Below are 55,555 nucleotides of genomic sequence, written 5' to 3' on the forward strand. Positions count from 1 at the left end.
ACCTTCACGGTCGCAAGCGCTGGCCGCTGTGGCGCCCCGAAGTCCAGTTCCCAGTGGACGAGTACCTTGCGTCCCCCACCGTGTGGACGGCAGAGATGCAAGAGCGGTGGAACAGCACCGAGCCGTACGCGGTGTTCGACCTGGAACCCGGTGACACGCTGGTCATGCCGCGCGGGTGGGTCCACAGCCCGCACTGCTTCCCGGACGATCCCGATCCCTCCTTGCACCTGACCTTCGCCCTGCGGGAGCGCATGTCGCTCGACCTGGCGGAAGCCCTGGTGCGCACCGCGCTCGATCGCCCCGAGTTCCGGGCCGGGATCGCACCGAGCCGGCTCACCCCCGAGAACTTGGCCGACACACTGGCAGACACGCGGGCGCAGATAGTTCGGTATCTGGCCACCACTTCCCCGGCGGACGTCGCGGACACCGTCCGTGCGGCGCTGTTCCCGAAACCCGCCGGATAGGGTCACGGGCAGGGCTCCTTCTGTCAGGGATGGGCACTCGCACGACTTGCCAGCCGACGCCTTCGCCCCGGCGAGCGACGGCATCCGCGACCACTTCATGCGCAACTACCTGGCGGCGCTGGAGAAGAACCTGAGCAGCAGCACGTCCCGCACGTCCGGGCGTTCCAGGTAGGCGGCCAAGACCAGCCCGCGCGGCAGCGGCACGTCACCCGGCACGTCCTTCACGCAGTGGACGGCCAGGTCCACCGTGCCGCCTTGCAGCATGACGTCGATCTGCTTGGTGTACAGGCCCTTGCCGCCGAGCCGGGCGAGGTCGCCCTGCCACAGGTCCGCGAACAACTCCCGTGCCTGCACCGCGATTCGGTTCGTCGCGCGGAATGTCCCCTGGGCGCCAGTTCTCCGCTTCGCGCCCGCGCAAGTTTCGCGCGTACCTGCCAGACATTTCGGGTGTTTCGTGACCGACCGTACTGGACGGTTGCATGGGGTCTATTCGCGTAGACGTCCAATGCCTCACCATGGGTCCGCTCCAGGAACCAACTGCGTCGGACCCGACCCGGGTTCGGCGTCCATGGCCTGCCCGGAAGTCGGGTGGGCGGCGACAGGTGGAGGCTCCCTCTTGTTCTCCCTGCACTCTGCACGGCGGCTGCGTACGGTGGTGACCGGTCTGGCGTTGACCGGGCTGGCCGTGACGGCGGCTCAGGGGTTCGCTTCGGCGGCGCCCGTTCATGACTCGAAGCGCGCTGCGGCTCGGGCCTCGGCTGTGGACGTCATCGAGGACGGCGCGGCGCGTTCGCTGGCGCTGTCGCTGGGCGACAAGGCGTGGCAGCGCCAGGTCTCGGGTGCGCTGGCCCAGGGCAAGGCGGTCGGGCTGCACGGGCTGACGGCCGGGTCGGCGACGAAGGGCGCGGCCGGATTCGGTGGGCACATCGCCAAGGCGGACCGTCAGGTGGCGGACGCCAAGGGGCTGGGCGCGGACGTCGATTCGCTGCTCCAGGTGCGGCTGGTGGGCGCGGCCGCCGAGGGCGTCGAGCCGCTGGTGGCGTCCTCGCCGTCGGACGACAACGCCACCGTGGTGGTCGCGTACGACAGCACCGGCAAGGCGTACGAGCTGGCCGCCGACCACGCGCCGGACCGGCCGGTCTACCTGGTGGACGTGGACACCGACAAGGCCACCGAGGCCGGGATGAAGGTGCTGCAGAAGGAGCTGTCCGCCGCGGGTCTGCAGACCCCGGTCGCGGCCGCGCCGGTGAACAGCGCTGCGGCCGCCACCGGGTTCTGGACGACCCGGGTCACCTCCGTCACGGTCAACGACGTGAAGGAGCCGTGGTTCAAGGGCGCCGCCGAGATCTTCGACCTGGTGACCGGCTTCGGCCTGGACGGCAAGGTGCGGGTCGACACCGTCACCATGCCGTACCTGGACGACGCCAAGAAGACGTACTACCCGAACCAGATCCTGGTGAACTGGTCGCTGTACAAGTACAACCTGGCCGACGTCGTGATGATGGAGGACGACGGCGACACCAACTACTCCTCGCTGGCGAAGGCGCTGGCGGCGGTGCTGCTGACCATCACCGACCAGGGCGCGTACATCCCGCTGGTGAACGCCGTGATCGACGCGATGCCGTCGTCCTGGTGGACCGACGACCCGGACTACGTCGAGTCCTGGTACACCCTGGCCACCACGACGACCGGCACCCGCACCGGCGCGTCGGGCAACGGGACGATGACGTTCGACCGCTACTGGGTGTCCGCGCTCTGACGGGTCGACGGGAACGAGCCGGGCGTCGGCGGGAGTTGTCGCTCCCGCCGGCGCCCCGGTGGTGGCAGGTCGTGGCAGGTCGACCCCCGGATTGGGGGCGGAGCGTCCGGAAGTGGTGTGATGTGACGCCGACTCCCGAGGGGCCGGCCCGAGGTCGGCCGCTACCGGCTGGCCGCCGACTGAAGGTCTGTGTCCGGGTCGCCGCCGGCGGGCGATGGCCCGGACGTGCCGCGAGGAGCCGCGGTGGGTTCCGCTCGGGTCAGCCCAGCTCCCAGAGGGGTCCTTCGGTGTCTGCGACCGATGCCCACTGCCGTTCCGCTTCGACGGTGAGCCGGTACCGGTCGCGGGTCGGACGCCCGGCAGCCCTGTGCGCCGTGATGGCGGTCTCCACCGTGTCCAGAATCCTTCGGGGCCCGGACTGCCGTGCGATGCCGCATCGGAGCTCGGCCCACGCCCCGTCCGGCTGCCAGATGTGCACAGCGGTGATCTCGCCGGCGTCGTCGTAGGTATAGCGGTGCATCGCCCGGGGCAGGGCGAGCGTCAGAAGGAAGTGGACTCCGTCGTCCAGCAAATCCGTGGGCGCCACGGAGCACGGACGTGAGCTGTAAGTGTCCGGCAGGGGCGGCGGAACAGGCGTCGTCCCGGTGCCGCCGATCCCGCGAACGGGCATGAAGAAGGCCGCGTCCGGGAGGAACGCTCCCGAGGCGGTCCCGTCGTCCCGGACCACGAGTCGCACGACTCCGCCGCCGACCGGGCACACGATCACACCGCCGGGGCGCAGTTGCGTGAGCCATGCCGGGGGAACGCTGGAGAATCCGCAGGTGGCAATCAGCCGGTCGTACGGGCCTCCGCCGGGATGGCCGATCCGTCCGTCGTCGGCAAGGACCGTGGGGCGGTATCCGGCCCGGGCGAGGCGTTGCTCGGCATCGTGGGCCAGGTCCGGGTCGATCTCGATCGTGGTCACGTTCTCGTCGCCGACACGGTGACTCAGGAGAGCAGCGTTGTACCCGGTGCCGGTGGCCACTTCGAGCACCTTGTTGCCGTCGGCCACATCCAGGGCTTCGAGCATCAACGCCATGAGGGTCGGCATCGTTGACGAACTGGTCGGAACTCCGCCCGTGTCGAACCGGGTCAAGAGGGAGTCGTCGCTGTAGACCGTGCTCAACCACTGGGGGTCGTCGGGCGTCAGGTGGACGGGGCCGTTCTGCGCGCCGACGGCGAATCCCCGAACGAATGCCTCGCGCGGAACGGTGGCGAATGCCTCGTGCCAGCGGTCGGACTTGATGGCACCGGTGTTCCGAAGGCGGTCGGCCAGCTTGAGACGAAGGTCGGCCGGTGCCGTCGGGAGAGTCATCGGGGGACTCCTTCGAGGAGGTTCGCAAGGGCGGTGGTGATCGGTTTGCGGAGGTCCGGGACGAAGCCGAACTGACCGTTGGGGCTGAGGTCCACGAAGAACCACATCCCATCGTTGTCAACGAGGAAGTCCAGCGCCGCGTACCGGAGTCCGAAGGCGGCCATCAAGGACCGCACACCGTCGGCGACCACTTCGGGCACGCCGCACACCTTGTAGGTCAAGCTGTCGTAGTCGGTTCGGAAGTCGATTCGGGACGCCTCCGACCCGGCGTGGATCTCGGCCGCGAACAGCTCGTCCCCGACCGCCGTCAACCGCACCTCATGCGACTTGTCGACCCACCTCTGGAACTGATGGGCGGTACATGAGACCCCCGTGTCGATCTCCTCGGCGGCCACCCGGTTGGTCCAGAGAACAACCCGTCCATCGTCTTCCTGCGGCGGCATGGTGCTGCCGAGAGGCTTGTACGCGGCTACCCCGCCGGGGAGTTGACGGACGAACCGACGAGCCCGGTCCGGTTCGTTGGTGATCAGAGTGCTCGGGACGGTCAAGCCGGCGCGGGCAGCGGTAGCGAGCGCAAGCGGCTTGAGGCCCGCTCGCCGGTTGGCGTGGGGGTGGTTGACCCACACGCAATCCAGGGACGCCAGCACGCCGCCAAGGCCCGCCATCGCCTCCGCCCGCGACCACTCGCGGTCGGCCTCGGCCAGGTCCGCCGGCAGTCGGTAGTCCGACGGGCGCCGGTAGTACACGGAACGGATGCCGGGCATGGGCACATCCCGATGCTGACCGCTGACCCTTCCACACCATCCTTGACTGCCCAGCACGGCCGTGAGCGACAGCTTCGCGGGGAAGTCGCCGGGGTCGATCCGTACGATCGGGGTATCTCGCCGGTTCAACTCGGCGATCACCAGATCGGCCGTGGGGTCGAGATCGGCGGTCAGCACCAGAACGGTCACTGCTCGGTCTCCTGTCGTGTCAGCTCACTGGTCGATGGTTGGCGCGGTGTCGGAGTCCATCCACTTCTGGTGGTCGGTTTGGGTCTGGTACTGCGTCTGGCTCGTCGTACTCGTCGTCATCGACGGCGTGTGGACGAAGATCTCGTTGTCCGGGGTCACGCTGACCTGCCGCTCCGGGCACAGGGTCAGGCTGTGAAGGGTCTCGTCCGTGGTCGGGACGACTGGCACGGCCTTCGTGAGACCGAACGGCCTCTTGCTCCTGGGGCGCTCAGCGGTCTGTGTGGACACGACCAGCACTTCCAATCCTTTGGTCGACGGTGGTTGTCTGTACGTCCTGCCCTGGCGGTGGCACCGATTCCGTCCGCCGGGGCGGGTGTTGCCGGTCCTGATCACTTCGCGGTGATCCCGGATCGGCGCCGCCCGGGGAACCGGGCGGAGTCTGTGATGCATGTGGTCACGTGCAGTTTCACGAGGCGTCCCGCGGAAGGTGCGCGTCGGTGAGGTGGGAGTCCCGGTTGCGTTCCCGAAGCTTCGCCTCAAGTTCCGTCGGGTCCTCGGTGATCCACTCCAGGGGGACGCGCCACTCCTCGCCGCCACGGAGCGGCCGGAGGTGGACGAGCCCCGTCCACGTGCCCATATACGCGCCGGTCTGCCCGGTCCGGCCGTCGGTGACCAGTTCCCCGAAGGCCGACGGCTCGTAGGGGTTCGCCGGCAGCAGCTCCTGGAGGGTCCGGGCTTCTGTGGGCTGATGTCCAGTCATGACACGATCTCCGTAATGCTGTTCGGCTCCGCTCCGCTTCACCGTGAGTAGTTTCAGCGTGGCGCTTCGGCGCTACTCTTGGAAGTGGCGGCATGTCCGCAAAGCGTCTGAGGACGGGCGGTGCAGGCGGTGGCGTTCCAAGAACGTGCGCTCCAACCCGAGCGGTCGGTGGCCGACTTGTTCGGGTTCGAGCTTCGGGAGGCCCGGAGGCGTCTGGGCCTGTCGCTGGCCGCCCTTGCCGGGGTCGTCGACTACAGCAAGACCCACCTCGGCAACATCGAGACGGCCGACCGTGCGATTCCCCCGGACCTGCCGGCCAAGCTGGACAAGGCGCTTGAAGCCTGCGGGCTCTTCGGCCGCCTGTACCGACTCTCGCACCTGGAGAACTTCCCCCAGTGGTCGCGCCGCTTCATGGAGTTGGAGCAACTGGCTTCCTACATGCGGAAGTACGTTGCAGGTAGCTTCCCGGGCTTGTGGCAGACGGCCGAGTACGGGCGGGCGGCGATCAGGCTCGGTAGACCTCGTGCGGACGCTGACGAGGTCGAACGTCTCTGGGCAGCTCGCGCGGTACGACAGGAAGTTCTGACAAGTGACCTCCCGCCGTACCTGTGGGTGGTGCTGGACGAGGCGGTCGTCCGCCGGTGGATCGGCGGCCCGGGAGTGATGCGCCGCCAGATTCGGCATGTCCTCGACCTCAGCGACGGCCTGAATTCGACCGTTCAAGTACTGCCGTTCTCCGCGGGCGGTCACGGTGCAATGGGCGGCTCGATAACGCTGCTGGACTTCCTTGATGCGCCCAGGGTCGCCTACCTTGAAGGTGCCGTCTCGGGGCAGCTCGTGGAGTCCCCGGAACAGGTGCACCGGAACGCCCTCACCTACGATCTCGTGCAAGCGGCAGCACTGCCGCCACAGGAGTCACAGAGGTGGCTTCTGCGCGCCATGGAGGAGATCCAAGAATGACCACCGCGCAGCCCTCATCCATCCCCAACGTGGACGCGCAGCAGGCGGATTGGTTCAAGTCCAGTTACAGCACCAACAACGGTGAAGGTGACTGCGTCGAAATCTCCACCACCTACCTGCCGTCCGACGGCGTGTGCCTCGTTCGTGACAGCAAGAGCCCGGACGGCCCGTTCCTCCGTATCCCGGCACAGCGCTGGGGCGCCTTCGTCACCGCCGCAGCCGCTGGGCACTTCGGCGAAGCCTGAGCCGCACCGGCAGGTCTGGAGACCCCATTGCCCACCCGAGCCATGGGGTCTCGTCATGCTCCGGCCTACGCGGCTGCCGTCCTCGCTGCGCGCGTCCCGGCCCGACGGCGATGCGCCAGCCAGGCGACCAGGACGGCGAGGGCGGTGATCGGCCAGGTGGAGATGCTCAGGGGCCCGGCGAACAGGGGGTCGACGAGGCGGTCCGAGACCTCGCGGGTCAGCGGCAGTGCGAACTCGTTGAGTGAGACGTGCGCCGCGACGGCCGCCCAGACCGAGCCGGTGGTGAGCCGGACGGTGGCGATGACGGTTCCGAGCAGCGTCGCCGTCACCACGGCGGCGGGTATGCCCAGCAGCACCGAGTGGCCGGGGTAGCTCCCGCCGAGCGCCGTCATCGGGACGTGCCAGGCGCCCCAGATCGCGCCGCCGATCAGCAGGCCGCGCGTCCGGCCGTGGCGGAGCAGCCTGGGCAACAGGTAGCCCTGCCAGCCGAGTTCCTCGCCGAAGTACAGTGGAAGCGACACCAGCGCGCTCAGCACCAGCGGGGTGATCACCGCGGGCCCGGGCAGGTGCGCGGGACTGTACCGGCCGGCCGCCGTCGCCACCGCAAGGCCGGCTGCGGTCAGGGCCAGCGGGATCGTCAACGCGACTGCCACGGAGCGGAGTTCGTGACGCCACGGGGTGGCCCTGGTGAGTCCGAGGATCCGTACGGCCGCGCGCGGCCCGTGGCGGCGTGCGGTGAGGCCGAAGGCGGTCAGGGCCGGCACCAGCATCATCAGGATCATGCAGAACGCCGCGAGCGGCGACGTGCCCTGCGCGGCGCTCGTCCGGCGGAGGCCGTCGAGCCAGAGCGGGACCATGGCGAGCCACGCTCCGACGAAGCTGATCGCCAGAAAGGGGAAGAGACCGGGGCTGTCCGGAGGGTTCGTTCGTTCCATGGCCGGGACGCTACGAACCGCACGGTGGCCGGGGCCACCGTGCAGGCTCCTAGGTCGAAGGTGCAGTTGGCTGCACTGCGCCAGGGGGTCTGGAGGGGGGAGACTGGTCCGTCGTGAACGCGTTCTCGAAAGCGCCTGCGGTTGCCGCTCGTTCGGTGCGTGTGCGCCGCGCGCCCGGGCGGTGGCCCGCGACGGCACGGCTCGGCAAGGCGTTCATCGCCCCTGGTGGTGCTCCCGTGCGGGTCGGTCGGGCCGGGAGCCCAGGAGGCCGAGGCCGCGGGCGGTGGCTGCGACCACGACGCGGTCTCCCTCGACCAGGACCCGGCCGGGCGGTGGGGACCAGAGCAACTCCGGTCCGCCGGGGCGGGGTTGGGCGAGGTCGGGGCTGCGGAATTCCGGTGGGGCCAGGTCGACGGCGAGGACGCGCCAGAGGCCCGGGCGGTGGGCGTCCGCGACGGTGACGCCGCGCAGGCGGGGTGAGCGGGCGACCTCCACCGCCGCGATCACCAGGACTTCGCGGCCCACCGCGAGCGCGCCGATCACCTGGCGGCCCATCATCGCGGAGGCGAACGCGGGCGCCGCCAGGTAGGCCACGCTGCGGCTGCGGGTCTGGGCCTCCGGGTAGGAGTCGCGCAGCGTCAGGTACACGTTCTCGGCGAAGTCGTCGTCGAACAGCCGGAGTACCGCCCGGAGTCGGGGAACGGACTCGCGGCCCGCGAGCGCCACCTCGAAGTTGGTGGAGTCGTCGCTGCTGAGTGCCAGCAGGGCCTGCGCGCGGCCGACCTTCGCGGCTTCCAGGACCCCGTCCTGGGTGGCGTCCCCGATCACCACCGGCACGCCGAAGGCCCGTGCCCGGGCGACGCCGACCGCCGCCGGGTCGGCCTCGACGCACACCACCGGCACGTCCAGGTCCCAGAGTTGCTCCAGGACGCGGCTGCCGAGCCGGCCCAGGCCCACCAGCACCACGTGGTCAGCGAGTCCGCGCGGCGGGCGGCGCAGCGCCGTCGCGGTGCGGAAGGTGCCCAGCGCCTCCAGCACCAGGGCGATCAGCAGCGGCATCAGCAGCATCCCGCTGACCGCCGTGAGGATCTGCAGCACCTTGCCGGACCGGCCGCCCTCGTCGGTCGGGTCGGCGATGCCGAGCACGTCCAGCACCGTCAGCCACGCCGAGTGCGCCGGGGACTGCCCGGTGAACGCCACCGTCGCCCCGGCCAGCAGCGCGAGCAGTGCGACCAGGCCCGCCAGCGCCCAGCGGAGCCGCGCCGAGAAGAGCGACGCGAACGGCAGGCCGGGCAGGCCCGGCAGGCGGCGGCGACGGGCTGTCGTCGAGGCGTCGCCCAGCAGTTCCAGCACCACCCGCTCCGCCCCGACCGGATCCGTTCCCACCTGCTCCGTTCCGACCTGCTCCGTTCCCACCCGCTCCGTTCCCACCCGCTCCGGGGCGGGCAGCAGCGACGAGCCCGTCCCCGGCTCGTCCAGCGGGCCGACGGCCGCCACCGTCGCCAACTCCTGGCCCGACGGCGGCTCCCCGGCCCGCCGCACGGTCGCCCGCAGCAGCCGGCCGTCGACCTGCACCGCCTGGCTGCGGCCCGAGACCGCCGCCGCGACCAGCGCGGGCGCGGCCGTCGCCGAGGTGGACAGCACCGTGGTGGACGCCTCCAGTTCGGCCCGGGTCAGCTCCGGGTTGCGGGCCAGTACCGCGCGGTCCAGCGCCTGTTCGATCCGGTTGCCCAGCCGGCGGTTGAAGACCCGCACCACCAGCCGCAGGTCCGGGTTCAACTGGCGTGCGTTGAGCGCCACTTGGAGGTTCGCGTGGTCGTCCCCGGAGGTCAGCGCGAGCGCCACCGCGCCGCCCACCCCGGCCAGCTCCAGCGCGGCGACGTCCAGCCGGGGAGCCTGGACGGCCCGCACCGAGCCCGGCCGCTCCCGGGCCAGTTCGGCGATCCGCGGCCCGTGGTCCTCCGTCAGCGACGGCACCAGCACCACCACCCGCCGCTCGTACAGCGCCGCGAGCTGCACCGCCAGCCGGTGCGCCAGCGGCCCCCCGCCGCAGACGATCATGTGCCCGTCGCCGTCCGCCTCCCCCGCCCGCGCCTCCGGAACCGTCGCGACCGCCGCCTCCCCCAACACTGCCCCCCCCGCGTCCCCGTCCCCGCTGCCACCGGGCCGTCCGTACGCCACCCTGCCAGACCGGCCCCCGCCGACGCGACGCCGTTGCCCGGGCCGTCGGCCGGACGTCCCGGGCCGCGCACCCTGACGGGCCGTTACGGCCGGAAGGGCAGCGGCTCGTGGTGGTGCCAGAGCAGGACGCGGTCCTCGGCGCGGAGTTCGGCGGAGCCCCATTCGAGGCGGACCACACCCGAGGTGAGCGAACAGGCGTAGGCGACCAGGACGAGCGCGGTGTCCGGCGCGAGGCGCAGCAGGTCGATGTGCGGCTCCTCCGGCGCGGGCAGGTCGATGCCCAGGTCCAGCGTGTACTGCCGGGATTCGGGGCCGTGGCGGCGGATCAGCTCGGCGCGCAGGCCGGTGGCGCGGCGCAGGCGGGCAGCGGTGACCGGGGCGTCGCGTTTCGCGTACCGGATCGGGTAGACGAGGTGCCCGGCGACCACCATGACGGTGCGGGCCTGGAGCCGGACCGGCTCGGCGCCGGGGAAGTCGGCCAGGCCGGCGGCGAGTTCCTCGTACTGTGCGGCGTACAGGCCGTGCCCGTAGGCCTCGCGGGTCTGCGTGTGGACGCCCTCGTGGCCGCCGCGGGCCCGGGCGTGGGCGCGCAGGATGCAGGCCGGCACGGTCGCGGCCATCCGGTCGGCCAGTTCGCCGAAGATGCTGTGCGCCCACGGGCTGGCAGCGTTCGGTGCTCCCATCGATCCCCCCGGTCGGAATTCCGTCGAAGTCTTCGACAGTCCGCGAACGGGCGGCCGGGATCAAGGGCGCAGCGGGGGCGCACGAGGTGCGGGCGCCCGCCGTCCGGGCCGGAGTGGCTCGGGCGGCAGGCGGCGGGCAGCGGACGCTGGCGGGGTCAGGCCGTGGCGTTGTCCGGGTGGAGGGGGGTTGGGGTGCGGCGGGTGCGGAGGGTGGTGAGGGCGGCGGCGAGGAGGAGGGTGGCGGCGGCGAGGACGGCGATGGCGGAGGCGAGGGTGCCGGTGGCCTTGGAGACGGCGATCAGGGCGACGGGGCAGACGAATTCGCCGAGGAAGAAGGCGGCGTTCCAGAGGCCGGTGCCGCGGCCGCGGTCGGCGTCGGAGAGCAGGGCCAGGGTGCGGGTGATCAGGGTGGGGAGGAGCAGGCCGCCGGCGAAGCAGTTGACGACCGCGCCGATCACCAGGACCGGGGCGTTGCCCGCGAAGGCGACGATGGCGAAGCCGGCGGCGCAGGTCGCCAGGACGGCGGGCAGCAGGCGTTCGGCGTGCGCGGTGATGCGGGTGAAGGTGATCGCGCCGGCGACGGTCGCGGCGCTGGCGATCGCCGTGGACAGGCCGATCGCGGCCGGGGCGGTGACGCCGAGGTCGTCGAGGAGGTAGGAGGTCTCGACGGGCATGGTGTAGAAGACCATCGCGCCGAAGAAGGTGAGCGCGCACGGCGCGAGCAGTCGGCGCAGCAGCGGCGCGGAGGCAGCGGCGGCGGCGAGAGAAGCGGCGGGGGAGGGGGACGCGGGCTGCGGGCGGGTGGTCGGGCGCAGGAGCGTCGCCATCAGGGGCGCGAGCAGCAGGCCGACGGCGTACGCCCAGAACGGCGCGCGCCAGCCGGCCGAGCCGGCCGCGCCGCCGACGGCGAAGAACGCGGTGGCGGAGATCGACGCGCACATGGCCTGCAGGGCGAGGTAGCGCTCGCGTTGGCGGCCCGACCAGTAGTCGCCGATCAGCGTGGTGCAGCAGGTCATGATGGCGGACTCGGCGACGCCGACCAGCACCCGGCTGGCGACGATCGCGCCCAGCGAGTCGAGCCACAGCGGGGCGGTGCCGACGATCGCGTACAGCACGGTGGCGACGACCAGCAGGCGGTGGCGGCCGAGCCGGTCGACCAGGACGCCGGCGAACGGGGCCATCAGGCCGAGGGACAGCGCGGGGACGGTGAGCGCCATCGGGGCCAGCACGTCCGCGCCCGGGGTGGCGGCGAAGTGGTCCTGGAGCTTGGGCAGCACCGGCGCGATCAGCACGGCGCCGAGGATCGGCAGGCAGCTGCCCGCCATCAGCAGGGTGGCGGTCAGCCGGGGCCGGGCGAGGACGGGGGCCTGCTGCGGGGTCGCGGCGGGGGCCGCGGTGGCGGGGGCGGGCATGTGGCTCCGTTCGGAAGGACGGGGCCCGGTCGACGGGGACGGTACGGGGCATGCGGGCGCGGCCGGCCCCGCCCGGCCCGTGGGGCAGGCCGTCGGCGTCGGCACGGTGCGCCGTGTCGACGGGCCGGGACGGCAGTCATCCTGAACGCGCGGAGCGTCACCTGGCAATGCCCCAAGCCGTCGAATATACGAATTCCTGACAACTGTCCGGTGAATGACGATCCGTCGGAATCACCTCCCGACGGCCCGTCGGGGGACCGGGTTCCCGCAGCTCAGACCCCGTGCCGGGCGGGTGTGCCGCCCGGTAGCCTGGGCGGGTGGAAGCGATTCTGGTCAGTGCGTGTCTGCGCGGGGTGCCGTGCCGGTTCGACGGGCGGGACAAGGCCTCGCCCGCGCTCGCCGAGCTGCTCGACGGGCGGCGGGCGGTGCCGTTCTGCCCCGAGGTGGCGGGTGGCCTGCCCACCCCGCGTCCCCCGGCGGAGCTGGTCGGCGGCGACGGGCACGACGTGCTGGACGGCACCGCGCGGGTGGTGGAGGACGGCGGCCGCGACGTCACGGCCGAGTTCGTGGCTGGCGCCGAGCGGGCGCTGCTGGCAGCTCGGCGGGCCGGCTGCACGGCGGCGGTGCTGATGCCGCGCAGCCCTTCGTGCGGCCGGGGCGCGGTCTACGACGGCTCGTTCGCGGGCGCGCTGGTGCCGGGCGACGGCGTGACGGCGGCGCTGCTGGAACGCAACGGGATCACCGTCCGGCCCGCGCCCGGGGTCTAACGGTTCGAGGTCGGGGTCCAGCGGTTCGGGGCCCGGAAAACCCGTCTGCTGTCGGCGAATTCGCGGCGGGCAGAGAACTGTCGTCCGGGCCTCGTCCGGGGTGAACAGTGGAGTGGACGGCACACTCCGGCCCCGAGGAGGAGACCTCCGATGTCCCCGATGTCCAGTCCGTTCCAGCCCCGTGCGGAGGACGGCGACACGCCGCCCAGCCGCTTCGACGACCACCTCGCGGCGCAGCTGCTCGCGCAGCGCATCGTGCTGCTCGGCACCCAGGTCGACGAGGTGTCGGCGAACCGGGTGTGCGCGCAGCTGCTGCTGCTCTCCGCGGAGGACCCGCGCACCGACATCAGCCTGTACATCAACAGCCCGGGCGGGTCGGTGACGGCGGGCCTGGCGATCTACGACACCATGCGGCTGATCCCGAACGACGTCTCGACGCTGGCGATGGGATTCGCCGCCAGCATGGGCCAGTTCCTGCTGACGGTGGGCGCCGCCGGCAAGCGGTTCGTGCTGCCGAACGCGCGGATCATGATGCACCAGCCGTCGGCGGGCATCGGCGGCACCGCGTCCGACGTCGCGATCCAGGCGGAGAACCTGGAGTACACCAAGCAGGCGATCGAGCGGATCACCGCCGCGCACACCGGCCAGAGCGTGGAGACCATCGCCCGCGACGGCGACCGGGACCGCTGGTTCACGGCCGAGGAGGCGAAGGAGTACGGGATGGTCGACCAGGTGGTGGAGTCGCTCGCCGACATCCGCCCGGCCGCCAACCGCCGACGGATGGGGTTGTGACATGGGCTCGTACACGGTTCCCTACGTCATCGAGAAGACCGCGCAGGGCGAGCGCAGCTACGACGTGTTCAGCCGGCTGCTGAACGAGCGGATCATCTTCCTCGGCACCGAGATCGACGACGGCGTCGCCAACGTGGTGATCGCGCAGCTGCTGCACCTGGAGTCGTCGAGCCCGGGGGAGGAGATCGCGATCTACCTCAACTCGCCCGGCGGGTCGTTCACTTCGCTGATGGCGATCTACGACACGATGACGTTCGTGCAGTCGCCGATCTCGACGTTCTGCGTCGGTCAGGCGGCGTCCACGGCGGCGGTGCTGCTGGCCGGCGGCGACCCCGGGCGGCGGTTCGTGCTCCAGCACTCCCGGGTGCTGCTCGGCCAGCCCGCCAGCGGCGGCCGGCAGGGGACGGTCTCCGACCTGAGCCTGGCCGCCAAGGAGATGCTGCGGATCCGCTCGCAGGTCGAGGAGGTGCTGTCCCGCCACACCGGGCACGACCTGGCGACCCTGCGGGCGGACACCGACCGGGACAGGGTCTTCACCGCCGAGGAGGCCGTCGCCTACGGCCTGGCCGACCAGGTGCTGAGCCGGCGCCAGTTGCCGGCCTGACCGGACGGGCGGACGGTCGGTCGGTACGGCGCCCCGCCGCACCGACCGACCGTCCGAACCGTTCCGTCACGCCGCCAGGCAGAGCCCGTTGCCGGGACCCCCGGCCACCCGGCCGGGCGCGCGCCGACGCGAGTGGGTCACCAGGTCGTCCTGCGCGAGCGACAGCAGCTCACCGAGTCCGAGCCCGAGCGCGTGCGCGGCGGCCGCCAGGACCTCCGACGACGCCTCCTTCCGACCCCGCTCCAACTCCGACAGGTACGGCACGGAGATCCGCGCCTCCTCCGACACATCCTTCAACGTCCGCTGCTGCGCCAGCCGTTCGCGCCGCAGCACACCCCCCACCACGTCCCGCCAGAGCGGTTCCTTCGGCGCAGGGGGCTGCTGCCCGCCCGGCGGGCGCAGTGGAATGACGCGGGCTTCGTTCGGGCCTTGAGTGCTCACCCCTCCAGCGTAGGCATCCACCGGGCCCGGGGAATACAACGGCGTTCTGCTGTGCGGGAAATGGGCCGGGCATGACGGCCGATCAGAAATGGCAGGCGGCCCGGACGGGGGCCGTCCTAGGATCGACGGTCATGGTTGACTTCTATCCGCCCACGCACCCCTACGACAGCGGCTTCCTGGACACCGGGGACGGCAACCGCATCTACTACGAGCAGCTCGGGAACCCCGAGGGCAAGCCTGCGCTGTATCTGCACGGCGGCCCCGGGGCGGGGTTCCCGAAGCGGCCCACCCGGGCCTGGGACCCGGAGGCGTACCGGCTGATCCGGTTCGATCAGCGCAACTGCGGGCGCAGCACGCCGCACGGGAGCGATCCGGCGGCGGACATGGCGCTGAACACCACGCGGCACCTGATCGAGGACATCGAGCGGCTGCGTGAACACCTGGGCGTCGAGCGGTGGTTGCTGAACGGGGCGTCGTGGGGGTCGACGCTGCTGCTGGCGTACGCGCAGGAGTTCCCGGAGCGGGTCACCGAGATCGTCATCCAGGCGGTGACGACCACGCGGCGGGCGGAGACGGACTGGCTGTACCGGGGGGTCGGCGGGTTCCGGCCGGAGGCGTGGGACCGGTTCCGGGACGCCGTGCCGGAGAGCGAACGGGGCGGCGACGTCTACCAGTTGCTCGCGGCGTACGCGCGGATGATGGAGGACCCGGACCGGGCGGTGCGGGAGCGGGTCGCGAACGAGTGGCTGGCCTGGGAGGACGCCGTCATCGAGGGCGAGCCGAACGGCATCCCGGGCATGTACAGCGACCGGGAGATGGACGACCGGATCGCGTTCGTGCGGATCTGCTCGCACTTCTTCAGCAACGGGGCCTGGCTGGAGGAGGACCAACTGCTAAGGAACGCCCACAAGTTGGCGGGCATCCCGGGTGTGCTGGCGCACGGTCGGTACGACATGGGCTGCCCGGCGCAGACCGCGTGGGAGCTGGCCAAGGCGTGGCCGGACGCGAAGCTGCACATCTTCGACGACTCCGGGCACGTGGGCAGCGAGGCCATGACGAAGACCATGCGGCAGGCCATCGAGGACTTCAAGCACCCGAAGTAGAACAGAAATTGACGCCCCGTCACCACACAGGCGGTGACGGGGCGTTCGCGTTCGTGGAGAGGTCGGGCGGTCGGGCGGCGGCCCGGGGTTACTTCTGCCAGCCGACCGAGGTGATCACCGTGTCGGCGAGGCTGCCCGCGCCGTAGTTGGCCAGGCCCTTGCGGGTGGCGACGATGCTGGGGCGCTGGTAGAGCTCGACGGTGTGGGCGAGTTCCCAGATCTTCACGTCGGCCTGGTTGTAGAGCTCGGCGGCCTTCGCGGGGTCGAGGGTGGCGGCGGCCTTGCGCAGCAGGGTGTCGATCTCGGGGGTGCTGAGCTTGGAGTAGTTGCCGAACACGTTGTCGCCCACCGGGGCGCGGAAGATCGGCACCGTCTTCGAGAGCGGGAAGGAACCGGTGTTGCGCCAGCTGGCCAGGTCGAACTTGCCCTGGTCGATGTACTTGGCGAAGTACTCCTTGCTGGGCACCTTGTCGATGGTGAGCTTGACGCCGACCTGCTGGAGCATGTTCTGGGTGGCGCTGGCCAGGTCGTACTGGGCCTGGGTGGAGCCGTCGCTCATCACGTAGTGCAGTTCCAGGGGCTGGCCGTCCTTGCTGCGGGCGCCGCCGGAGTCCTTCCAACCGGCCTCGTCCAGCCACTTCTTGGCGGTCGCCGGGTCGTACGTCACCCAGTCGCCGGCGTTGGCCTGGTAGCCGTTCTGGTTGGTCATGAACAGGTGGTTGTCGAGCGGCTTGAACTCCACCGGGACGCCCTTGTTGGCGATCTTGATGAGCGAGGCGCGGTCGAGCGCCTTGCCGAGGGCCTGGCGGACCTTCTGGTCGGCGAGCGCGCCGTTGCCGCCGAAGGAGATGTGCACCTCGTCCCAGGGGGTGCCGGTGCGGATCACCGAGTCCTTGGCGTCCTTGAGCTGGCCGTAGGAGGTGGCGGTGCCGGCGGACGCGAAGTCGATCTCGTTGTTCAGGTAGGACTGGGTGATCGCGGCGGCGTCCAGCACCCGGTAGGTGATCCGCTCCAGCTTCGGCTTCGGGCCCCACCAGCGGGGGTTGGGGGTGAGGGTGATGGTCTGCGCGGTCTTGTCGGCGTTGGCGACCACGAACGGGCCGGCGAAGACCGGGACCTTCTCGACCCAGCCCTCGTTGAACGCCTTCGGGTCGGCGATGCCGGAGGCCGGCAGCAGCGGGCTGAACAGGCTCTGCCAGTCGGCGTACGGCTCGGAGAAGGTCACCTTGACCTCGCTCGGGTCGGCGCCCTGCTCGACGCCGGAGATCTGCTCGTAGCCGGAGGAGTCGGCCAGGTTGTAGGCCTGGTCCTTGCCGTTGGACGCCTTCCAGACCGCCTCGAAGTCCTTGTACCCGATGGCCGTTCCGTCCGACCAGACCGCCTTCGGGTTGAGCTTGTACGTCACCACCTGCGGCGAGGTGGAGGTGACCTGCGCGGAGACCAGGTACTCGGGGACGGGGTGGTAGACGCCGTGGGCGTCGGAGCGGAAGAGCTTGGCCTCCACGTAGCCCATGATCTCGACCGCGTCGCCGTAGTTGCCGTCGACCTGGTACGGGTTCCACTGGGTGATCCACTGCTGGAGCGGCAGGCGCAGCTCGCCGCCGTCCTTGACGTTCTCCAGCGGCTGTGGGTTGTTGTCCTCGGCGTCGACGGGGGGCGCCACGGTCTTGGCGACGTCCGCCGAGCCGCCGCCCTGGCTGCTGCAGGCGGTCGCGGCCAGGAGCGCGGCGAGGGCCGCGGCGGCGGCGCGGCCGATTCGGCGGGTGGCGGGCGAAGTGCGCATCGGCGGAGTCCTCGGGTTTCGAAGAGTCGGCGGGCGTCGTCAGGTGTGACGACGCTTGATCGTGGGCAGCCAAGTCGGTGCCGGCGGGCCGAACGTAACAGGCCATCGGGCACCGGGAGAAGGGTGATGCGCGGAACTGATCGAAACGAAACGGAGCGCAACACCGTCGCAACACCCCGTCCGTACCCGTCTGATCAGCTGTGACCAGCAGGTTCACCCGAACGGTTGAACCGAAGGTGTGACCGACCCTGGACGGACCGGTCGGGCGTGGCGTACAACTGCTGCGCAAAACTGCGTCAAAGTCCGTACGAGCGAAGGCAAATGACCATGTTGAGCAGGTGTGCGAACCACGCCGGGAGTGCGCCGTGACGGGCTACCTGGCCAGGCGACTCGGCTACTACCTCGTGCTGCTGACCGCCGCGGTGTTCCTCGCCTACGCGCTGACCAGCACCGCGCTGGGCCCGCGCGCCTACTTCGAGGCCAAGCAGCCCCGCCCGTCCGCCGCCGCCGTCGACCGGCAGCTGACCGCGCTCAACCTCAACGACCGCACCCCCGTGGTCGAACGCTTCGGCACCTGGGCGGACGGCGTCCTGCTGCACGCCGACCTCGGCCGCACCATCCACGGCACCTCCGTCAACGACGAGTTCGGGCGCCGGATCTGGGTGTCGCTGCGGCTGCTGCTGGTCGGCAGCGTGCTCGGCATGCTGCTCGGGGTGGCCGCCGGCGCGTGGAGCGCGGTGCGGCAGTACCGGCTCTCCGACCGGACGCTCACCGTGATCTCCTTCGTGCTGCTCTCCACCCCGGTGTTCCTGCTGGCGCTGCTGCTGAAGAACGGCGCGATCGCCGCGAAGAACGCCGCCGGCCACGACGTCATCCCGTTCACCGGCTACGAGACGCCCAACCTCTCCGGCGGCCTCGGCACGCACCTCGCCGACTGGGGGCTGCACCTGCTGCTGCCCACCCTGTCGCTCGCGCTCGGCGGACTCGCCACCTACAGCCGCTACCAGCGCTCCACCATGCTCGACGTGCTCGGGGCCGACTACCTGCGCACCGCCCAGGCCAAGGGCCTCACCCGCGGCCGCGCGCTGATCAAGCACGGCCTGCGCACCGCGATCATCCCGATGACCACGATGTTCGCCTACGCCTTCCTCGGCCTGTTCACCGGCGCCGCCTTCACCGAGACCATCTTCGGCTGGCACGGCATGGGCGAATGGTTCATCCAGGCCGTCAACGAACAGGACGTCAACTCCGTCGTCGCCGTCAACCTCTTCGCCGCCGTCGTCGTGCTCGCCGCGGGCTTCCTCGCGGACGCGCTGCACGCCGCGCTCGACCCCAGAGTGAGGACGGCATGAGCGCCGAGGCGATGGAGCAGGCCGTGGCCGCGGAGCGGGCGCCCGCGGGCCGGGTGCGGCTGGCGGCCGGGCGGCTGGCCGGGTCGCGCGGGGCACTGACCGGGGTGGTGGTGCTGGCGCTGCTGTTCCTGCTGGCGTTCGTCGGGCCGTACCTGACGCCGTGGGACTACGCGACGCCCGACTACACGGCACTGCGTCAACCCCCGTCCGGCCAGCACTGGTTCGGGACGAACGGACTCGGGCAGGACGTGTTCGCACAGACCGTGCGCGGCCTGCAGAAGTCGCTGGTCATCGGGCTGCTGGTGGCGGTGCTGTCGACCGGGCTGGCCTCGCTGGTCGGGGCCTGCGCCGGGTACTTCGGCGGCTGGACGGACCGGGTGCTGACCTTCCTGGTCGACCTGATGCTGATCTTCCCGGCGTTCCTGGTGATCGCCGTGATCTCGCCCCGGCTGCGCGGCAGCGGCTGGATCGCGTTCGTGGTGCTGCTGGCCGTGTTCAACTGGATGATCACCGCACGGGTGATCCGCTCGATGACCCGCTCCCTGCGGGAGCGCGAATTCGTCGCCGCCGCACGGTTCATGGGCGTCGCGCCGTTCCGGATCATCTGGCGGCACATCCTGCCGAACGTCTCCTCGTTCCTGATCATCGACGCGACCATCACCGTCGGCGGCGCCGTGATGAGCGAGGCTGCGCTGTCCTACTTCGGCTTCGGCGTCCGCCCGCCCGACGTCTCGCTCGGGACGCTGCTCGCGGCCGGCGCCGGCGACGCACCCGTCTTCCCCTGGCTGTTCTACTTCGCGGCCGGCCTGCTGGTGCTGTTCGTCCTCGCCGTCAACCTGGTCGGCGACGGCCTGCGCGACGCCCTCGACCCCACCGCCGCGCCCGGACGGCGCGCCCGGAAGACCGCCAACTCCTCGCGCCGGAGCACCAGTTGACCAGCCCCCTGCTCGCCGTCCGCAACCTCACCGTCGACTTCGGGGACCACCCGGCGGTCCGCGGCGTCGACCTCGAACTGCACCGCGGGGAGACCCTCGGCCTGGTCGGCGAGTCCGGCTCCGGCAAGTCCGTCACCGCGCTCGCCGTCCTCGGCCTGCTGCCCGCCGCCGGACGGATCGGCGGCTCCGTGCAACTCGACGGCCGCGAACTCGTCGGCCTGCCCGCCAAACAGCTGGCGGGCATCCGCGGGCGGCGGATCGCCATGGTCTTCCAGGACCCGCTGTCCGCGTTCACCCCCGTGTACCGGATCGGCGACCAGATCGCCGAAGCCGTCCGGGTGCACCAGACGGTGAGCCGGGACGCCGCCCGCAAGCGCGCCGCCGACCTGCTCGACCTGGTCGGCATCCCCGACCCGAAGCGCGCCCTCGACGCCTACCCGCACGAGTTCTCCGGCGGCATGCGGCAACGCGCCATGATCGCCATGGCGGTCGCCAACGACCCCGACATCCTGCTCGCCGACGAGCCCACCACCGCCCTCGACGTCACCATCCAGGCCCAGGTCCTCGACGTGCTGCGCACCGCCCAGCAGGAGACCGGCGCGGCACTCGTCCTGGTCAGCCACGACCTCGGGGTGATCGCCGGCAGCGCCGACCGGGTCGCCGTCATGTACGCCGGGCGGATCGTCGAGACCGCGCCCGTGGACGACCTGTTCACCGCCCCCCGGCACCCGTACACACTCGGCCTGATCGGCGCCGTCCCCCGCCTCGACGGCCGCGGCGGACCGCTCGTCCCGATCCCCGGACGCCCGCCCGCCGCCGGTGAACTGCACGGCCCCGGCTGCCCGTTCGCCGACCGCTGCCCGCTCGTCGAGGACCGCTGCCGCACCGCCGAACCCCCGCTGACCGGCGACGGGACGCACCTGAGCGGCGACGGCACGCACCTGACCGGCGACGGGACGCACCCGGCCGGCGGCGGTGCGCACCTGGCGGCGTGCGTGCGCGCCGACCACCTGGCCGCCACCCGGCCCGCGCCCGCCGAGGTCTACCCCGTCCCCGAGGTGCCCGCCGCCGACGCCGCGCCGCGCGAGGAACGCGAACCCGTCCTCGCCGTCAGCGGCCTCACCCGCAGCTTCCCGCGCTACCGGGGCACCCTGCTGCGCCGCCGGATCGGCGAGACCTTCGCCGTGGACGGCGTCGACCTGGACATCCGGCGCGGGGAGACCCTCGGCCTGGTCGGCGAGTCCGGCTCCGGCAAGTCCACCACCCTGTACGAGATCCTGAAGCTGGCCGCCCCGCAGGGCGGGCAGATCGAACTGCTCGGCCAGGACACCGCCGCCCTCGACCGGGCCGCCGCGCACCGGCTGCGGGCCCGCGTCCAGATCGTCTTCCAGGACCCGGCGGCCTCCCTCGACCCGCGGATGCCGGTCGGCGACGTCATCGCCGAACCGCTGCTCGCCCAGCGCGTCCCCGCCGCCGACGCCCGCCGCCGGATCCCCGAACTGCTCCGCCAGGTCGGCCTGGACCCGGCGCACGCCGACCGGTACCCGCACGAGTTCTCCGGCGGCCAGCGCCAGCGCATCTCCATCGCCCGCGCCCTCGCCGTCCGCCCCGACCTGCTGGTCCTCGACGAGCCGGTCTCCGCGCTCGACGTCTCCGTGCAGGCGGGCGTGCTCAACCTGCTCCAGCAGCTGAAGGCCGAACTCGGCCTCGCCTACCTGTTCGTCTCCCACGACCTGTCCGTGGTACGGCACTTGGCCGACCGCGTCGCCGTCATGTACCTCGGCCGGACGGTGGAGACCGGCACCGTGGAACGGGTCTTCGCCGAGCCCCGGCACCCCTACACGCGCGCCCTGCTCGCCGCCGTCCCGCTGCCCGACCCGGCCGCCGAACGCGCCCGCCCCCGGCTGCTGCTGGCCGGCGACCCGCCGTCGCCCGCCGAACGCCACCTCGGCTGCCCGTTCCGCAGCCGCTGCCCCGTGCACGCCGCCCTCGCCCCCGAACAGCGCACCCGCTGCGCCACCGAACTGCCGCCCGCCACCCCCGCCGCCCCCGGCGTCGACCACACCGCCGCCTGCCACTTCCCGGACGGCGGCCGACCGCCGCTCGGCCATGCGGGTGCGGACCCGGCATGCCCGCCGCCCCGCCGGGGGTAGGGAACACCGGGGCCGCCCGGGCGGGCGGTCGGGCACGGACAGGGAGTGGGCACGATGGACATCAGGCACCTGCGGGCGATGACGCCCGGCTGCGGCGAGAGCGCGTTCTTCGACAACGCGGGCTCGGCGCTGCACACCGAGCACGTCACCCGCACCGTCGTCGACCACCTGATGCTGGAGGCCCGGATCGGCGGATACGCCGCCGAGGACCGGGAGTTCGAGCGGACCGAGGGGGTGTACGACTCGGTGGCCCGGCTGCTGAACGCCCGCCCCGAGGAGATCGCGCTGACGGACGGCGCCACCCGGGCCTGGGACATGGCGTTCTACTCGATCGCGTTCCGCCCCGGCGACCGCATCCTCACCTCGCGCAGCGAATACCCGTCCAACGGACTGGCGTTCCTCCAGGCCAAGCAGCGCCACGGCGTGTCGGTGGAGCCGATCCCCGACGACGAGCACGGGCAGGTCGACCTCGACGCGCTCGCCGCGATGCTCGCCGAGGGCGGCGTCCGACTGATCGCCGTCAACCACGTGCCGACGTACGACGGCCTGGTCCAGCCCGCCGCCGGGATCGGCGCGCTCGCCCGCCGGGCGGGCGCGCTCTACCTGCTGGACGCCTGCCAGTCGGCCGGCCAACTCCCGCTGGACGTCCGGGAGATCGGCTGCCACCTGCTGTCCGCCGCCGGTCGCAAGTACCTGCGCGGGCCGCGCGGCACCGGCTTCCTGTACGTCGACCGGGAGCTGGTGACACAGCTCGAACCGCCGCAGCTCGACCTGCACTCCGCCACCTGGACCGGCCCGGACACCTTCGAGATCCGCCCCGACGCCCGCCGCTTCGAGACCTGGGAGCGCAGCATCGCCGGCCTGCTCGGCCTCGGCGCGGCCGTCGACGAGGCCCTCGCCCTCGGCCTCGACCCGATCCGCGCCCGGATCGACACCCTCGCCGAACGCCTGCGCGCCGGGCTGTCCGCACTCGACGGCGTCCGGGTGCGCGACCGGGGCGCCGTCCGCAGCGGCATCGTCACCTTCACCAAGGAGGGCCGCGACGCCCAGCACCTGGTGGACGGCCTGCGGGCCGCCGCGGTCAGCACCTCGCTGTCCCGGCCCGCCGGCGCGAAGTTCGACGACCGGTCGCAGAAACCGACCGAGGTGGTCCGCGCCTCCGCGCACTACTACAACACCGACGAGGAGATCGACCGACTGCTCGACGTGGTCGCCAAGCTGTAGCCCGCACGGGTGATCAGTGACCGGCCCGTCCCGGGCGCTCCCGGCGCGAATCCTCGTCGTCCGGATCCTGCCGGGGGCGTCCGCCGCGACCGGGTGCGGTCAGTTGGTGGGGCGCACCTCGGCCATCTCGGACCAGCCGCTGCCGGGGACCTTGACGTTGACGATCTCCGGGGTGGTGGCGACCGCGCCGGCCATCGTGGCCATGGCGTCCTTGAAGTGCGCCGAGTTGACGTGCTTCGAGCCGGCCTCGTCGTCGGCGAAGGCCTCCAGCAGCACGAACTGGTGCGGCACGTCGACGCTGCGCGACCACTCGAAGAACAGGTTGCCGGGCTCGTTGCGGGTCGCGGCCGTGAAGTCGGCGACCAGGTCCAGCCACTCCTCGCTGCGCTCGGGGCGGACGGTGAACTTCACCGCGATGAAGATCATGGAAGTCTCCTCCTGTCGTCCGGGGGCGGCCCGGAAGATTCGTTCGTGTGAACTCCAACGATCTCTCACCTGGGCTGTCACGCGTGCACCGGGGTCAACCCCAGGGATGACGCGCGGGCCCGGACGGCTCTCTGTGCAGCAGGTCAGGAAGTGGCCGGCCGACCTCCCTCAGGGAGCGGGACGGGGGAGCGGCGGGGCGCCGGTCGCGGCGAGGGAGAGCTCCCACAGGCGGGCGGCCGCCTCCGGGTCGACGGCGTGGGCGTGCACGCCGCCGTCGTCCATCGGCGTCCCCGGGGCGGCGGGGCGGGCGACCTCGCAGTCCTCCAGGTACAGGCCGCCGTGCCCGGCGAGCAGCGGCGAGGTCGCCGCCCACAGTCCGGTGGCGGCGCCCTGCGACGGCGACTTGAACCCGGCGCCGATCACCGTGCCCCGCTCGTCCACCCAGCCGCGCTCGACCTGCTCCCGGAGCGTCATCTCCCGCTGCAGCCCGGTGATGATCCGGCCCGGGTGCAGCGTGAACGCCCGGACGCCGTCGGCCCGCGCGAGGGCGTCGAGGTGCACCGCGAACAGCGAGTTGGCGGTCTTGGCCTGGCCGTACGCCAGCCACTTGTCGTAGCCGGCGCCGAAGTGCGGGTCCTGCCAACGGAATTCGGTCAACGCGTGGCCCGCCGAACTGTTGACCACGACCCGCGCGCCGTCCGGCGCGGCGGCGAGCAGCGGGTAGAGCGCGCAGGCCAGCGCGAAGTGCCCGAAGTGGTTCACCGCCAACTGGCTCTCCCACCCCGGCCCGACCCGCCGCCCGGGCGTCGCCATCACCCCGGCCACGGCCATCAACAGGTCGATCCTCGGCAGCAGTTCGGCGATCCGCGCGGCCGCGGCGCGCACACTCCCGAGATCGGCGAGATCCATCGGGACCACCTCGCACCCGGCCGGCGCCGACTCGGGCCGCCGGGCCGGAACGACCACCCGCGCCCCGGCGGCGACCAGCGCCCGTACGGTCTCCCGGCCGAGCCCGGAGGTGCCGCCGGTCACCACGGCGTGCGTGCCGGACAGGTCGAGGCCGGCCAGCACGTCCTGCGCGGAACTGGCGGCGGAAAACGGAGAGTTGACAGGCTGCTGCGGGGATCGGTTCATGCCGAGGACGCTACGAGCTGGAGCGAGGTCCAGATCAAGTCCCGTTCCGGGGCCAGCCGTTCCCGCCGCCCGTCGGCCGAAACCCGTCCGACGTGCGCCGACGCGGCAGGGCCTAGGCTCTCCGCCATGGCGGACACCCTCGCGGAGCGGCTCGGCATCGGCGAGGTGGCCGAGCGGACCGGGCTCAGCATCGACACGCTGCGGTTCTACGAGCGCGAACGCCTGCTGGTCGGGCCGGTCGGGCGCAGCGCGGGCGGGCGGCGGCGGTACAGCGCGTTCGACGTCGAGTGGCTGCTGATCTGCGTGAAGCTCCGGGAGTCCGGGATGCCGCTGGCCGAGCTGCGGCGGTTCGCCGAACTGGTGCGCTCCGGCCCCGGCAACGAGGCGGAGCGGCTCGCCCTCCTCGACGCGCACCGGCAACGCGTGGACGCCCGGATCCGGGAACTGGAGGAGTGCCGGGCCGTCATCACCTGGAAGGTCGGGGTCTACGCCGAGCACCTCGCACGCGGAGACGCCGGCGGCCTCTGGGACCCGACCCCCTGACCGCCCCGGCCGCTGCCGCCGCGCGCCGCCCGGCAGGCGGACCGTCGACTCCTACGGCCGGTACGGCTCGTGACGCCGTCGGGGACGGGGACGGGGACGGGGACGGGGCCGCGGCCGCCCGACCGGTCGCGGCCAGGGCGGTGGGCGGTCAGGCCGTGCCGCGTGCGTCGTCGCCGGTCGTCGGCCGGGACGCGTCCGCGTCCGCGTCGGGGATGTCGGCCTCGATGCGTTCCTTGCGGACCTCGCCGGTGACCGTCCGCTGTTCGACGTGCTCCTCGGTCACCAGCCGGACCCGCTCCACCGGCACGGCCTCGGTGCGCACGATCGGGCGCTCGGCGTGCAGGACGACGTCGTACTCGGCCTCCGCGATGGGCTCGCCGGACATCGCCGAGGTCCGGTTCGCCTCGGTGATCGGCTCGCGTTCGACGCGGACCTCCTCGTGCCGGATCGGCACGGTCTGCTGCTCCTCCTCCGTGACGACGTACTTCCGCAGCCGGGCGTGCCCGGTCTCGTAGCGTTCGACGCCGACGCGCATCCGCTCCTCGGAGCGGGTCATCACGTCGTCCCGCGCCTCCCGGTCGCCGGTGCGGTCGGTCATGCGGTCGGTCGTCCGCTCGGTCGTCCGCTCGCCCGCGCGGGCGCTCGCCGGGCCGCCGGTGTCCGGGATGCCGGTGGCCGCGGCGCCGGTCGTGCTCTCCCCGGAGGTGGCGGTGATCCGGGCGCCGGACATGTCGGCGGGCGACTCGCGTCCGGTCGCCGACGCGGCCCGCTCGGCCCGGCCGGCACTCTCCGCGCTGCCGCTGTCGCTGCCGCTGTCGCTGCCGCTGTCGCGGTCACGGTCGCGGTGCGCCCAGCCGCCCTCGCCGGGCTCGTTGGCGGTCCTCCACGCGTCGTCCCAGGAAATGCCGTAGTGGGTGTACAGCCGGCGTTCCTCCTGCTCGGAGAGGTGTCCGCCGCGGTCCACCATCACGTGCGGGGCCTCCTTGACCTTGTCCTTGGCGAACGGGACCTGGAGGTGGTCGCCGACCATGTGGGCGTCCCTGACCGGTACGAAGGACTGCCCGCCTCCGAGCCGTCCCGTCTTCACGCTGACCCACTCCGGTCGGCCGGTCTCGTCGTTGAGGAAGAGGTGGTCCGCGGTGCCGATCCGGTTGCCCTCGGCGTCGTGCACGGGGTGGTGCAGCATGGAGCGGATCTGTTGTTCGGTGATCATGGATTCACGCCTCCTTCACATTCCAGCGTCAGGGTGGAGGGGCGACCCGCGCGAGTCCAAACGGGCAGCAGGCCCGCCCGGGCCCGGATATCTGCCGAACGGCAGATGGCAGGCGGCGGCGGATCGGCGAGGCTCGGCCGTGTGACCGACCGAGCCGACCGGAGGAACCGGTGAAACGATCCCCGAGCCCGAAGAAGACCGCCCTGCTTGCCCTCGCGGTGGCCGCGCTGCTGCCGCTGACGGGGTGCGCCGACGCCTCCGGGGCCAAACCGGAGGAGCAGACCTTCGCGTTCTCCGGGACCACGCTGGACGTCAAGGCGCACGGGAACCCGACCGACCTGATCCCCGCCGACCGGACCGACGTCAAGGTCACCCGGTGGTTCGACACCGGCGCGCAGGTCGGCAGCAAGAAGCTCAGCTGGACGCTGGACGACGGCGTCCTCGACCTGCACGCCGGATGCACCGGGCTGGCCGACTGCGAGGCCAGGTTCCGCGTCGAAGTGCCCCGCAACGTCGCCGTCACCCGCGACGGCCGGGCCACCGACCTCAAGGGCTGACCGCCCCGCGACCACGGAGAACCACCACCATGACCGACCTGACCATCGAACTCGACGGCATCGGCAAGGAGTACCGCGGCGGCAAACGCGCCCTGGACGGCCTCACGCTGAGCCTCCGCCCCGGACTGACCGGCCTGCTCGGACCCAACGGCGCCGGCAAGTCCTCGCTGATGCGGATCCTCGCCACCGTCACCCGCCCCACCCGCGGCAGCTACCGCTACCGGGGCGGCGACGCGCTCGCCAAGCCCGACCGGGTGCGGCACGATCTCGGCTACCTGCCACAGGACTTCGGCGTCTACCCGAACCTGACCTCCCGCGAGTTCCTCGGCTACCTGGCCGCGGCGAAGGGCCTCTCGGCCCGCTCCGCCCGGGCCCGGATCGACCAGCTGATCGAACTGGTCAACCTCACCGAGGCCGTCCGCCGCCCGCTGCGCGGCTACTCCGGCGGCATGCTCCGCCGGGTCGGCATCGCCCAGGCCCTGCTCGCCGACCCCCGGGTGCTGGTGGTCGACGAGCCGACCGCCGGACTCGACCCCGAGGAACGGGTGCGGCTGCGCAACCTGCTCGGCGAACTCGCCGTCGACCGGATCGTGCTGCTCTCCACCCACATCGTCTCCGACGTCGAAGCGACCGCCGCCGACCTCGCCGTGCTCGCCCACGGCCGGCTGCTGCGGCGCGGCACCCCCGACCAGCTGCTGCGCGAACTCCACGGCCGGGTCTGGGAGTTGACCGTCGCGCCGGCCGAGGTGCCGGGCCTTCAGGCCCGCCACCGGGTCGGCCGCACCGTGCGCACCGCCGACGGCGTCCGCCTGCGGGTGCTGGCCGCACACCCGCCCGCCCACGGCGCCGTGCCCGTGCCGCCGGACCTGGAGGACGTCTACCTGGCCGCCGTGCACGGCGCGCCCGCCCCGCAGGAGGCGCTGCGATGAGCGGCCTCGTCCGGCTCGCCGCCGGGGACTTCCGCGACCGCGTGCGACGGCCCGTGTACGCGGTGACGCTGCTGGCCGCCGTCGCGCTCGGCTGGCTCGCCGTGCCCGACGCCGGCAGCCGCTGGGTGATCATCGACGTCGGCGGCCACCGGGGCTTCTACAACAGCGCCTGGGTCGGCACCGCGACCGCCCTGGCCGGAGCGCTGTGGCTCACCGTCGGCGGGTTCTGGGTGGTGCGCGGCGGCATCGCCCGGGACGCCGCCGGCCGGGTCGGCGAGATCCTCGCCGCCACCCCGCTGCGCACCGGCAGCTACCTGGCCGTGAAGTTCCTCGCCAACCTGCTGGTGCTGGGCTCGATGCTCGGCGTGCTGGCCGGCACCGCGCTGGCGCTGCAACTCGTCCGCGGCGAGGACCGCGCCGTCGATCCGCTGGCCCTGTTCGGACCGTTCGCCGTGATCGCGCTGCCGCTGGTCGCGCTGACCGCCGCGGCCGCCGTGCTGTTCGAGACGGTGCCGCCGCTGCGGGGCGGCTTCGGCAACGTGGTGTGGTTCGTGGTGTCGCTGGCGCTCGCGATCGGCGGCCAGTCGCCGGACGCCCCGCTCGGCGGGATCGGCGTGCAGCAGGCCACCAGCTCCATGGCCGACGCCCTGCGCAGCCGTCAACTCCAGCTCGGCGACGGCCGGTTCAGCCTGGGGCTGACCCAGGTCACGGAGCCGCTGCACACCTTCGGCTGGGACGGCGCGCAGTACTCCGGCGGCTTCCTGGCGAGCCGAGTGGCCGTCGTGCTGTGCGCGGGCGCGCTGGCCGTGCTGCCCGCGCTGTGGTTCGGCCGCTTCGACCCGGCCCGCAACCCCGGCCGCACCGCCGCGACTGCCGGGACCGCCGAGGCCTCCGCCGTCTCCGCCGTCGAACCGGCCGCCGAGGCCTCCGCCGTCGAACTGCCGTCGCAGCGTGCCTCGTTCGGGGCGCTGCCGGGCACCGCGCCGGTCCGGGCGGGGGCGTTCGGGCGGCTGCTCGCCGGGCAGGCCCGGATCCTGGTGCAGGGCGTGCCGTGGACCTGGTGGGCCGTCACCGCCGCACTGGGCGTGGCCGCGCTCGCCGTGCCGCTGCCGATGGCCATCGGGCTGCTGCTGCCCGCGGTGTGGCTGTGGCCGGTGCTGATCTGGTCCCGGCTGGGCTCCCAGCAGGTCGAGAACGGCGTGGAGGAACTGCTCGCCGCGCACCCCTCGCCGCGCCTGCGGCTGCTGGCCGAATGGGTGTCGGGCGTGCTGCTGGCGGCGGTCACCGGCCTCGGCCCGCTGCTGCGGATGCTCGCCGGGGGCGACGCCGTCGGGGCCGCGCACTGGCTCGCCGGGGCGCTGTTCGTCCCCGCGCTGGCGCTCGGGCTGGGCGCCGTCGTGCGCAGCCACCGCCCGTTCCAGGCGCTGTACCTGCCGCTGTGGTACCTGCTGGTCAACCAGGTCGGGCCGGTCGACTTCATGGGCGCCGTCCGCACCGACGGCCACCTGGACGGGCCGAACCCGCTGCTGGTCGCCGCCCTCGCGGCGGCCCTGCTCGGCGCGGCGTTCGCGGCCGGCGCGGCCCGGCGCGACGTCAAGCGCTAGCGCCGCCGGGCCCGCTGCTGGACGTCAGGTGCGCGTACACGACGGTGTTGGAGTCGTAGCCGTTCTTCCGGTCGAAGTGGCCGCCGCAGGTGATCACCCGCAGTTCGGCGCGGCCGGTCGTGCCGTACACCTCGTCGGACGGGAACGACGACTTCGGGTAGGAGCGCACCGCGTCGACGGTGAAGGTGGCGACCCGCCGGTCCGCCCGGGTGACGGCGATGGCCAGGCCCGGACGCAGCAGCCCGAGCCGGTACAGCACGCCGGGCCCGCGCCGGTCGTCCGCGTGCCCGACCACCACGGCGGTGCCGTCGGCGCCGGGCGCGGCCCCGCCGCGGTACCAGCCGACCAGGTTCGCCCGTTCGGTGGGCGGGGTCTCCAGCTCGCCGCGGGTGTCCAGGCCCAGGTCGGTGAAGGTGGCGTCCACGGCGATCGACGGGATGCGCAGCCGCTGCGGCGCGGACGGGTCCAGCGCGGGGGAGTCGGGGGCGAGTGCGGCGAGGCGCGGCGGCCCGGCCGGGGCCGCCGCGGGCGGCGGCGGGTGCTCGGAGGACAGGCCGTCGCGCACCAGCATGCCGCCGAAGAGCAGCGCCACGGCCGTGGGGGGGGGGGGGGGGCCGGGGGGGGGGGGGGGGCGGCGCGGGGGGGGGGGGGGCCGGGGGGGGGGGGGGCCGGGGGGGGGGGGGGGGCGCGCGGCCGCCCCCCCCCGGCCCCCGGACGCGCCCGCCCCGGGCCGGGCCGCCGCCCGTCAACGGGTCGGCGCCACGGGTCCGCCGGCGGCGGGGGGCCCGCCGGGGTGCGGTCAACGGCGGGCGCGGCGCAGCCGGCGGGCCACCAGCCATCCGCCCCCGGCGAGCAGCGCGCCGCCGACGGCGATCTCCGCCGGGTTCGGCCCGCGCGAGGCGCCGCCGGCACCGGCCGCGACCCCGCCCTTGGGCATGTGGCCCTGGTGCTCGGGGGAGCCGCTCTGCTGCCCGGACTGCGCGCCGTTCTGGTGCGAGGGCGGCGGCGCGGTCGGCCGGGCGGACTCGGCGGCGGCGCCGCAGTCGAGGGTGAAGACCTTCTGCCGGGCCTCGCCGGTCTGCCCGACGAAGTTCCAGGTCAGCTTGTAACTTCCGTTCGCCAGCGAGAGGTTGGTGGTGTGACCGGTGCCGCCGGCCAGCACGATGCTGCCCGACAGGGTCCTGGTGCCGGCCGGCTGCAGGTCGATCTCCCAGGACACCAGCTGGACGGTGTCGAAGCTGAAGGCGTCCAGGTAGAACTTGCAGACCTTCGACTCGTCCCGAGGGTCGTTGAACGGCACACCGGTACTGTGGATCTTCACGTCGCCGTTGTCGCCGGGGGCGGCGGACGCGGGCGGGGCGGACGCGACGAGCGGCAGCGCGACGGCGCCGGCGACGGCGCCGACACGCAGGGCAAGCAGGCGTCGCCCGGCCAGGGTTGAGGCCATGGGGAACTCCGGAGGGGTGGACGGGAGCTGCCGGCACCGCGCCGACACCCCACGAGGGTCACCGGGCCCCCGCCGACCGCCGTCCCAACACTCCGCACCGGTACGACGTTTCGCACCAACGGTCGAGCCGCCCCCACTCCGACGGCCCGTCAGGCCCCCAGGTGGCGCAGCACGGCCAGCACCCGGCGGTGTCCGTCGGTGTCGGCGGGCAGGTCGAGCTTCGCGAAGATGTTGCCGATGTGCTTGTTGACCGCGGCGTCGCTGATGAACAGCTCGGCGGCCAGATTGGCGTTGGAACGGCCCTGCGCCATCAGGCCGAGCACCTCCCGCTCGCGGGCGCTCAGCCGCTCCAACGGGTCGTGCCGCAGCCGCACCAGCTGCTGGACGACCTCCGGGTCGACCACGGTGCCGCCCGCCGCGACCCGCTCCAGCGCGGCCATGAAGTCGGCGACCGCGCCGACCCGTTCCTTCAGCAGGTAGCCGACGGCGCGCCCCCGGTCGGAGTCGAGCAGCCGCATCGCGTACGACTGCTCCACGTACTGGCTGAGCACCACCACCGGCAGCCCCGGGTGCTCGCGGCGCAGTTCGACGGCCGCGCGCAGACCGTCGTCGGCGTCGGCCGGCGGCATCCGGACGTCGGTGACGACCAGCTCCGGCGGCTCGGCGCGGACGGCCGCCAGCAGGGCCGTGGCGTCGCCGACGGCGGCCGTGACGTGGTGGCCGAACCGCTGCAGCAGCCCGACCAGGCCCTCGCGCAGCAGTGCGGCGTCCTCGGCGACGATCACTCGAAGCGGCACGGAACCTCCACGTGGAGCAGGGTCGGGCCGCCGGGCGGGCTGGAGACCCGCAGCCGGCCGTCGACGGCCGCCAGTCGGTCGGCCAGGCCCGTCAGGCCGGTGCCCAGGGCCGGGTCGGCGCCGCCGCGCCCGTCGTCGGTGACCTCAAGGACCAGCAGGTCGGCGCGGTGGCGGCCGTGCACGGCGGCGGTCCGGGCGCCGCTGTGCCGGGCGATGTTGGTCAGCGCCTCGCTCAGCAGGTAGTACAGGTGCAGCTCCAGCCGGCGGGGCAGCCGGGCCGGCAGGTCGAGGTCCACGGTGATCGGCAGCGGGAAGCGGCCGGCCTGCTCGCGGACGGCCGCGGCCAGGCCGTGGTCGGCCAGCACCGGCGGGTTGAGGCCGCGGACCAGACCCCGCAATTCCCGGTGCGCAGAGCCGAGTTGCTGCTGTGCGCGGGCGAGATCGGGGCGCAGCGGGGAGTCGGCGGGCAGGTCGAGCTCCAGCAGGCCGAGGGTCATGCCGAGCGAGATCAGGTGCTGCTGGGCGCCGTCGTGCAGGTCGCGTTCGATCCGTACCCGCTCGGCGTCGAAGGCGTCGACCAGCCGGGACCGGGACGCCCGCACCTCGCGCAGCGCCGCGCCCAGCTCCTGGTCGCGCGGGGCCAGCAGCACCCGCACCAGGGCCGCCCGGGCGCCCGCCCAGGCCGTCACCGTGTACGGGGAGGCGAGCAGCACCAGCGCGCCGAACACCGTCCACGGCCAGGTGGAGCCGTCCGTCGAGGCGAAGCACAGCGCGGGAAACCCGAACGAGAACGCCAGCACCAGCAGGTCCAGCCACCACAGGGCGGCCGCCGAGAGCAGCGCGAACCCCAGCTCGCGCCACGTCGCCTGCTCGGTCAGCCGGGTCGCCGCCCACGCCCGCAGGCCCGGGCCGTCCGGCGCGCGGTGCGGGCTCGGCGCCGGATCGAGATCGACCAGCCGCAGCCGCCGCCGCTCCACCGCCGCCACCGCCGTCGCCGACAGCACCACCCCGAGCAGCGGCGCCACCCCGACCAGCACCACCAGCAGCACCGCGCCCGCCACCAGCCCCGCCGCCAGCACCGCGACGGCGGCCGCGCCGACCGGCACCCCGCTCAGCAGGTACGCCAACGAACGCCAGGGCCACCCCGAGGCGAGGAAGGCCATCGGGCGCCGGGCCATCGCCTGCCAAGCCGTTCGAGGACGCACCCGAGCGACAATAGTGCCCGTCCGTGCCGCGCGAAGTAGTGCCCGCACTACCTTCGAGGTGGTGCACGGGTCAGTGCCCCGAGGCCCGCTCGGCCGGTGGGATGGGCGTTATGACCGATCATCAGCCTGCTGCGGTGAGACTCCGCTCGGTGTCCAAGGTGCACGGCGCCGGGGAACGCGCCGTCACCGCCCTGGACGACGTCACCGTCGACTTCCCGCCCGGCACCCTCACCGCGATCATGGGCCCCTCCGGGTCCGGCAAATCCACCCTCCTGCACTGCGCGGCCGGCCTGGACCGGCCCACCTCCGGCCGGGTCGAACTCGCCGGCCACGACCTCGGACCGCTGAACGAGCGACGGCGCACCGAACTGCGGCGCGACCACGTCGGCTTCGTGTTCCAGGCGTTCAACCTGGTCGAGTCGCTGACCGCCGCGCAGAACGTCGAACTGCCCGCCCGGTTCGCCCGCCGCCGACTGCCCGCCGCGCACGTCGCGGACGCCCTGGCCGCCGTCGGCCTCGCCGACCGCGCCCACCACCGCCCCGGCCGGCTCTCCGGCGGCCAGCAGCAACGCGTCGCCCTCGCCCGCGCCCTGGCCACCCGCCCCGCCGTCCTCTTCGCCGACGAACCCACCGGCGCCCTCGACACCACCGCCGGCCGCCACGTCCTGCGCCTGCTGCGCACCCTGGTCGACGACCACGGACAGACCACCGTCATGGTCACCCACGACCCGTCCGCCGCCGCGATCGCCGACACCGTCCTCCTCCTCCAGGACGGCCGCCTCGCCGACATCCTCACCCTCACCCCCGGCCACCCCGCAAACGCCGCGACCGTCGCGGCCCGGACGGCCCGGACGGCGCGAACGGAGGCGGCGTGATGCGAAGCTGCGCCGAACTGCACTGCTGGTGCTCCGAGTTGCCGCCGGGCGCGCTCGCGGCGCGGGACGCGGCCGGCAGCCGACCGGCCCCCGGGCGCCGCGTCGTTCGACCGGAGGTGGCGTGATGCTGGTGCTCGCCGAACTGCGGGCCCGTTGGGCCGGGTTCCTTGCGGCGTTCCTCGCCGTTGTCGTCGGGACCGCGCTGATCACCGCCGTTCTCGCCGTGCGGGACGCCGCCGCGCCCGCCGTGCAGCCACGGCTGGCGGCCGCGGGGGCGTTGGTGCTGCCGCCGCGGGCGGTCGATCTCGACGGGAGCCCCGCCGACCGGGTGCCGTGGAGTGAAGGGGAAGCGGTCGAGCTGATGTCCGCGCTGCGGGCGGCGGCCGTGCCCGGGGAGGCCGTGGCCGACCGGGCGTTCTACGCCCAGGCGTTCCGGGACGGGCGTCCCGTGGACGACGAGAACGCCGCCGAGGCCGGGCACGGCTGGTCGGGGACGGCTCTCGGCGGCTACCGGCTGCGGGACGGGCGCGCGCCCGCCGGGCCCGGCGAGGTCGCCGTCGCCGCGGCGCTCGGGGTGCCCGTCGGCGGCCGGCTCACTGTCAATCTGACGGCCGGGCGGGCCGAGTTCACCGTCAGCGGGACCGTCGACGGGCCCGGCTACTGGTTCGACGACCGCACCGCCGCCGTCCGCGCCCCCGGCGTCCGGGCGATCGGACTGGTCGGGCCCGCCGGCGTCGCGGACGCCGGGGTCGCGGACGCCGCCCGCCGGGCCGTCGGCGGCCGGGCCGAGGTGGTCACCGGTGCCGGCCGGGCCGAGATCCAGCCGCGCCCCCTGGCGCACCGCCGGTTCCTCGCGACCCAACTGCTCGCCGCCGTCGGCCTGTTGGCCCTGTTCACCACCGCCTTCGTGGTGGCCGCGACGCTCGCCCTGCACACCGCGCTGCGCCGCCGCGACCTCGGCCTGCTGCGGCTGATCGGCGCCGACCCGCGGCGGATCCGCCGGATGCTGCTGGGCGAGGCCGCCGCCGTCGGCCTGCTCGGCTCCGCCGCCGGCGGCGCGCTCGGCCTCGCCGTGGCACCGCTGCTCGCCCGGCTGCTGCTGCGGCTGGACGCCGCACCGCCCGACCTCGCGGTCCGGTTCGGCGCCGGGCCGCCGCTGCTCGCCGCAGCCGTCGGGGTCGGGGTGAGCGCGCTCGCCGCCCGGACGTCCGGCCGCTCCGCCGCCCGGGTCGCCCCGATGGACGCGCTGCTGGAGAGCCGCGACGCAGACCGCCGGACCGGCCGGCTCCGGCTCGGCTGCGGACTGGCCGCACTCGCCGCCGGCGCGGCCTGCGCCGTGGCCACCGCCACCGCGACCGCCGAGGACCGGGTCACCGCCTCGATCACCGCCACCGCCGTCCTGATCACCGCCGCCGCCCTGCTCGCGCCCGTCCTGATCGGCGCGCTCGCCCGGGCCGCCACCGGGCCGCTGCTGCGGCTGCGCCCCGCCTGGCCGCTGCTGCTGCGCGGCGAACTGACCGCCTCGGCCCGCCGCACCGCCGCCGTCGCCGCACCCGTGATCGCCGCCGTCGGCTTCGCCGTCCTGATCGGCGGCACGGCAGAGACCATGCGGGCGGCCTACCCGGCAGGCCAGGCACAGCAGTTGGCCGGCCAGCGGATCGTCACCGACGACGGCACCCCCGGCACCACCGACGAGGCCGCCGCCGCCAACCCGGTCGGCCGGGCCGCGCTGCCGGTGCGGGCGTTCGTCCGCGCCGCCGACGGGGCCACCACCGCCATCGACGTCCTCGGCTCCCGCGACCCCGCCCTGGACCGTCCCGGGCAGGCCGTCCTCGGGCGCACCCTGGCCCAGCGCCTCGGCGTCCGGGCCGGACAGGACTACGGCGTACGGCTCGCCGACGGCGCGACCGTACCGGTGCGGATCGCCGACGTGCTGCCCGACGACCCGGCCCGGGGCGCGTTCGTGATGTCCCGCGCAGAGGTGCGGGCGCACGACCCGGCGGCCCTCGGCGACGACATCTTCGTCCCCGCCGACGCCCGGGCCACCGCCGTCCCCGGCACCGCCGTGCACGACGCGGAGCGCTACGCCCTGGACGACTACGCGACCGACGCCCGGCTGACGGACGCCCTCGCGGCGCTGCTGATCGCCGTCGCCACCGGGTACGGCGCCCTCGCCGCCGCCAACGGCGCGGCCGCCGCCGCGCACGCCCGCCGCCGCGACCACGCCGTCCTCGCCACCGTCGGCGGCACCCGGCGGCAACTGCTCGCGCTGGCCGCCCGGGAGACCGCCGTGACGGTCGGCCTCGGCGCCGCGCTCGGCCTCCTGGCGGCCCTGCCGCCGCTCGCGGCCACCGCGTCCGGCCTGTCCCAGGCGGCCGGCACGCAGGTCGGACCGCACCTGCACCTGCCCACCCTGGCGGTGGCCGTGCTCGGGTCGCTGCTGACGGCGGTCGCGGCGGGTGTGCTCACCACCTGGCGCGGGCTCGGGAACTGAGGCGGGCGGCGGCGTCGGGTCAGGCCGGCCGGCGGTCGTGCGGCCGGCGGCGTGGGCGGCGCAGCCGCTCGCCGCGGGCGAGGCGGCGGAGGCCGGCGAAGCGGGAGAAGCGTTCGCGGTTGGCGACGGAGGCGCGGTCGAGTTCCTCCATCAGGCGGCGGGAGCGGTGTTCGAGGTCCAGCTCGTCGAGGATCCGGTCCACCTCGGCGAGCAGGGCGCCGTGCAACTGCCAGGCCCGCGGGTCCTGTCGGACGCGGTGCAGGAGCAGCTGGGCGACGTTGTCCCGGCACGTCCAGGCGGCGGCGAGCTCGGACGTCAACCGCTGCTCGGCCTCCTCCGCGTTGCGGCTGACCTGGGTGGTGACCAGCACCGCGAAGCTCACCAGCGCGCCGCCGATGTGCGCGAACAGCTCCTCCAGCGCCACCGCGACCTCCGTCGGGAACAGCCGCTCGTCGGCGGCCCGGCGCTTGGCCAGGTCGGTCAGCGAACGGGCGATCACCCGGATCACCACCACGCAGATCTCCAGCGTGTCCAGGCCGGTGCGCAGCACCAGCCGCGACAGCAGGCCCTCGCTGATCCGCGGGTTCAGCCGCAGACTGTCCTCGGCCTGCCGCAGCGCGCCGTCCACCTCCGCGATCGCCTGGTCCAGCCGGCGGGCCTCGTGCAGCCGCTCCGCCGCCCGCTCCACCGGCACCGCGTGCCCCAGCTGCTCCGCGAGGTCCAGCAGCAGGTGCCGGGCCCGCCGGGCCAGGTCCTCGATCTTCTCGCCGGCGGTGTCCACCCACACCGGCGGCGCGAACACCAGATTGAACAGCAGGCCGACCACCGCGCCGATCAGGGTCTCCAGCACCCGGTCCCACGCCTGCGTAGTGACCTGCGAGACGCCCAGGATCAGCATCGCGCTGATCGCGACCTCCTGGACGAACTCGTCCACCCGCACGAACCGGCCCACCGTCAACGACGCCAGGATGATCAGGCCCAGGCTCCACCACGACAGCCCCACCACCGTCGAGAACCCGATCGCGATCAGCACCCCGACCACCACCGAATTGACCCGCCGCACACTGGTCTTCAACGTCGAATAGACCGTCACCTGGACCACCAGCAGCGCCGTCAGCGGCGCCGTCAACGGCACCGGCTCCCGGCTCAGCCAGGTCGCCACCACGTACGCCAACGTCGCCGCTATCGTGGCCCGCACCGTCTGCACGACGAACGGATCCCTGGCACCGCGACGCACCACCGCCGCCACCGACTCCGGAACAACACGCATGCCGCCCTTCTATCCCCCCGGCGCGACTCCACACGCGCTGACACTCCACCAGAGTGTGAGCGGCGGTCACAGGATGAACGCCTGTCTGGTTGCGGCCCGGGCGGCTGCCGAGGATGGCCGTATCGGACCTCCCGTGCCCCCCTTGCGCGCGGCCGACGGCGTCCCCGGTCCGAGGACGCGCCGCGCGCCGCCCGACAAGGTGGTGGTCGCCGTGAGCGACGTGTCCGACTCTCCCCCGATCGTCGCCGACGTACCGGAGCAGGAGGTGTTCCGGCGGTGGCGGTACGCCGGGGTGTTCGCCCTGCTGTTCCTGTTCGGGACGGAGACCTTCCTGGTCTCGCCGCTGCTGCCGACCATCGCCGACTCGATCCACGTCAGCGAGGCCGCCGCGGCGTCCACCGTCACCGCGTACGTCCTGGTGTACGCGATCTGCGCGCCCTTCCTCGGCCTGCTCAGCGACCGGTTCGGACGACGCCGCACGCTGCTCGCCGGCACCGTGCTGTTCGTCCTCTCCAACGCCGCCGCCGCGCTCTCCACCGACCTCACCCTGCTGGTCCTCTCGCGCGCCCTCGCCGGACTCGCCGCCGCGGCCGCCGGCCCCGCGATCTGGGCCCACATCGCCGAAACCGCCCCCGACGCGGTGCGCGGCCGGGCCCTCGGACTCGGCATGGCCCTGTTCTCCACCGGCCAGGTCATCGGCGTCCCGCTCGGCGGACTGCTGGCCGGCGCGGCGGGCTGGCGGGCGGCGTTCTGGGCCCTGACGGTCGGCACGGCCGCCGCCGTGCCGGTGCTGCTGCGGCAGGTCGCGCCGCGGCCCGCCGCTCCCGCAGGCGCAGGCGCAGGCGCAGGCGCAGGCGGGGGCGCGGGCGGGGGTTCGGCGCTGGCGGTGCTGGCGGCCTGGCGGGACCCCGCGCTGCGGCGTGCGCTGCTGGTCAACACCGCCTTCAACGCGGCCAACCTGGGCGCGTACACCTTCCTCGGCGCGGTGCTCGGCGAACGCTTCGACCTCTCCGTGCAGGCGCTCGGCCTGATCGGCGTGCTGGTGGGCGCGGGCAGCGTGGCGGGCTCGCTGCTCGGCGGACGCCTCGGCGACCAGGCCCGCGCGGCGGGCCGCCGGCTGCCGCTGCTCCCGGTGTGGTCGGTGCTGCTGGCCGCCGGGATCGCGCTCGCGGTCGCCGGGCCCGGGATCGTTCTCGCCCTGCTCGGCGTCCTGCTCTGGTTCACCGCCTCCGGCGCCTTCGTCACCGACCAGCAGACCCTCGCCGGCACCGTCGCCCCCGCCCACCGCGCCACCTCCAGCGCCTGGCTCACCTCCACCATGTACGCGGGCACGGGCGTCGGAGCCTGGGCGGTGGGAGCGTTCGGGGACGTCGCGCACGGGACGCTGATCGTGGGCGTGGTGCTCGCCCTCGTCGCCGCCGCCGGCAGTGTGCAGCGGCGCGGGGCACTGCGCGGGACGGAGGGCGCCCGACCGTAGGAACGCTACGCGAGGCAGTGACTCGCCCGTGGACGCGACCTGACCGTGAGGCCGGGGCCTGTCGCGCCGCTCGTCGCGGCCGCCAGCTCCGTCATCCGGGCCAGGTCCGTCCCCGTGTTCGGGGTGAAGAGCAGCACCAGCGCCGACGGATCGTCCACCGGGTGGAACGAACTGAGCGTCAGGCGCACCGGGCCGATCGCCGGGGGTTCGGCGACGACCTCGCGGGCGGTGAGTTCGGCGACGGTGTGGCAGCCCCACCAGTGGCGGAGGTCGGGGGCGTCGGCCTCCAAGCGGCGGTACAGCTCGCCGGTGCGGGCGTCCGCCCGGGCGGGGCCGGCCTGGGCGCGGAAGTGCTGGAAGACGTTCATGGCGAGCGGCTCCCAGTCGTGCAGGACGCTGCGCAGCCGGCGGTCGACGGCCATCAGCCACATCAGGTTGCGCCGGTCGGCGGGGACGGCCTCGGGGGAGCCCCAGAGCGCCGTCCACGCCGCGTTCCAGGCGAGCAGGTCGAAGTGCCGGTCGAGCAGCACGGCGGGGCTGGCGGGCCAGGAGTCGAGGACCGGCCGGACCGCGTCGGCCAGCCGCTGCCCGGCGGTGCGGGAGACGGGGACGGGCTCGTGGTAGCCGGCCAGCCGCATCGCGTGCCGCAGGCCCGCCGCGTCCAGGCGCAGGGCGCGCGCCACCGCCTCCAGGACCTGCCGGGAGGCGGTGACGCGGCCCTGTTCGAGCCAGGTGTACCAGGCGAGGCCGACGCCGGAGAGCGAGGCGACCTCCTCGCGGCGCAGCCCGGGGGTGCGCCGCCGCGCGGTGGCGGTGAGTCCGACGTCGGCGGGCTGGAGGCGTTCGCGGTGGGCGCGCAGGAAGGCGCCGAGCTCCTGACTGACGGCGGGGGTGGACACGGCTGGCTCCTCAGGTGCGGCGGCTGCGGGGTCGTCCCACCCTAGGCGCGGGCGGGGCGGTTTCCGGTTCCTGCAACAAACTCCTCATGTGCCGTCAACTCCCAGAGCCGAACCGGCATGTGGCTGACGTGTCCGCGTTCGTTCTGGCGCCGCCAGGCCGCCGCGCCGACGGCCCGGTAGAAGTCGGCGCGCCGCGGGCCGGGCAGCACCTGCGCGTAGTAGTCGCCGAAGGTCGCGGCGTGGAAGTGCTCGTACTGCTCGGCCGAGCCGACGGTCACCACCGCGTCGCGCTCCGCGTGGCCGGCGACCCGCAGGTGCGGGGCGAGGACGGCGAGCAGGTCGTCGACGGTGCGGGTGCGGGTGGCGATCGGCAGGACGCCGTGCGCGGCGAGCAGCGCGGCGACCGAGGCGGCCGGGGTGCCGAGGGCGGTGAGCGCCTCGCGGACCAACTCGTCCTCGCCGCCGAGGCCCTGGGCGTCCCGGGCGGGGTGGTAGGTGGTGAGCAGGAAGCGGCCGCCGGGGGCGAGGTGGTCGGCGACCCAGGCGAAGATCCGGTCCTCGTCCGGGTACAGCCAGTGCAGCACCGAGGTCTGGGTGATCACCTGGGCGCGGTACGGGAGTTGCTCGGGCGCGGTGAGGTCGGCGGCGTGCAGCACGGCGCGGTCGCCGTGCGGGGCGAGCCGGCGGGCGGCCTCGGCGAGGCGGTGCTCGGAGCGTTCCAGGCCGACGGCCAGGCGCAGCGAGGGGAAGCGGCCGAGCGCGGTGTCGAGCAGCTGGCCGATGCCGCTGCCGAGGTCGATCAGCGTCTCGGGGCTTCCGGTGACGCGGTCCAACACCCAGTCACGGTCGTGGACTTGGCGCAGTCGGCTGGCGTCGGCGTAGCCGGCGAGGGTGCGGGCCTGGATCTCGACGGCGGACGGGCTCACGCGCGGGCCTCCTGGTCAGTGGCGGGGTCGAGCAGGGCGAGCAGTCGGGCCCTGGTCGCGGACTGGTCGTAGCGGTGGAAGACGGTGATGCGGTTGCGGGCGAGGTCGCCGCGGTGGACGTACTCGTACAGGTCCTGGCGCTGGCCGAAGCCGTCCCCGGTGAGCTCCCAAGCCAGCCGGAACAGCCGGGACTTGAGCTCGACGCCGGTCTCCCGTCCGCGCATGTAACGGTCCAGGTGCGGGCGCAGCCGGGGGTTGGCGAGGTCGCCGGGGGAGGGCTGCATGAGCAGGCCGGACGCGCCGATCTTCCGGACGATCTCGACGGCGTGGCCGGCGACCTCGGCGGACCACACCCGGGAGGCGAAGGTGTCGCCGGGGGCGAACAGGCCCGCGTCGGTGCGGGCGCCGCGGTTCTCCGCCGCGTCGAGGAAGTACTCGGTGAGTTCGGCGTACCCGGCCAGCCGGCCCAAGTCCTCCTGGATGTTGCGGAACTGGGCGACACCGATGGACTCGGCGAGCAGCGTCGCGGTGGCCAGCAGGGTGCGCAGGCGCTCCCGGTAGCGGATGTGGCCGACGTACGCGCTCCAGGCGTTGATCCGGGCCAGGCCTTGGCGGGCGAGGTCGGCGTCGCGCAGCAGGAACACCCGCTCCCAGGGGACCAGGACGTCGTCGAAGAACAGCATCGCGTCCTGCTCGTCGTAGCGGGCGCCGAGCGGATGGCCGTGGCCCCACGGGGCGGCGCCGAGCGGTTCGCGGGCCAGCGTGATCAGGCCCGGGGTGTTCAACGGCAGCGCGAACCACACCACGAACTGCTCGGCCCGGCCCTGGGCGAACGACGCCGACAGGTACACCAGCACCTCGTGCGCGAGCGGCGCGAGGGTGGTGAGCTGCTTCGCGCCGCGCACCACGATGCCGTGCTCGTTCTCCGACAGCACCCGCAGCGCCAGGTCGGGATCGTCCAGCGGATTCGCCGAGCGGTCGATCTGCGGGTCGCCCAGGGCGTGCGACAGCACCAGGTCGTTCTGCGCGCAATGCCGGTACCAGGCCTCGGCGTTGGCCCCGAAACGGGGGTCGGCGGAGGCCAGCCGGTGACGGAAGTCGTGCACGCCGACGGCGATCGAGGCCATGAACGCCGGGGAACGGCCCTGCTGGCCGAGCGCCTCGGCGTGCCAGAACTCGGCGCTGCGCCGTTGGACGCGCAACTCCTCCAGACTGGTGGGCGGTTGGTAGGCGCGGGCCAGCCGCAGGCCGGTGTCCGGGTCCTTGAAGGTGAGCAACTCGCGGTGCTCGGGCCGGTGTTGGAGGTCGAGCAGGCGGCCGAGCTCCTCGGCGGCGGGCCGGAACGCCGGGTGGTCGGCCGGGTTGGCGACGCGCTGCCCGTCGAGGTACAGCTCGCGGCCGTCGTCGAGTTCGGCCAGGTAGCGGGCGCCGGTGAGCAGGCCGCGCGGCTCCGGTGACAGCAGGGTCATGCGCCGACTCCTCGAGTGGGAAGGGGATTTGGGATCTCCGGGCCGAGCTGCCGGTAGCGGGCCGCGTGGTACAGCAGCGGCCGGCCCGGGCCCTCGCCGATCGCGACGGCCTCGCCGACCAGCAACAGGTGGTCGCCGACCGGGAGTTCGGCGTACAGCCGGGCGTCGAACCAGGCCGGTGCGCCGGCCAGGACGGGCGCGCCGGTCGGGGCGTCCTGCCACGGCCGGTCCGCGAAGCCGCCGACCGCCAGGCCCGCGCCCGGGGTGGCGAACCGCCGTGCCAGGGCGGCCTGTTGCTCGCCCAGTACGGAGACCGCGAAGCGTCCGGCCGCGCGCACCGCGTCCGTCAGCGGGCTGCGGTGCGAGACGGCGACGCCGATCAGCAGCGGGTCGAGCGACAGGGTGCTGAACGAGGAGACGGTCTTCGCGTACTCGACGCCCGACCAACGGGCGGCGAGCACGGCGACACCGGTCGGCCAGTGCCGGGCCGCCGAGCGGAACGCGCTCGCGGTGAGCGCCTGGTGGGCCGGCGCGCTCACCGCAGACCCACCCGGTAGGCGCGCAGCCACTCGTCGACCTGCACCAGGTGGTCCAGGCCGCCGACCGGGTTCGGCGCGGTGCGCGGACTGGGCAGCGGGCGGCCCTCGGCGAGATGGCGGCGCACCAGGCCCCGGTCCACCAGGTCGAAGACGGGCGCGGCCGGGTCGGCCAGCAGCTCGTGGGCGCGGGCCGTCAGCACCTCGGTGTAGCGCACCGCCGGCGTCGACGGGTAGCCGGACTTCGGGCGGTCCGCGACCTGCGGCGGCAGCAGGTCGCGCACCGCGTCCCGCAGCAGCCCCTTGGCGCGTCCGCCGGGGGACTTCAGTTCCCACGGCACGTTCCACAGGTACTCCACCAGCCGGCGGTCGCAGAACGGCACCCGCACCTCCAGGCCGACCGACATCGACACCCGGTCCACCCGGTCCAGCAGCGGCGGCAGCCAGCGGGTCAGCGCCAGGTGGAAGGTCTCCCGGACCTTCGCCGCCGCCGGGTCCTCCCCGTCCAGCCGGGGCACCGAGGCCAGGCTGCTGCGGTACGCGGCCTCGGTGTACTCGACCGGCCGGACCTCGGCGCGCACCTCCGGGTGCAGCAGGGCCGCCGGGGTGGTGCGGCCGTGCAGCCACGGGAAGGTGCCGGAGGCGAGCGCCGGGGCGTCGTGGAAGTACGGGTAGCCGCCGAAGACCTCGTCCGCGGCCTCGCCGGACAGCGCGACCGTGGAGCGGCGGCGCACCTCGCGGAACAGCAGGTGCAGCGAGGCGTCCATCTCGCCCCAGCCGGGCCGGTCGCGGGCCCGCAGCACCGCGTCGCGGGCGTCCAGCAGGTCGTCGTCGGGGATCAGCACGCTGGTGTGCACGGTGCCGATGTGCTCGGCGGCGGCCCGCACGAACGGGGCGTCCTGGCCGGTGCGCCAGGCGTCGGGCGCGCGGTCGGCGCTGCCGGGGAAGTCCACCGAGAAGCTGGTGATCTTGCCCTGGCCGGCCCGCTCGCGGGCCTGCGCGGCCAGCGCGGTGATCGCCGAGGAGTCGACGCCGCCGGACAGCAGCGTGCACAGCGGCACGTCGCTGACCAACTGGCCCTCCACCGCGTCCGCGAGCAGCGCCCGCACGGTGGCCCGGGTGGTCGCCGCGTCGTCCGGGTGCGGGGCCGACTCCAGCTGCCAGTACGGGAGTTCGCGCACCGCGTGCCGGGTCGCCAGCACCAGGTGGCCCGGGCGGACCTCGTGCAGGCCCCGGAACAGTCCGTGCCCGGCGCTCGGCGCGGCCGGCAGCGCGAACAGCTCCGCGATGCCCGCCGCGTCCAACTCGGGCCGCAGCAACGGGTTCGCGAGCACCGCCTTCGGCTCGGAGCCGAACAGCACGCCGTTCGCGTGCCGGTGCCAGTACAGCGGCTTGATGCCCAAGTGGTCGCGCACCAGCAGGAGTTCCTCGCTCCGCGGGTCCCACAGTGCGTACCCGAAGATCCCGTTGAACCGGGCCGGCGCCCGATGCCCCCAGTGCAGGTGCGCGCGGAGCACCACCTCGGTGTCCGAGCGGGTCCGGAACACGTGCCCGTGCGACTCCAACTCGGCCCGCAGCTCACGGTAGTTGTACAGCTCGCCGTTGTACGCCAGCACCGCCCGGACCGGCTCGCCGTCGGTGAACGGCTGCAGGCCGCCGTCCAGGTCGATCACCGCCAACCGGGTGTGGCCCAGCGCCGCGTGCCGCGACAGCCACACCCCGTCCGCGTCCGGCCCCCGGCAGGTCAGCGTCTGCGTCATCCGGCGGACCGTCTCCGCGCGCAACCGCAGATCGTCCGCCCAGTCCAGCCAGCCCGTCACTCCGCACATCAGGACGCCCCCGTCGTGGTCTCGTCGTTCCCCTGCTCCTCGACGCCGGCCTCCCAGCGGCAGCCGTGGCCGGTCGGCCCCGAGCGCAGGCGGTGCGCCGGGCGGAAGCCCTTGGCGCGGATGTTCGCGGACAGCGCGTGCGTGCAGTACGTGCACGGGGAGGCCAGGGTGAGCGTCACCCCGCTGCGGCGGGCCTGCTCGCGGTAGTCCCAGATCGCGCAGTGCGTGATGGTCAGCGCCGCGTGCCGCGGCCCCGGCGGCGTGGCATCGTCGAACTCGTAGTCGGAGCCGTACAGTTCGGCCTGCCGGGCGATCCGGCGGATCGGGTCCGCGGCGCCCCGGCCGTGGTCCGGCTCGACCGTGCGGTGCACCTCGGCGTTGGACGCCGCCCACGCCGCGAGCACCTGCTCGCCGTAGTGCCGCACCAGGAAACGCTCCATCAGCGCCTGGCCGCGGAAGAACAGCCGCTGCCACTGCGCGGACGGCGCGGAGCCGTCCGGCAGGTCGGCGAAGATCTCGCCCTGCAACGCGAACCACTCCGCGAGCTGCGGCTGATCGCCGAGACTCACCAGGTACCTGGTCAGCCCCGCCTCCGCCTCGTGCAGCCGCTGCCGCCAGAGCGCGGAGCGCTCGGCGTCCGGCATCGACCGGAACGGCGAGCGGTCCGCGCCCTCGGCGCCCTCCGCGCCCTCCGCCCTTGCCCCGTTGTTGTCCGCCGGCAGGAGTGCGACCCTGTCCGGCCCGGTCCTGCCCTCGGGTACGACGCCCATCGGTGTTCTCCCTCCGACCCGCGCGACTGTGTCCTGCCAGCCACGCTAGGCAGCGCCGCCCGGGCCCCAGAAGCCCCGAACGGATCCCCCGAGGGCGACCTTCGTCGCCCTCGGGGTCGGGGGGATCCACGATCGGCAGCGGATCCGCGGGTGCTGCGGGCGCGGGCGTCGGTGGGGGCGGCTCGGGCGAAACGGTGATCGCCGCCGGGGGCGCGACAGCCCGCGCGGCGGAGGTCAGCCCGGCAGCAGCGGAACGATCCGGGCCGCGGCGGCGTACGGCACCGCGCCGCGCGGGCGGTGCGCGCGGTCGCGGTACTTCGTCAGCAACTTCCTTACCGCGTCCTGCAATTCGGCGGCCTCGGCGGGCGTCAGGTGCAGTACGGCGGTGAACGGATCGTCGGGCTCGTCGGCCTGGTTGGGCTCGGCGGGGTCGCGGACGGGGTGCGGTGCGGGCGTGGCGTCGGTCTCCCAGCGCAACCGCCACGGGCGGGCGCGGCCGCCCTGCGGGACTTCCTCGACCAGCCCGTAGCGGGCCAACTGCCTTAGGTGGAACGAGCAGAGTCCCGAACTGAGCCCGAGCCGTGCGGCGGCGTCGGTCGACGTCACGGTGCCGGCCTCGGCCAACAGGTCGAGCAGGGCGATCCGGACGGGGTGGTCGGGCAGCGGCCGGAGGACGCCCGGCGGCAGGGTGCGGTCGGTCGCGCGAATCTCATCAGTCACTTTGCAAAGCGTGCTACTTTGCAAAGCGAATGACAACCCGTCAGGCCGAGAGTCGAACAGAGGTGCCCCCGCGTGACCCACCCCCCGCAGGACCGTCGGGTCCGCGTCCAGGGCGAACCCGTCGACGCCTACCCGGCGCTCGCCCCCGAGACCGTGCGCGGCGCGGTCCGCCGAATCACCGTGGTCGGCGAGCCCGTCCTGCACCGCCGCTGCCGGCCCGTCACCGAGTTCGGCACTCCCGAACTCGCCCGCCTCGTCGACGACATGTTCGCCACCAACCACATCGCCGACGGCGCCGGCCTGGCCGCGAACCAGGTCGACGTCGACCTCCAGCTCTTCGTCTGGGACATCACCGACGACTGGGGCGTGCGCCACGTCGGCCACCTCGCCAACCCCGTCCTCGAAGACCTCCCCGCCGCCCACCGTCGCCTGCTCGAAGAACCCGAAGGCTGCCTCTCCGTTCCCGGCCCCCACCGCGAACTCGCCCGCCCCGACCATGCCGTCGTCCACGGCTTCGACCTGCACGGTCGCCCCCTCACCATCGAGGGCCACGGCTACTTCGCCCGCTGCCTCCAACACGAGACCGACCACCTCCACGGCCGCCTCTACCTCGACCGCCTCCCCGCCCGCGCCCGCAAGTCCGCCCTCCGCGAGATGGCCGACCGCCAGGCCGACGTCCTCGCCCGCCGCGCAGCCAAGGCAGCCCGCCTCGGCAAGTAGCTGCCCCACCCGCGCCCCGAGGCGCTGGCTCACCCCCCTGACCACCGGTCGAACCGCCCCGCCCGGCGGCCGGGCCGTTCAGTCCGCGCCGATGACGCTGTCGCGGACCGCCCGCCAGCGCAGCGAGTCCCGAATGCCGTCGGCGAGCGTGAACCGGGCTGTCCAGCCGAGGAGTTCGCGCGCTCGACTGCTGCGTGTGTAGGCACCGGCAGCGTCACCCGGCCGGGGGCCGGTCTCCACGACGGGCACCGTCTCACCGGTGACCTGCTCGTACGCGGCGACGAGTTCCCGAACGGTGGTGCCCGTTCCGGTGCCGAGGTTGACGACCTGGTACGGGTGCTCGGCGGTCACGGTGTCGAAGCGGTCGAGGGCGGCGCAGTGGGCCTCGGCGAGATCGCGGACGTGGACGTAGTCCCGGATGCCGGAGCCATCCCGGGTGGGCCAGTCGGTGCCGGTGATAGGGAACTTTTCGCCTGCGGCCTGAACGTCAATCAACTTGCCCAGTGCGTGGGTGGGCTTGCGGGTCTGCAGGCCGGTGCGGAGTTCGGGATCGGCGCCGATCGGGTTGAAGTAGCGCAGGGAGACGACGCGGACGGGCCCGGCGTCGGCGATGTCGGCAAGGAAGGTCTCGACCACCTGCTTGGTGCGGGCGTACGGGCTGAGCGTCTCCAGCGGCGAATCCTCGTAGACGGCCCAGTCGTTGGCCGGATCGGCCTGGTAGAGGGAGGCGGAGGACGAGAACAGCAGGCGCCGACAGCCATTGCGAGTGAGGTGCTCGGCGAAAGCGATGGTCTTGGCGACGTTCTCCCGGTAGTAGCCGAGCGGGTCGGCGACGGAATCGGGAACGACGATCAGTGCGGCACAGTGGACGGCGGCCCGGATGTCGGGGTGCTCGGTGAAGATCCGATCGAGAAGGCCGCCGTCGGCGATGTCGCCCTCGTAGAAGGGATGATCGGTGGTGAACTCCCGGCGGCCGGTCACGAGGTTGTCGAGGACGACCGGCGTGTGCCCGCGGTCGGCGAGAGCGTTGGCGATGGTGGAGCCGATGAACCCGGCACCGCCGGCGATCAGGAACTTCACGGATCCTCGCTGAGATTCGGGGCCGGTGGCCGTGGCCGGAGGTGCATCGACTGTAACCGAAGTCCGGTGGGAGTACGGAACATGACGAGGTGTCGGATCTACCGCTCGGTGGCGCAGCGGAATCCGGTGGCGAAGTTGGTGTAGCCGGGGTCGGCGGCGATGCGTTCGGCGCAGCGGGTCTGCCAGCGGTAGTGCATCCAACTGCCGCCGCGCAGGACGACGTAGCGGCCGACGATGTGCGAGTAGACGGTGCCGTAGTCACGAGTCGGGTCGTAGGGGTGGTAGACGGTGGAGGTCCATTCCTGGACGTTCCCGGCGAGGTCGTGGACGTAGAACGGGGATGCCCCGTGGGGACGTCCACCGATCGGTGTGGTGGCCGGGAGGGCGTGCGCGACGCGTTGAGAGTTCCACCAGGCGCGCCAGGCGTGTTCGTCATGCAGGGGTGTGGACGTCGTGTCGGCGGTCGAGGCCGCGTCCGGGTTCCAGGTGTTGCCCCAGGGCCAAGTACGGGTGCTGTCCGGCCCGCGGGCGGCGTACTCCCACTCGGTCTCGGTGGGCAGGCGAAGGCCGGCCCACGTGGCATAGGCGGTGGCATCGCCCAGGGTGAGGTGGACGGTGGGGTGGTCGTCGAGGGCGGGTGGGCCGTCGGGGCCTGTCGGTCGGCGCCAGTGGGCGCCGGCAGTCTCCTCCCAGAACTCGGAGCCGTAGACGAGGCTGCGGCCACGCTGCTCGGACAGGGTGCGGTACCCGGTGGCATCGGCGAATCGGCGGTACTGCGCATTCGTGACGGGGTGGCGGTCGATGCGGAACGCGGCGACGGGGAGCGGCTGCGAGGGGGACTCGTCCTCGAACCATCGGCGAGGGTAGTGCTGGGCTGCGGCAATCTCGTCCAGCGCCGCTTCTCCGGTGCCGCGCAGCAGGATGCCGGCAGGCACGTCGACCAGGTCGTGGTCTGCGGGCGCGTTCACCCCGCTGCCATGGCGGCGAAGTAGGCGTCGAGAGCGATCGGCAACGGCCGCAACTCGATGCCCGCAGCGGTGGCGGAACCGGTGGCCAGGAGCCGAGGCGTGCCGAGGTCGGTGGGCTCGATGTTCCAGATGCGGCCGGTGCGTGCGGCGACGGCCCGAGCGAGTTCGTACGGCGTGGTGGGCCGAGGGTTGACGAGGTGGTAGGTGCCGGTGTGCAACTCGGAGGCGAGACGATGAATGGCGGTGGCGACGTCCTGGGTGTGTGCGGCGTTCGTGGCGGTACGGGTCATGCGGAGGGTAGCGCCGTCCGGGGTGGCCAGGATCCGGCCGATCAGTCCGCCCGGCGTGCCGTCGGCGTGATTGCCGAACAGGCATGCGGTGCGAACGAGCAGCAGCCGGTCGGCGGCAACGGCAGCGGAGTCGGCGGCGGCTTTCGACTGCCCGAGGACGCCATCGGTGTTGTCGGGGTACTCGTCCTCGGCGCGCGGGTGCTCGGCAGGGGCGAAGACGATGTTGCCCGAGATCTGGACGAGCAGGGCTCGGTACCTGTTGGCCGCCTGGGCGCAGTTGCGAGCACCGGCGATGTTGACGGCCCTGGCACGGACGGGATCGACCTCACAGGCGCGTGTGTGCGGGATCGCGGCGGCGTTGATCAGCACCTGCGGGCGATGGGCGGCGGTCGCGGCGGCGACCTGCTCGAAGTCGGTGACGTCGCAGTCGTGGTGAGCGAGGCCGACGAGGTCGGTGTCGGGCGAGGCCGTGGCGCTCAAGGCGGTGCCGAGAAGGCCGACTGCGCCGAGCACGAGGATGCGCACGAGTGTCTCCGTTCGGTGAGGCGGGCGGTGGGCGGGGCGTGGGGTCAACCACCCGCGAGGGCGGGCAGGACGGTCAGCACGACTGCGTCGTCGATCGGGGCTCCGGGGGCGGCTCTCTCGTCGCCGATGTAGATGGCGAGCCAGCCGCCGATCCGGCCATCGGTGGTGAAGACCCGGCGGTGAAGCGCCGGGTAGCGAGAAGTGAGTTCGGCGAGGGCCTGCCGGACGGTCGTGCCGGAGACGGTCACGCAATGGACGCCCTCGGTGGCCGTCGTCCAGGAGTCGGGCATCTGCAGGAGCGCCACTGCCTCACACTCCGGTTCCGGTGCGGTCGTTGTGGAAACGCAGAACGTGCAGCAGGCCCTCGCGGAGGTCGACGACGGGCCTGAAGCCGAGCAGTGTGCGGGCGCGGGAGATGTCGGGTCGGCGGTGCCAGGTGTCGGTGAACGGCGCGCAGTACTCGTAGGCTCCGGGAAGGATTGCGGGCCGGCTGGTCACGAAACCGTTTTCGACGGACAAGTCTGCGATGATTTGGGCGAGTTCGGCCACCGAGATGCAGGCGTCCGGGTTGCCGAGGTTGACGGCCAGGTGCCCGTGCTCGGGCAGCATCGCGGAGTGGTTCAGGGCCAGGCGCATGCCCTCGACGAGGTCGCTGATGTAGCAGAACGCGCGGCGCTGGGACCCGTCACCGCTCAGTCGCATCGGGCGTCCGGCGAACACCGCCTCGGTGAACTGGGCGATCACCCTGCGTCCGCGGGGGTGGTCGAGGCCGGGGCCGTAGGCGTTGAAGATCCGCACGGCCACGGTGCGCGCCGGGCTCTCGGCGATCACGCTCTCCGCCACGGCCTTGACTTTGCTGTACGTCCAACGACCCACGCCAGGGGCCTCGTAGACGGTCAGGTCGTCCTCCGCCATTGTCTTGCCCTCGTACAGCGCGGAGTGCATGCCGTAGATGTCGGAGGTGCTGGCGAACAGCAGGGTGTGCTCAGGGGTGAGCAGCTGGGCGAGGGCGGCGGTCTGGGCGAGGGCGGCGACCTGACGCAGTGGAGCCTTGAGCGCCTGGTCGACACCGACCGTGGGCCAGGCGAGATGCGCCACTACGGGGTGCTCCCGCACCGTCCTGGCCATCAGTTCGGTGTCGGCCGTGCTGGCGACGACCACCCGAGGGCCGCGGCCGGCGAGCTCGGTCAGCCCGTGAAGGGCGTTCGGGTTGTCCGCGGTGTCAAGCACCGTCACGGGGTGGCCCAGGTCGGCCAGGCGCAGTGCGAGGTGGCGACCGATGAAGCCGGCGCCGCCGGTGACGAGGACGGGGGTGCTGCCGGGCAAGTTCTCGGCGGGAAGTGGACAGGTCGTCATGGGTTCCTCCGTTGCGGGGCCGGGGGTGCAGGAGGCCTTTCGGGCGTGGCGCGGCCGTGGTGGGCTTGAGCAGCAGGAAGACCTCGACCACTGAAAGTGCGAATGGTGTCACACTCGGTTAGTCCTAGTCCTAATATCCACGTGCCGTGAGGATTCGTCAATAGAGCTAGGACTAAACTTGCTTGGGGGCGACGCCGACGACACTACCGATTGAGGATGCGCTGATGGAGCACACGCCAGACCCCGCATATCAGCGGCTTGCCAACGACCTTCGGGCCGCGTTGGCCGATGGCACCTACCCGCCCGGATCAACTCTTCCGCGGATCACCGATCTCGCGGATCGGTACTCGATCTCCAAGCAGACCGCTCGTGAGGCGATCGCCGTCCTGGAGTCGGAGGGGCTGGTGGAGGTTGTCCGGCGGCGTGGCACGGTGGTGCGCGAACAGCCCGGGCGGAGGGTCATCACTCGCTCGCGGCAGGTGCATCGCGACGAGATCGGCTACTACTTCGACCCCGCCGCGCAGCCCTGGGTGGCCGTCAGGAAGCCCACCGTGGGGTGGGGGCCGGCGCCTCGTGAGATCGCGGCACTGCTGGGTGTCGCCCCCGGTGGCACTGTGCTGATCCGGGATCGGCTGATGGGTCACCCGGGGACGCTCGCTCCGCAGCAGGCGGCCACCAGTTACCTGCCCGAGGCGATCGCGCGTGGCACCCGTCTGGCCGAGGGGGACACCGGTCCGGGAGGGATCTACGACCGGCTCGAACGGGACCTCGGGCACGGGCCGCTCACCTGGCACGAGACGATCGGGGCTCGGATGCCCACCCCGACCGAGACCGCGGACCTGCAACTGCCGAGGGGCACGCCGGTGCTTCGGGTGCTGCGTACTGCCACGGCGCCGGACGGCACCGTGGTCGAGGTCAACGACACCCGGATGTCGGCGAGCGCATACGAGATCGGCTATCCCCTCACCCGCGACGCCACGGCCGCGTGGCGACCGGGGGGGCGTCGCGAGTAGCGGACGGGCAGGACGCCGGCGGTGGTCATGGGGTGGTCCGGGGTGGGTGATGGTGGGTGGGGCGGTGGTGGGTGGTGAGGAGGGTGAGGAGGTGGGTGAGGTCGTGTTGTTGGGTGGGGGTGAGGGGGGTGAGGAGTTCGGTCTCGGCTTCGGTGACGAGGGCGTCGAGACGGGCGAGGCGGTGGTGGCCGGCGGGGGTGAGGGTGATGGTGTTGCGGCGGCGGTCGGCGGGGTCGGGGGTGCGGTGGATGCAGTCGGTGGCGGCGAGTTCGTTGAGGACGGCGACCATGTCGCTGCGGTAGATGCCGGTGCGGCGGCTGAGCTCGGCCTGGCTGGTGGGGCCGGTCTCGGCGAGGGCGACCAGGACCGCGAAGTACCACTTGCGGGCGCCTTCGGCGGCGAGGCGGTCGCCGACGATTCGGTCGGCGACGGTGGCGGCCTGGGCGAGGAGGCGGCTGGGGACGGTGCGCAGGCGGGCCGGGGTGGGGTCCGGGGAGGACTGGCTCACGGGGGTCCTTGAGTCGTTGCGTTAGTGCCACTAACAGTCTAGCTTTGTTAGTGGCACTAACGTTTCGTGCGTGGAACCCACTGGAGTGAAGACCGTGATCGAGCCGTTCCGCATCGACATCCCGCAGGCCGACCTCGACGACCTCGCCGACCGTCTCGCCCGCACCCGCTGGCCCAACGAAGTCGCCGACGCCGGCTGGGACTACGGCTTCCCGCTGGCCCGGCTGAAGGAGCTCGCCGAACACTGGCGGACCGGCTACGACTGGCGCCGCCACGAGGCCGCGCTCAACCGGCTCCCGCACTTCACCACCGAGATCGACGGCCAGAACGTCCACTTCGTCCACGTCCGGTCCCCGAAGCCGGACGCGCTCGCACTGGTCCTCACCCACGGCTGGCCCGGCTCGTTCCTGGAGTTCCTCGACGTCGTCGAGCCGCTGTCGCGCGACTTCCACCTGGTGATCCCGTCCATCCCCGGCTACGGCTTCTCCGGCCCGACGCACGAACGCGGTTGGGACACCGGGCGGATCGCGCGGGCCTGGGCCGAGCTGATGCGCCGCCTCGGCTACGAGCGGTACGGCGCGCAGGGCGGCGACTTCGGTGCGGGCATCTCGCTGGCGCTCGGCGCCGTCGCCCCGGAACGGGTGGTCGGCGTGCACGTCAACTACCTTCCGACGCCGCCGGATCCGGACGCCGGGATCGAACTGTCGGAGGCGGACGAGGCCCGGCTCGACCAGGTCCGGCAGCTGATGGCGAACCGCCCGCCCTACCAGGCGCTCCAGGCCCTCACCCCGCAGACCGTCGGCTACCCGCTGACCGACTCCCCGGTCGGTCAACTGGCCTGGATCGCCGAGCGTTTCGCGCACTGGACCGACCCGCGCGCGCCGATCGACGACGACCGGATGCTCACCGACGTCGCGCTGTACTGGCTCACCGCCACCGCCGCCTCCTCCGCCCGCCTGCACCACGACACCCCGCGCGGCGCGGTGCCCTGCCCGGTGCCGGTCGGCGTCGCGGTGTTCGCCCACGACATCACCCGGTCGGTGCGGCCGCTGGCCGAACGGCGCTACGACATCAGGCACTGGTCGGAGTTCGAACGCGGCGGCCACTTCGCTGCGATGGAGGTCCCCGAGGCGTTCGCCGAGGACGTCCGGACGTTCTTCCTGGGCGTTGGCCGACGGGCAGGTCAGGGGTAGCTCAGGGTTCGGATCAGGGGCTGTCCGGAGGTGCGGCGGGTGGGTGGGGGCCTAGCGTCTGGGCGGTGAACAGTGACGGTGTGGCGGGGCGGCACGTGGTGCGGCTGGCGGGGGTGCGGCGGGCGTACCGGCGGGGCGCGGGGGAGGTGCGGGCGCTCGACGGGGTCGATGCGGCGTTCGCGGCGGGGAGTCTCACGGCGGTGATGGGGCCGTCCGGTTCGGGGAAGTCGACGCTGCTGCTGTGTGCGGCCGGGCTGGAGCCGGTGGACGCGGGGGAGGTGCTGCTGGACGGCGCGCCCGTGCACCGGATGTCGGAGCGGGCGCTGACCGAACTGCGGCGGGATCAACTCGGTTTCGTGTTCCAGTCGTTCAACCTGGTTCCGGTTCTGACGGCCCGTCAGAACGTGGAGCTGCCGCTGCGGTTGGCGGGGCGGCCGATCGATCCGGTGGAGATCGACCGGAGGTTGGCGGAGGTCGGTCTGGGAGAGCGTGGCCATCACCGGCCCGCCGAGCTGTCCGGCGGTCAGCAGCAACGGGTGGCGATCGCACGGGCGTTGGCCGCCGGACCGAAGGTGATCTTCGCGGACGAGCCGACCGGCGCCCTGGACTCGCGTTCGGCCCGCGCCGTGCTGGCGCTGCTGCGGGAGGTGGTGGAGCGCCACGGTCGGACGGTGGTGATGGTGACGCACGACCCCGTCGCGGCCGCGTACGCCCACCGGGTGCTGTTCCTCGCGGACGGGCGGGTGGTCGGCGAGCTGCACAAGCCGACGGCCGAGGCGGTGGCGCTGCGGATGGCCGCGTTGGAGCCGAACGAGCCTGGAGAGCAGGCATGTTGAGGCTGGCGGCGGCCACGCTGCGGCAGCGGTGGACGAGCTTCCTCGGCGCGTTCGTCGCGCTCGCGCTCGGCACGACGATGATCGGCACCATGGCGCTCGTGCTGACCGCCACCTTCGGCACCCCGCACCCCGGCCCGCAGCGGTTCCGCGAGGCCGGGGCGGTGGTCGCGCCGGTCGGGTTCGCGGGGCACCCGATGAAGGCGCCGGCGGTGCTGGACGGCGAGCTGGTCGGGCAGTTGCTCGCGGCGGGCGCCGTCGCCGACCGCAGCTTCCCGCTGCACCTCGACGACGGCGAGGTCACCGGCCACCCCTGGTCCTCGGCCGCGTTCGCCGGCTACCGGCTGCGCGCCGGGCGCGCGCCGCAAGCTCCCGGGGAGACGGTGCTGACGGGGGCGGACCCGCAGCTGATCGGACGACAGGCGGGCCGCTACCGGGTGGTCGGCGTGGTGGAGGGACGCTGGTTCGAGCGGGCCGCGTTCTTCACCGACGCCGAGGCGCAGCGCCTGTCGCCGGGGGTCAATACGCTGGTCTCCGACCTCCCGGCGGAGCGGCTGAACGCGCTGGTCGCCGGCCGGGCCGTCGTGCTGACCGGCCAGGACCGGACCAGGATCGACCCCGACGACACCGGCGGCGCACAGGCCCTGGCCAACGCCCAGGCGATGGCCGGCAGCACCACCGGACTCGCCGCCTGCGTCGCCGTGTTCGTCGTCGTCGCGACCTTCGCGTTCGCCACCGAACAGCGCCGCCGTGAAATCGCCCTGCTGCGCCTGGTCGGCGCCGCGCCCCGGCAGGTGCGGCGGCTGGTCCTCGGCGAGGCCGCACTGATCGGCACGGCCGCCGCGCTGCTCGGCTGCGCGCTCGCGCCGGTCGCGGTCGGGCCGTTGCGGAGCTGGATGGTGCGGCACGACGTCGCCCCGTCCTGGTTCGAGGTGCCGCTGCGCCCGCTGCCGCTGCTGGTGGCGTTCGCGCTGGGAGTGGTCGCCGCGCTGGCGGGTTCGGCGGCGACGCTGGTGCGGGTGTCGGTGATCCGCCCGGCGGAGGCGCTGCGGGAGAGTGCGGTGGAGCGGCCGGGGCGGGTGCCGGTGCG

General features: G+C 73.4%; 56 protein-coding genes (2 of these 56 only partly in view). 24 read left to right on the top strand and 32 right to left on the bottom strand.

Annotated features, from left to right (window positions below; translation table 11 throughout):
- Positions 1 to 464 carry the 3' portion of a JmjC domain-containing protein gene (locus tag ACFV4P_RS15350; protein ID WP_380471216.1) on the top strand. Its footprint begins 433 nt before the window's first position, so only the last 464 of its 897 coding nucleotides appear in the window; its start codon lies beyond the left edge, outside the window; it ends in the stop codon at positions 462 to 464.
- Between the two features lie 105 nt (positions 465 to 569).
- On the opposite strand, the gene ACFV4P_RS15355 is transcribed toward ACFV4P_RS15350, so the two are convergent.
- Positions 570 to 818 carry a hypothetical protein gene (locus ACFV4P_RS15355; protein WP_380471218.1) on the bottom strand — a complete coding sequence of 83 codons (249 nt, stop codon included), beginning with the start codon at positions 816 to 818 and terminating at the stop codon, positions 570 to 572.
- A gap of 406 nt (positions 819 to 1,224) precedes the next feature.
- Here ACFV4P_RS15355 and ACFV4P_RS15360 point away from each other — a divergent pair, with 406 nt between their 5' ends.
- Entirely contained in the window at positions 1,225 to 2,223 is a 999-nt protein-coding gene (locus tag ACFV4P_RS15360) for a DUF3103 family protein (RefSeq protein WP_380471220.1), read from the top strand.
- Between the two features lie 259 nt (positions 2,224 to 2,482).
- Here ACFV4P_RS15360 and ACFV4P_RS15365 read toward each other — a convergent pair whose 3' ends face one another.
- The 4 genes from ACFV4P_RS15365 to ACFV4P_RS15380 form a co-directional block, all read right to left on the bottom strand.
- The gene (locus ACFV4P_RS15365) at positions 2,483 to 3,577 is read right to left on the bottom strand and encodes a methyltransferase domain-containing protein (RefSeq protein WP_380471222.1); all 1,095 of its coding nucleotides are present in this window, start codon (positions 3,575 to 3,577) and stop codon (positions 2,483 to 2,485) included.
- A complete protein-coding gene (gene tgmB, locus ACFV4P_RS15370) occupies positions 3,574 to 4,530 on the bottom strand; it encodes an ATP-grasp ribosomal peptide maturase (protein ID WP_380471224.1) in 957 nt (318 codons plus the stop codon). Before tgmB ends, ACFV4P_RS15365 begins: the two co-directional genes overlap by 4 nt.
- 24 nt (positions 4,531 to 4,554) lie before the next feature.
- Positions 4,555 to 4,827, bottom strand: a complete 273-nt coding sequence (gene tgmA, locus ACFV4P_RS15375; RefSeq protein ID WP_380471226.1) for a putative ATP-grasp-modified RiPP — start codon at positions 4,825 to 4,827, stop codon at positions 4,555 to 4,557.
- Between the two features lie 169 nt (positions 4,828 to 4,996).
- Complete coding sequence (locus tag ACFV4P_RS15380; protein WP_380471228.1) at positions 4,997 to 5,290, bottom strand: hypothetical protein; 294 nt, start codon at positions 5,288 to 5,290, stop codon at positions 4,997 to 4,999.
- Between the two features lie 120 nt (positions 5,291 to 5,410).
- On the opposite strand from ACFV4P_RS15380, the gene ACFV4P_RS15385 reads away from it, so the two are divergent.
- Together ACFV4P_RS15385 and ACFV4P_RS15390 are read left to right on the top strand one after the other, a co-directional pair.
- Entirely contained in the window at positions 5,411 to 6,250 is an 840-nt protein-coding gene (locus ACFV4P_RS15385) for a helix-turn-helix domain-containing protein (RefSeq protein WP_380471230.1), read from the top strand.
- The gene (locus ACFV4P_RS15390) at positions 6,247 to 6,495 is read left to right on the top strand and encodes a DUF397 domain-containing protein (RefSeq protein WP_380471232.1); all 249 of its coding nucleotides are present in this window, start codon (positions 6,247 to 6,249) and stop codon (positions 6,493 to 6,495) included. The genes ACFV4P_RS15385 and ACFV4P_RS15390 overlap by 4 nt, the downstream gene beginning before the upstream one ends.
- Before the next feature lie 65 nt (positions 6,496 to 6,560).
- On the opposite strand, the gene ACFV4P_RS15395 is transcribed toward ACFV4P_RS15390, so the two are convergent.
- The 4 genes from ACFV4P_RS15395 to ACFV4P_RS15410 form a co-directional block, all read right to left on the bottom strand.
- The gene (locus ACFV4P_RS15395; protein WP_380471234.1) at positions 6,561 to 7,430 is read right to left on the bottom strand and encodes a CPBP family intramembrane glutamic endopeptidase; all 870 of its coding nucleotides are present in this window, start codon (positions 7,428 to 7,430) and stop codon (positions 6,561 to 6,563) included.
- 213 nt (positions 7,431 to 7,643) lie between these two features.
- Positions 7,644 to 9,560, bottom strand: a complete 1,917-nt coding sequence (locus ACFV4P_RS15400; protein ID WP_380471236.1) for an NAD-binding protein — start codon at positions 9,558 to 9,560, stop codon at positions 7,644 to 7,646.
- 134 nt (positions 9,561 to 9,694) lie between these two features.
- A complete protein-coding gene (locus ACFV4P_RS15405) occupies positions 9,695 to 10,294 on the bottom strand; it encodes a hypothetical protein (RefSeq protein WP_380471238.1) in 600 nt (199 codons plus the stop codon).
- A 155-nt stretch (positions 10,295 to 10,449) separates the two neighbouring features.
- A complete protein-coding gene (locus ACFV4P_RS15410) occupies positions 10,450 to 11,706 on the bottom strand; it encodes an MFS transporter (RefSeq protein WP_380471239.1) in 1,257 nt (418 codons plus the stop codon).
- Positions 11,707 to 12,023: 317 nt separating this feature from the next.
- On the opposite strand from ACFV4P_RS15410, the gene ACFV4P_RS15415 reads away from it, so the two are divergent.
- From ACFV4P_RS15415 to ACFV4P_RS15425, 3 genes are all read left to right on the top strand, one after another.
- Positions 12,024 to 12,473, top strand: a complete 450-nt coding sequence (locus ACFV4P_RS15415; protein ID WP_380471241.1) for a DUF523 domain-containing protein — start codon at positions 12,024 to 12,026, stop codon at positions 12,471 to 12,473.
- Positions 12,474 to 12,632: 159 nt separating this feature from the next.
- Positions 12,633 to 13,265 carry a ClpP family protease gene (locus tag ACFV4P_RS15420; protein WP_380471243.1) on the top strand — a complete coding sequence of 211 codons (633 nt, stop codon included), beginning with the start codon at positions 12,633 to 12,635 and terminating at the stop codon, positions 13,263 to 13,265.
- Position 13,266: 1 nt separating this feature from the next.
- Positions 13,267 to 13,869 (top strand): ClpP family protease, encoded by a 603-nt coding sequence (locus ACFV4P_RS15425; protein WP_380471245.1) that lies wholly within the window; start codon positions 13,267 to 13,269, stop codon positions 13,867 to 13,869.
- Positions 13,870 to 13,935: 66 nt separating this feature from the next.
- On the opposite strand, the gene ACFV4P_RS15430 is transcribed toward ACFV4P_RS15425, so the two are convergent.
- Positions 13,936 to 14,310 carry a helix-turn-helix domain-containing protein gene (locus ACFV4P_RS15430; protein ID WP_380471247.1) on the bottom strand — a complete coding sequence of 125 codons (375 nt, stop codon included), beginning with the start codon at positions 14,308 to 14,310 and terminating at the stop codon, positions 13,936 to 13,938.
- A 131-nt stretch (positions 14,311 to 14,441) separates the two neighbouring features.
- Between ACFV4P_RS15430 and pip the strand changes: the two genes are divergently transcribed.
- Positions 14,442 to 15,413, top strand: coding sequence for a prolyl aminopeptidase (gene pip, locus ACFV4P_RS15435; RefSeq protein WP_380471249.1), 972 nt, complete (start codon positions 14,442 to 14,444; stop codon positions 15,411 to 15,413).
- A gap of 88 nt (positions 15,414 to 15,501) precedes the next feature.
- Here pip and ACFV4P_RS15440 read toward each other — a convergent pair whose 3' ends face one another.
- Positions 15,502 to 17,196: an ABC transporter family substrate-binding protein gene (locus ACFV4P_RS15440; protein WP_380471251.1), complete on the bottom strand. Its 1,695-nt coding sequence runs from the start codon at positions 17,194 to 17,196 to the stop codon at positions 15,502 to 15,504.
- 365 nt (positions 17,197 to 17,561) lie between these two features.
- Here ACFV4P_RS15440 and ACFV4P_RS15445 point away from each other — a divergent pair, with 365 nt between their 5' ends.
- The 4 genes from ACFV4P_RS15445 to ACFV4P_RS15460 are packed head-to-tail and all read left to right on the top strand — an operon-like array spanning position 17,562 to position 22,860.
- Complete coding sequence (locus tag ACFV4P_RS15445) at positions 17,562 to 18,548, top strand: ABC transporter permease (RefSeq protein WP_380471253.1); 987 nt, start codon at positions 17,562 to 17,564, stop codon at positions 18,546 to 18,548.
- Positions 18,545 to 19,483, top strand: a complete 939-nt coding sequence (locus ACFV4P_RS15450) for an ABC transporter permease (protein WP_380471255.1) — start codon at positions 18,545 to 18,547, stop codon at positions 19,481 to 19,483. Before ACFV4P_RS15445 ends, ACFV4P_RS15450 begins: the two co-directional genes overlap by 4 nt.
- Positions 19,480 to 21,636 (top strand): dipeptide ABC transporter ATP-binding protein, encoded by a 2,157-nt coding sequence (locus ACFV4P_RS15455; RefSeq protein ID WP_380471257.1) that lies wholly within the window; start codon positions 19,480 to 19,482, stop codon positions 21,634 to 21,636. The genes ACFV4P_RS15450 and ACFV4P_RS15455 overlap by 4 nt, the downstream gene beginning before the upstream one ends.
- Before the next feature lie 54 nt (positions 21,637 to 21,690).
- A complete protein-coding gene (locus ACFV4P_RS15460) occupies positions 21,691 to 22,860 on the top strand; it encodes an aminotransferase class V-fold PLP-dependent enzyme (protein WP_380471259.1) in 1,170 nt (389 codons plus the stop codon).
- A 99-nt stretch (positions 22,861 to 22,959) separates the two neighbouring features.
- Here the strand turns inward: ACFV4P_RS15460 and ACFV4P_RS15465 are convergent, their stop codons facing one another.
- Together ACFV4P_RS15465 and ACFV4P_RS15470 are read right to left on the bottom strand one after the other, a co-directional pair.
- A complete protein-coding gene (locus ACFV4P_RS15465) occupies positions 22,960 to 23,286 on the bottom strand; it encodes a putative quinol monooxygenase (protein ID WP_380471261.1) in 327 nt (108 codons plus the stop codon).
- A gap of 168 nt (positions 23,287 to 23,454) precedes the next feature.
- Positions 23,455 to 24,420 carry an oxidoreductase gene (locus tag ACFV4P_RS15470; protein ID WP_380471263.1) on the bottom strand — a complete coding sequence of 322 codons (966 nt, stop codon included), beginning with the start codon at positions 24,418 to 24,420 and terminating at the stop codon, positions 23,455 to 23,457.
- A gap of 126 nt (positions 24,421 to 24,546) precedes the next feature.
- On the opposite strand from ACFV4P_RS15470, the gene ACFV4P_RS15475 reads away from it, so the two are divergent.
- Positions 24,547 to 24,963: a MerR family transcriptional regulator gene (locus ACFV4P_RS15475; RefSeq protein ID WP_380471265.1), complete on the top strand. Its 417-nt coding sequence runs from the start codon at positions 24,547 to 24,549 to the stop codon at positions 24,961 to 24,963.
- A 148-nt stretch (positions 24,964 to 25,111) separates the two neighbouring features.
- Here ACFV4P_RS15475 and ACFV4P_RS15480 read toward each other — a convergent pair whose 3' ends face one another.
- Positions 25,112 to 26,176, bottom strand: coding sequence for a PRC and DUF2382 domain-containing protein (locus ACFV4P_RS15480; protein ID WP_380471267.1), 1,065 nt, complete (start codon positions 26,174 to 26,176; stop codon positions 25,112 to 25,114).
- A 170-nt stretch (positions 26,177 to 26,346) separates the two neighbouring features.
- Between ACFV4P_RS15480 and ACFV4P_RS15485 the strand changes: the two genes are divergently transcribed.
- From ACFV4P_RS15485 to ACFV4P_RS15495, 3 genes are read left to right on the top strand one after another with little or no spacing between them, the layout of a single operon-like run.
- Positions 26,347 to 26,733 (top strand): hypothetical protein, encoded by a 387-nt coding sequence (locus ACFV4P_RS15485; RefSeq protein ID WP_380471268.1) that lies wholly within the window; start codon positions 26,347 to 26,349, stop codon positions 26,731 to 26,733.
- 29 nt (positions 26,734 to 26,762) lie between these two features.
- Complete coding sequence (locus tag ACFV4P_RS15490) at positions 26,763 to 27,662, top strand: ABC transporter ATP-binding protein (RefSeq protein WP_380471270.1); 900 nt, start codon at positions 26,763 to 26,765, stop codon at positions 27,660 to 27,662.
- Positions 27,659 to 29,266 (top strand): hypothetical protein, encoded by a 1,608-nt coding sequence (locus tag ACFV4P_RS15495; RefSeq protein ID WP_380471272.1) that lies wholly within the window; start codon positions 27,659 to 27,661, stop codon positions 29,264 to 29,266. The genes ACFV4P_RS15490 and ACFV4P_RS15495 overlap by 4 nt, the downstream gene beginning before the upstream one ends.
- On the opposite strand, the gene ACFV4P_RS15500 is transcribed toward ACFV4P_RS15495, so the two are convergent.
- The 4 genes from ACFV4P_RS15500 to ACFV4P_RS15515 form a co-directional block, all read right to left on the bottom strand.
- Positions 29,256 to 29,858 carry a class F sortase gene (locus ACFV4P_RS15500; protein WP_380471274.1) on the bottom strand — a complete coding sequence of 201 codons (603 nt, stop codon included), beginning with the start codon at positions 29,856 to 29,858 and terminating at the stop codon, positions 29,256 to 29,258. The genes ACFV4P_RS15495 and ACFV4P_RS15500 overlap by 11 nt on opposite strands.
- A 207-nt stretch (positions 29,859 to 30,065) precedes the next feature.
- Complete coding sequence (locus tag ACFV4P_RS15505; RefSeq protein ID WP_380471276.1) at positions 30,066 to 30,713, bottom strand: hypothetical protein; 648 nt, start codon at positions 30,711 to 30,713, stop codon at positions 30,066 to 30,068.
- Between the two features lie 149 nt (positions 30,714 to 30,862).
- Positions 30,863 to 31,510, bottom strand: a complete 648-nt coding sequence (locus ACFV4P_RS15510; protein WP_380471278.1) for a response regulator — start codon at positions 31,508 to 31,510, stop codon at positions 30,863 to 30,865.
- Positions 31,495 to 32,688: a sensor histidine kinase gene (locus tag ACFV4P_RS15515; protein WP_380471436.1), complete on the bottom strand. Its 1,194-nt coding sequence runs from the start codon at positions 32,686 to 32,688 to the stop codon at positions 31,495 to 31,497. Before ACFV4P_RS15515 ends, ACFV4P_RS15510 begins: the two co-directional genes overlap by 16 nt.
- A 137-nt stretch (positions 32,689 to 32,825) precedes the next feature.
- Here ACFV4P_RS15515 and ACFV4P_RS15520 point away from each other — a divergent pair, with 137 nt between their 5' ends.
- Positions 32,826 to 33,590 carry an ABC transporter ATP-binding protein gene (locus tag ACFV4P_RS15520; protein ID WP_380471280.1) on the top strand — a complete coding sequence of 255 codons (765 nt, stop codon included), beginning with the start codon at positions 32,826 to 32,828 and terminating at the stop codon, positions 33,588 to 33,590.
- A 124-nt stretch (positions 33,591 to 33,714) separates the two neighbouring features.
- Entirely contained in the window at positions 33,715 to 36,084 is a 2,370-nt protein-coding gene (locus tag ACFV4P_RS15525) for an FtsX-like permease family protein (protein WP_380471281.1), read from the top strand.
- Positions 36,085 to 36,103: 19 nt separating this feature from the next.
- Here ACFV4P_RS15525 and ACFV4P_RS15530 read toward each other — a convergent pair whose 3' ends face one another.
- Positions 36,104 to 37,354, bottom strand: a complete 1,251-nt coding sequence (locus tag ACFV4P_RS15530) for an aromatic acid exporter family protein (RefSeq protein WP_380471283.1) — start codon at positions 37,352 to 37,354, stop codon at positions 36,104 to 36,106.
- 211 nt (positions 37,355 to 37,565) lie between these two features.
- On the opposite strand from ACFV4P_RS15530, the gene ACFV4P_RS15535 reads away from it, so the two are divergent.
- Positions 37,566 to 38,831 carry an MFS transporter gene (locus tag ACFV4P_RS15535; protein ID WP_380471285.1) on the top strand — a complete coding sequence of 422 codons (1,266 nt, stop codon included), beginning with the start codon at positions 37,566 to 37,568 and terminating at the stop codon, positions 38,829 to 38,831.
- A 5-nt stretch (positions 38,832 to 38,836) separates the two neighbouring features.
- On the opposite strand, the gene ACFV4P_RS15540 is transcribed toward ACFV4P_RS15535, so the two are convergent.
- The 7 genes from ACFV4P_RS15540 to ACFV4P_RS15570 all read right to left on the bottom strand — a co-directional run bounded on the left by ACFV4P_RS15540 (position 38,837) and on the right by ACFV4P_RS15570 (position 45,980).
- Positions 38,837 to 39,730: a helix-turn-helix domain-containing protein gene (locus ACFV4P_RS15540; protein WP_380471287.1), complete on the bottom strand. Its 894-nt coding sequence runs from the start codon at positions 39,728 to 39,730 to the stop codon at positions 38,837 to 38,839.
- Positions 39,731 to 39,771: 41 nt separating this feature from the next.
- Positions 39,772 to 40,656, bottom strand: coding sequence for a class I SAM-dependent methyltransferase (locus ACFV4P_RS15545; protein ID WP_380471288.1), 885 nt, complete (start codon positions 40,654 to 40,656; stop codon positions 39,772 to 39,774).
- Complete coding sequence (locus tag ACFV4P_RS15550; protein ID WP_380471290.1) at positions 40,653 to 42,125, bottom strand: 4-hydroxyphenylacetate 3-hydroxylase N-terminal domain-containing protein; 1,473 nt, start codon at positions 42,123 to 42,125, stop codon at positions 40,653 to 40,655. The genes ACFV4P_RS15545 and ACFV4P_RS15550 overlap by 4 nt, the downstream gene beginning before the upstream one ends.
- Entirely contained in the window at positions 42,122 to 42,664 is a 543-nt protein-coding gene (locus tag ACFV4P_RS15555; RefSeq protein ID WP_380471292.1) for a flavin reductase family protein, read from the bottom strand. The genes ACFV4P_RS15550 and ACFV4P_RS15555 overlap by 4 nt, the downstream gene beginning before the upstream one ends.
- Positions 42,661 to 44,490 (bottom strand): asparagine synthase (glutamine-hydrolyzing), encoded by a 1,830-nt coding sequence (asnB, locus tag ACFV4P_RS15560; protein WP_380471294.1) that lies wholly within the window; start codon positions 44,488 to 44,490, stop codon positions 42,661 to 42,663. Before asnB ends, ACFV4P_RS15555 begins: the two co-directional genes overlap by 4 nt.
- Positions 44,490 to 45,260 (bottom strand): hypothetical protein, encoded by a 771-nt coding sequence (locus tag ACFV4P_RS15565; RefSeq protein WP_380471296.1) that lies wholly within the window; start codon positions 45,258 to 45,260, stop codon positions 44,490 to 44,492. The genes asnB and ACFV4P_RS15565 overlap by 1 nt, the downstream gene beginning before the upstream one ends.
- 234 nt (positions 45,261 to 45,494) lie before the next feature.
- Positions 45,495 to 45,980, bottom strand: a complete 486-nt coding sequence (locus ACFV4P_RS15570) for an ArsR/SmtB family transcription factor (protein WP_380471298.1) — start codon at positions 45,978 to 45,980, stop codon at positions 45,495 to 45,497.
- A gap of 72 nt (positions 45,981 to 46,052) precedes the next feature.
- Here ACFV4P_RS15570 and def point away from each other — a divergent pair, with 72 nt between their 5' ends.
- The gene (def, locus tag ACFV4P_RS15575) at positions 46,053 to 46,700 is read left to right on the top strand and encodes a peptide deformylase (RefSeq protein WP_380471299.1); all 648 of its coding nucleotides are present in this window, start codon (positions 46,053 to 46,055) and stop codon (positions 46,698 to 46,700) included.
- Between the two features lie 78 nt (positions 46,701 to 46,778).
- On the opposite strand, the gene galE is transcribed toward def, so the two are convergent.
- From galE to ACFV4P_RS15600, 5 genes are all read right to left on the bottom strand, one after another.
- A complete protein-coding gene (gene galE / locus ACFV4P_RS15580; protein ID WP_380471301.1) occupies positions 46,779 to 47,780 on the bottom strand; it encodes a UDP-glucose 4-epimerase GalE in 1,002 nt (333 codons plus the stop codon).
- 98 nt (positions 47,781 to 47,878) lie between these two features.
- Positions 47,879 to 48,748 (bottom strand): SUMF1/EgtB/PvdO family nonheme iron enzyme, encoded by an 870-nt coding sequence (locus ACFV4P_RS15585; protein WP_380471303.1) that lies wholly within the window; start codon positions 48,746 to 48,748, stop codon positions 47,879 to 47,881.
- Positions 48,745 to 49,563: an SDR family oxidoreductase gene (locus tag ACFV4P_RS15590; protein ID WP_380471305.1), complete on the bottom strand. Its 819-nt coding sequence runs from the start codon at positions 49,561 to 49,563 to the stop codon at positions 48,745 to 48,747. Before ACFV4P_RS15590 ends, ACFV4P_RS15585 begins: the two co-directional genes overlap by 4 nt.
- 44 nt (positions 49,564 to 49,607) lie before the next feature.
- Positions 49,608 to 49,868: a hypothetical protein gene (locus tag ACFV4P_RS15595; RefSeq protein WP_380471307.1), complete on the bottom strand. Its 261-nt coding sequence runs from the start codon at positions 49,866 to 49,868 to the stop codon at positions 49,608 to 49,610.
- Positions 49,869 to 49,872: 4 nt separating this feature from the next.
- The gene (locus ACFV4P_RS15600; protein ID WP_380471309.1) at positions 49,873 to 50,919 is read right to left on the bottom strand and encodes an NAD-dependent epimerase/dehydratase family protein; all 1,047 of its coding nucleotides are present in this window, start codon (positions 50,917 to 50,919) and stop codon (positions 49,873 to 49,875) included.
- A gap of 224 nt (positions 50,920 to 51,143) precedes the next feature.
- Here ACFV4P_RS15600 and ACFV4P_RS15605 point away from each other — a divergent pair, with 224 nt between their 5' ends.
- Positions 51,144 to 51,932, top strand: coding sequence for a GntR family transcriptional regulator (locus ACFV4P_RS15605; protein WP_380471311.1), 789 nt, complete (start codon positions 51,144 to 51,146; stop codon positions 51,930 to 51,932).
- Positions 51,933 to 51,957: 25 nt separating this feature from the next.
- Here the strand turns inward: ACFV4P_RS15605 and ACFV4P_RS15610 are convergent, their stop codons facing one another.
- Positions 51,958 to 52,440, bottom strand: coding sequence for a MarR family winged helix-turn-helix transcriptional regulator (locus ACFV4P_RS15610; RefSeq protein WP_380471313.1), 483 nt, complete (start codon positions 52,438 to 52,440; stop codon positions 51,958 to 51,960).
- Between the two features lie 94 nt (positions 52,441 to 52,534).
- On the opposite strand from ACFV4P_RS15610, the gene ACFV4P_RS15615 reads away from it, so the two are divergent.
- The 3 genes from ACFV4P_RS15615 to ACFV4P_RS15625 form a co-directional block, all read left to right on the top strand.
- Positions 52,535 to 53,632: an epoxide hydrolase family protein gene (locus ACFV4P_RS15615; RefSeq protein ID WP_380471438.1), complete on the top strand. Its 1,098-nt coding sequence runs from the start codon at positions 52,535 to 52,537 to the stop codon at positions 53,630 to 53,632.
- Positions 53,633 to 53,697: 65 nt separating this feature from the next.
- On the top strand, positions 53,698 to 54,468 hold the full coding sequence (locus ACFV4P_RS15620; RefSeq protein WP_380471314.1) for an ABC transporter ATP-binding protein: 771 nt from the start codon (positions 53,698 to 53,700) through the stop codon (positions 54,466 to 54,468).
- Positions 54,462 to 55,555, top strand: partial view of an FtsX-like permease family protein gene (locus ACFV4P_RS15625; protein ID WP_380471316.1) — the 5' portion only. It continues 1,297 nt past the right edge of the window; only the first 1,094 of its 2,391 coding nucleotides appear in the window; the start codon lies at positions 54,462 to 54,464; the stop codon falls past the right edge of the window. The genes ACFV4P_RS15620 and ACFV4P_RS15625 overlap by 7 nt, the downstream gene beginning before the upstream one ends.

Origin of the sequence: Kitasatospora sp. NPDC059795 (assembly GCF_042732175.1) — a bacterium.
GTDB lineage: Bacteria > Actinomycetota > Actinomycetes > Streptomycetales > Streptomycetaceae > Kitasatospora.

Coding starts and splice junctions, on each gene's coding strand:
- ACFV4P_RS15365 (WP_380471222.1), bottom strand. CDS start 3,577: ATGACTCTCCCGACGGCACCGGCCGACCTTCGTCTCAAGCTGGCCGAC.
- ACFV4P_RS15380 (WP_380471228.1), bottom strand. CDS start 5,290: ATGACTGGACATCAGCCCACAGAAGCCCGGACCCTCCAGGAGCTGCTG.
- ACFV4P_RS15390 (WP_380471232.1), top strand. CDS start 6,247: ATGACCACCGCGCAGCCCTCATCCATCCCCAACGTGGACGCGCAGCAG.
- ACFV4P_RS15395 (WP_380471234.1), bottom strand. CDS start 7,430: ATGGAACGAACGAACCCTCCGGACAGCCCCGGTCTCTTCCCCTTTCTG.
- ACFV4P_RS15405 (WP_380471238.1), bottom strand. CDS start 10,294: ATGGGAGCACCGAACGCTGCCAGCCCGTGGGCGCACAGCATCTTCGGC.
- ACFV4P_RS15410 (WP_380471239.1), bottom strand. CDS start 11,706: ATGCCCGCCCCCGCCACCGCGGCCCCCGCCGCGACCCCGCAGCAGGCC.
- ACFV4P_RS15420 (WP_380471243.1), top strand. CDS start 12,633: ATGTCCAGTCCGTTCCAGCCCCGTGCGGAGGACGGCGACACGCCGCCC.
- ACFV4P_RS15425 (WP_380471245.1), top strand. CDS start 13,267: ATGGGCTCGTACACGGTTCCCTACGTCATCGAGAAGACCGCGCAGGGC.
- pip (WP_380471249.1), top strand. CDS start 14,442: ATGGTTGACTTCTATCCGCCCACGCACCCCTACGACAGCGGCTTCCTG.
- ACFV4P_RS15440 (WP_380471251.1), bottom strand. CDS start 17,196: ATGCGCACTTCGCCCGCCACCCGCCGAATCGGCCGCGCCGCCGCCGCG.
- ACFV4P_RS15450 (WP_380471255.1), top strand. CDS start 18,545: ATGAGCGCCGAGGCGATGGAGCAGGCCGTGGCCGCGGAGCGGGCGCCC.
- ACFV4P_RS15460 (WP_380471259.1), top strand. CDS start 21,691: ATGGACATCAGGCACCTGCGGGCGATGACGCCCGGCTGCGGCGAGAGC.
- ACFV4P_RS15465 (WP_380471261.1), bottom strand. CDS start 23,286: ATGATCTTCATCGCGGTGAAGTTCACCGTCCGCCCCGAGCGCAGCGAG.
- ACFV4P_RS15470 (WP_380471263.1), bottom strand. CDS start 24,420: ATGAACCGATCCCCGCAGCAGCCTGTCAACTCTCCGTTTTCCGCCGCC.
- ACFV4P_RS15475 (WP_380471265.1), top strand. CDS start 24,547: ATGGCGGACACCCTCGCGGAGCGGCTCGGCATCGGCGAGGTGGCCGAG.
- ACFV4P_RS15480 (WP_380471267.1), bottom strand. CDS start 26,176: ATGATCACCGAACAACAGATCCGCTCCATGCTGCACCACCCCGTGCAC.
- ACFV4P_RS15490 (WP_380471270.1), top strand. CDS start 26,763: ATGACCGACCTGACCATCGAACTCGACGGCATCGGCAAGGAGTACCGC.
- ACFV4P_RS15495 (WP_380471272.1), top strand. CDS start 27,659: ATGAGCGGCCTCGTCCGGCTCGCCGCCGGGGACTTCCGCGACCGCGTG.
- ACFV4P_RS15505 (WP_380471276.1), bottom strand. CDS start 30,713: ATGGCCTCAACCCTGGCCGGGCGACGCCTGCTTGCCCTGCGTGTCGGC.
- ACFV4P_RS15515 (WP_380471436.1), bottom strand. CDS start 32,688: ATGGCCCGGCGCCCGATGGCCTTCCTCGCCTCGGGGTGGCCCTGGCGT.
- ACFV4P_RS15520 (WP_380471280.1), top strand. CDS start 32,826: ATGACCGATCATCAGCCTGCTGCGGTGAGACTCCGCTCGGTGTCCAAG.
- ACFV4P_RS15525 (WP_380471281.1), top strand. CDS start 33,715: ATGCTGGTGCTCGCCGAACTGCGGGCCCGTTGGGCCGGGTTCCTTGCG.
- ACFV4P_RS15530 (WP_380471283.1), bottom strand. CDS start 37,354: ATGCGTGTTGTTCCGGAGTCGGTGGCGGCGGTGGTGCGTCGCGGTGCC.
- ACFV4P_RS15550 (WP_380471290.1), bottom strand. CDS start 42,125: ATGACCCTGCTGTCACCGGAGCCGCGCGGCCTGCTCACCGGCGCCCGC.
- asnB (WP_380471294.1), bottom strand. CDS start 44,490: ATGTGCGGAGTGACGGGCTGGCTGGACTGGGCGGACGATCTGCGGTTG.
- ACFV4P_RS15565 (WP_380471296.1), bottom strand. CDS start 45,260: ATGGGCGTCGTACCCGAGGGCAGGACCGGGCCGGACAGGGTCGCACTC.
- ACFV4P_RS15600 (WP_380471309.1), bottom strand. CDS start 50,919: ATGACGACCTGTCCACTTCCCGCCGAGAACTTGCCCGGCAGCACCCCC.
- ACFV4P_RS15605 (WP_380471311.1), top strand. CDS start 51,144: ATGGAGCACACGCCAGACCCCGCATATCAGCGGCTTGCCAACGACCTT.